The sequence below is a fragment of the Pseudomonas sp. Eth.TT006 genome, assembly GCF_054456575.1.
Map to the genome: position 1 here is coordinate 230,687 of NZ_JBTJEN010000005.1, position 57,671 is coordinate 288,357.

At 61.2% G+C, this 57,671-nt stretch carries 47 protein-coding genes (2 of these 47 running past the window's edge); 33 read left to right on the forward strand and 14 right to left on the reverse strand.

What is annotated here, in order from left to right; translation table 11 throughout:
- The 4 genes from ACXR0M_RS10610 to ACXR0M_RS10625 all read left to right on the forward strand — a co-directional run.
- Nucleotides 1-258 carry the 3' portion of a DUF2164 domain-containing protein gene (locus tag ACXR0M_RS10610; protein ID WP_458831853.1) on the forward strand. Its footprint begins 3 nt before the window's first position, so only the last 258 of its 261 coding nucleotides appear in the window; its start codon lies beyond the left edge, outside the window; its stop codon occupies nucleotides 256-258.
- 101 nt (nucleotides 259-359) lie between these two features.
- A complete protein-coding gene (gene hisA, locus ACXR0M_RS10615) occupies nucleotides 360-1,100 on the forward strand; it encodes a 1-(5-phosphoribosyl)-5-[(5-phosphoribosylamino)methylideneamino]imidazole-4-carboxamide isomerase (protein WP_458831854.1) in 741 nt (246 codons plus the stop codon).
- A 107-nt stretch (nucleotides 1,101-1,207) separates the two neighbouring features.
- The gene (gene hisF / locus ACXR0M_RS10620; protein WP_007909211.1) at nucleotides 1,208-1,978 is read left to right on the forward strand and encodes an imidazole glycerol phosphate synthase subunit HisF; all 771 of its coding nucleotides are present in this window, start codon (nucleotides 1,208-1,210) and stop codon (nucleotides 1,976-1,978) included.
- A 73-nt stretch (nucleotides 1,979-2,051) separates the two neighbouring features.
- Nucleotides 2,052-2,807, forward strand: a complete 756-nt coding sequence (locus ACXR0M_RS10625) for a substrate-binding periplasmic protein (protein WP_458831855.1) — start codon at nucleotides 2,052-2,054, stop codon at nucleotides 2,805-2,807.
- Here ACXR0M_RS10625 and ACXR0M_RS10630 read toward each other — a convergent pair.
- From ACXR0M_RS10630 to gpmI, 5 genes are all read right to left on the reverse strand, one after another.
- Nucleotides 2,788-4,197, reverse strand: coding sequence for a Vps62-related protein (locus ACXR0M_RS10630; RefSeq protein ID WP_458831856.1), 1,410 nt, complete (start codon nucleotides 4,195-4,197; stop codon nucleotides 2,788-2,790). The two genes, ACXR0M_RS10625 and ACXR0M_RS10630, sit on opposite strands and share 20 nt — an antisense overlap.
- 108 nt (nucleotides 4,198-4,305) lie before the next feature.
- A complete protein-coding gene (locus ACXR0M_RS10635; protein WP_458831857.1) occupies nucleotides 4,306-5,079 on the reverse strand; it encodes a divergent polysaccharide deacetylase family protein in 774 nt (257 codons plus the stop codon).
- A 2-nt stretch (nucleotides 5,080-5,081) separates the two neighbouring features.
- Complete coding sequence (locus ACXR0M_RS10640) at nucleotides 5,082-6,401, reverse strand: S41 family peptidase (protein WP_041071409.1); 1,320 nt, start codon at nucleotides 6,399-6,401, stop codon at nucleotides 5,082-5,084.
- A 31-nt stretch (nucleotides 6,402-6,432) separates the two neighbouring features.
- The gene (locus ACXR0M_RS10645; protein WP_458831858.1) at nucleotides 6,433-7,719 is read right to left on the reverse strand and encodes a murein hydrolase activator EnvC family protein; all 1,287 of its coding nucleotides are present in this window, start codon (nucleotides 7,717-7,719) and stop codon (nucleotides 6,433-6,435) included.
- A gap of 243 nt (nucleotides 7,720-7,962) precedes the next feature.
- Nucleotides 7,963-9,492 carry a 2,3-bisphosphoglycerate-independent phosphoglycerate mutase gene (gpmI, locus tag ACXR0M_RS10650; RefSeq protein WP_458831859.1) on the reverse strand — a complete coding sequence of 510 codons (1,530 nt, stop codon included), beginning with the start codon at nucleotides 9,490-9,492 and terminating at the stop codon, nucleotides 7,963-7,965.
- Nucleotides 9,493-9,645: 153 nt separating this feature from the next.
- Between gpmI and ACXR0M_RS10655 the strand changes: the two genes are divergently transcribed.
- From ACXR0M_RS10655 to secB, 3 genes are read left to right on the forward strand one after another with little or no spacing between them, the layout of a single operon-like run.
- Nucleotides 9,646-10,059: a rhodanese-like domain-containing protein gene (locus ACXR0M_RS10655; RefSeq protein WP_458831860.1), complete on the forward strand. Its 414-nt coding sequence runs from the start codon at nucleotides 9,646-9,648 to the stop codon at nucleotides 10,057-10,059.
- Nucleotide 10,060: 1 nt separating this feature from the next.
- Nucleotides 10,061-10,315 carry a glutaredoxin 3 gene (gene grxC, locus ACXR0M_RS10660; RefSeq protein WP_003220774.1) on the forward strand — a complete coding sequence of 85 codons (255 nt, stop codon included), beginning with the start codon at nucleotides 10,061-10,063 and terminating at the stop codon, nucleotides 10,313-10,315.
- A gap of 57 nt (nucleotides 10,316-10,372) precedes the next feature.
- A complete protein-coding gene (gene secB, locus ACXR0M_RS10665) occupies nucleotides 10,373-10,858 on the forward strand; it encodes a protein-export chaperone SecB (protein WP_458831861.1) in 486 nt (161 codons plus the stop codon).
- A gap of 130 nt (nucleotides 10,859-10,988) precedes the next feature.
- Here the strand turns inward: secB and ACXR0M_RS10670 are convergent, their stop codons facing one another.
- A complete protein-coding gene (locus ACXR0M_RS10670) occupies nucleotides 10,989-11,444 on the reverse strand; it encodes a tRNA (cytidine(34)-2'-O)-methyltransferase (protein ID WP_458831862.1) in 456 nt (151 codons plus the stop codon).
- Between ACXR0M_RS10670 and ACXR0M_RS10675 the strand changes: the two genes are divergently transcribed.
- Entirely contained in the window at nucleotides 11,443-11,883 is a 441-nt protein-coding gene (locus ACXR0M_RS10675; RefSeq protein ID WP_458831863.1) for a hypothetical protein, read from the forward strand. The two genes, ACXR0M_RS10670 and ACXR0M_RS10675, sit on opposite strands and share 2 nt — an antisense overlap.
- Before the next feature lie 535 nt (nucleotides 11,884-12,418).
- On the opposite strand, the gene ntrC is transcribed toward ACXR0M_RS10675, so the two are convergent.
- The 5 genes from ntrC to glnA form a co-directional block, all read right to left on the reverse strand.
- Nucleotides 12,419-13,855 (reverse strand): nitrogen regulation protein NR(I), encoded by a 1,437-nt coding sequence (ntrC, locus tag ACXR0M_RS10680; RefSeq protein WP_458831864.1) that lies wholly within the window; start codon nucleotides 13,853-13,855, stop codon nucleotides 12,419-12,421.
- Entirely contained in the window at nucleotides 13,852-14,937 is a 1,086-nt protein-coding gene (gene glnL, locus ACXR0M_RS10685) for a nitrogen regulation protein NR(II) (RefSeq protein WP_102358554.1), read from the reverse strand. The genes ntrC and glnL overlap by 4 nt, the downstream gene beginning before the upstream one ends.
- Nucleotides 14,938-15,169: 232 nt before the next feature.
- On the reverse strand, nucleotides 15,170-15,787 hold the full coding sequence (locus ACXR0M_RS10690; RefSeq protein ID WP_458831865.1) for a DUF4124 domain-containing protein: 618 nt from the start codon (nucleotides 15,785-15,787) through the stop codon (nucleotides 15,170-15,172).
- On the reverse strand, nucleotides 15,784-16,293 hold the full coding sequence (locus ACXR0M_RS10695; RefSeq protein ID WP_458831866.1) for a DUF4124 domain-containing protein: 510 nt from the start codon (nucleotides 16,291-16,293) through the stop codon (nucleotides 15,784-15,786). Before ACXR0M_RS10695 ends, ACXR0M_RS10690 begins: the two co-directional genes overlap by 4 nt.
- Nucleotides 16,294-16,576: 283 nt before the next feature.
- Complete coding sequence (glnA, locus tag ACXR0M_RS10700) at nucleotides 16,577-17,983, reverse strand: glutamate--ammonia ligase (RefSeq protein WP_458831867.1); 1,407 nt, start codon at nucleotides 17,981-17,983, stop codon at nucleotides 16,577-16,579.
- 328 nt (nucleotides 17,984-18,311) lie between these two features.
- Here glnA and thiI point away from each other — a divergent pair, with 328 nt between their 5' ends.
- Nucleotides 18,312-19,766: a tRNA uracil 4-sulfurtransferase ThiI gene (gene thiI, locus ACXR0M_RS10705; protein WP_458831868.1), complete on the forward strand. Its 1,455-nt coding sequence runs from the start codon at nucleotides 18,312-18,314 to the stop codon at nucleotides 19,764-19,766.
- Nucleotides 19,767-19,905: 139 nt separating this feature from the next.
- Nucleotides 19,906-21,726 (forward strand): translational GTPase TypA, encoded by a 1,821-nt coding sequence (gene typA / locus ACXR0M_RS10710; RefSeq protein ID WP_127648587.1) that lies wholly within the window; start codon nucleotides 19,906-19,908, stop codon nucleotides 21,724-21,726.
- A gap of 310 nt (nucleotides 21,727-22,036) precedes the next feature.
- Here typA and ACXR0M_RS10715 read toward each other — a convergent pair whose 3' ends face one another.
- A complete protein-coding gene (locus ACXR0M_RS10715) occupies nucleotides 22,037-22,474 on the reverse strand; it encodes a YkgJ family cysteine cluster protein (RefSeq protein WP_038359983.1) in 438 nt (145 codons plus the stop codon).
- Between the two features lie 254 nt (nucleotides 22,475-22,728).
- Between ACXR0M_RS10715 and ACXR0M_RS10720 the strand changes: the two genes are divergently transcribed.
- The 5 genes from ACXR0M_RS10720 (at nucleotide 22,729) to ACXR0M_RS10740 (ending at nucleotide 32,253) form a co-directional block, all read left to right on the forward strand.
- Entirely contained in the window at nucleotides 22,729-25,179 is a 2,451-nt protein-coding gene (locus ACXR0M_RS10720) for a glycogen/starch/alpha-glucan phosphorylase (protein WP_458831869.1), read from the forward strand.
- Nucleotides 25,180-25,347: 168 nt separating this feature from the next.
- Entirely contained in the window at nucleotides 25,348-28,941 is a 3,594-nt protein-coding gene (locus tag ACXR0M_RS10725) for a DUF2339 domain-containing protein (protein ID WP_458831870.1), read from the forward strand.
- Nucleotides 28,938-30,302 carry a DUF3999 domain-containing protein gene (locus ACXR0M_RS10730; RefSeq protein ID WP_458831871.1) on the forward strand — a complete coding sequence of 455 codons (1,365 nt, stop codon included), beginning with the start codon at nucleotides 28,938-28,940 and terminating at the stop codon, nucleotides 30,300-30,302. Before ACXR0M_RS10725 ends, ACXR0M_RS10730 begins: the two co-directional genes overlap by 4 nt.
- 340 nt (nucleotides 30,303-30,642) lie before the next feature.
- Nucleotides 30,643-31,653, forward strand: coding sequence for a class 1 fructose-bisphosphatase (locus ACXR0M_RS10735; protein WP_042730856.1), 1,011 nt, complete (start codon nucleotides 30,643-30,645; stop codon nucleotides 31,651-31,653).
- A 3-nt stretch (nucleotides 31,654-31,656) separates the two neighbouring features.
- Nucleotides 31,657-32,253, forward strand: a complete 597-nt coding sequence (locus ACXR0M_RS10740) for a DUF924 family protein (protein ID WP_458831872.1) — start codon at nucleotides 31,657-31,659, stop codon at nucleotides 32,251-32,253.
- A gap of 134 nt (nucleotides 32,254-32,387) precedes the next feature.
- Here ACXR0M_RS10740 and ACXR0M_RS10745 read toward each other — a convergent pair whose 3' ends face one another.
- Entirely contained in the window at nucleotides 32,388-34,280 is a 1,893-nt protein-coding gene (locus ACXR0M_RS10745) for a methyl-accepting chemotaxis protein (RefSeq protein WP_458831873.1), read from the reverse strand.
- Nucleotides 34,281-34,564: 284 nt separating this feature from the next.
- On the opposite strand from ACXR0M_RS10745, the gene ACXR0M_RS10750 reads away from it, so the two are divergent.
- Both ACXR0M_RS10750 and ACXR0M_RS10755 read left to right on the forward strand, forming a co-directional pair.
- Nucleotides 34,565-34,819 carry a hypothetical protein gene (locus tag ACXR0M_RS10750; RefSeq protein WP_458831874.1) on the forward strand — a complete coding sequence of 85 codons (255 nt, stop codon included), beginning with the start codon at nucleotides 34,565-34,567 and terminating at the stop codon, nucleotides 34,817-34,819.
- A 31-nt stretch (nucleotides 34,820-34,850) separates the two neighbouring features.
- Nucleotides 34,851-35,420: a lipocalin family protein gene (locus tag ACXR0M_RS10755; protein ID WP_458831875.1), complete on the forward strand. Its 570-nt coding sequence runs from the start codon at nucleotides 34,851-34,853 to the stop codon at nucleotides 35,418-35,420.
- Between the two features lie 119 nt (nucleotides 35,421-35,539).
- Here ACXR0M_RS10755 and ACXR0M_RS10760 read toward each other — a convergent pair whose 3' ends face one another.
- Nucleotides 35,540-36,904 carry a formimidoylglutamate deiminase gene (locus ACXR0M_RS10760; protein WP_458831876.1) on the reverse strand — a complete coding sequence of 455 codons (1,365 nt, stop codon included), beginning with the start codon at nucleotides 36,902-36,904 and terminating at the stop codon, nucleotides 35,540-35,542.
- Between the two features lie 187 nt (nucleotides 36,905-37,091).
- Between ACXR0M_RS10760 and hutC the strand changes: the two genes are divergently transcribed.
- The 16 genes from hutC to ACXR0M_RS10840 form a co-directional block, all read left to right on the forward strand.
- Nucleotides 37,092-37,760 carry a histidine utilization repressor gene (gene hutC, locus ACXR0M_RS10765; RefSeq protein WP_230679353.1) on the forward strand — a complete coding sequence of 223 codons (669 nt, stop codon included), beginning with the start codon at nucleotides 37,092-37,094 and terminating at the stop codon, nucleotides 37,758-37,760.
- Nucleotides 37,757-38,329, forward strand: a complete 573-nt coding sequence (locus ACXR0M_RS10770; protein ID WP_458831877.1) for a HutD/Ves family protein — start codon at nucleotides 37,757-37,759, stop codon at nucleotides 38,327-38,329. The genes hutC and ACXR0M_RS10770 overlap by 4 nt, the downstream gene beginning before the upstream one ends.
- Nucleotides 38,330-38,805: 476 nt before the next feature.
- The gene (gene hutU / locus ACXR0M_RS10775) at nucleotides 38,806-40,488 is read left to right on the forward strand and encodes a urocanate hydratase (RefSeq protein WP_458831878.1); all 1,683 of its coding nucleotides are present in this window, start codon (nucleotides 38,806-38,808) and stop codon (nucleotides 40,486-40,488) included.
- A gap of 174 nt (nucleotides 40,489-40,662) precedes the next feature.
- On the forward strand, nucleotides 40,663-42,135 hold the full coding sequence (locus tag ACXR0M_RS10780; RefSeq protein ID WP_458831879.1) for a purine-cytosine permease family protein: 1,473 nt from the start codon (nucleotides 40,663-40,665) through the stop codon (nucleotides 42,133-42,135).
- Nucleotides 42,136-42,204: 69 nt separating this feature from the next.
- Nucleotides 42,205-43,173 carry an ABC transporter substrate-binding protein gene (locus tag ACXR0M_RS10785; protein WP_458831880.1) on the forward strand — a complete coding sequence of 323 codons (969 nt, stop codon included), beginning with the start codon at nucleotides 42,205-42,207 and terminating at the stop codon, nucleotides 43,171-43,173.
- Nucleotides 43,174-43,256: 83 nt separating this feature from the next.
- On the forward strand, nucleotides 43,257-44,108 hold the full coding sequence (locus tag ACXR0M_RS10790) for an ABC transporter permease (protein ID WP_150750164.1): 852 nt from the start codon (nucleotides 43,257-43,259) through the stop codon (nucleotides 44,106-44,108).
- The gene (locus tag ACXR0M_RS10795; protein WP_458831881.1) at nucleotides 44,105-44,935 is read left to right on the forward strand and encodes a quaternary amine ABC transporter ATP-binding protein; all 831 of its coding nucleotides are present in this window, start codon (nucleotides 44,105-44,107) and stop codon (nucleotides 44,933-44,935) included. Before ACXR0M_RS10790 ends, ACXR0M_RS10795 begins: the two co-directional genes overlap by 4 nt.
- Nucleotides 44,936-45,068: 133 nt before the next feature.
- Nucleotides 45,069-46,592 (forward strand): histidine ammonia-lyase, encoded by a 1,524-nt coding sequence (gene hutH, locus ACXR0M_RS10800; RefSeq protein WP_458831882.1) that lies wholly within the window; start codon nucleotides 45,069-45,071, stop codon nucleotides 46,590-46,592.
- Nucleotides 46,593-46,708: 116 nt separating this feature from the next.
- Nucleotides 46,709-48,241: a histidine ammonia-lyase gene (hutH, locus tag ACXR0M_RS10805; protein WP_458831883.1), complete on the forward strand. Its 1,533-nt coding sequence runs from the start codon at nucleotides 46,709-46,711 to the stop codon at nucleotides 48,239-48,241.
- A 247-nt stretch (nucleotides 48,242-48,488) separates the two neighbouring features.
- Entirely contained in the window at nucleotides 48,489-49,694 is a 1,206-nt protein-coding gene (gene hutI / locus ACXR0M_RS10810; RefSeq protein WP_458831884.1) for an imidazolonepropionase, read from the forward strand.
- Between the two features lie 10 nt (nucleotides 49,695-49,704).
- Nucleotides 49,705-50,508 carry an N-formylglutamate deformylase gene (gene hutG / locus ACXR0M_RS10815; protein ID WP_458831885.1) on the forward strand — a complete coding sequence of 268 codons (804 nt, stop codon included), beginning with the start codon at nucleotides 49,705-49,707 and terminating at the stop codon, nucleotides 50,506-50,508.
- A 251-nt stretch (nucleotides 50,509-50,759) separates the two neighbouring features.
- Nucleotides 50,760-51,731, forward strand: a complete 972-nt coding sequence (gene pip, locus ACXR0M_RS10820; RefSeq protein ID WP_458831886.1) for a prolyl aminopeptidase — start codon at nucleotides 50,760-50,762, stop codon at nucleotides 51,729-51,731.
- Complete coding sequence (gene dtd, locus ACXR0M_RS10825) at nucleotides 51,728-52,165, forward strand: D-aminoacyl-tRNA deacylase (protein WP_458831887.1); 438 nt, start codon at nucleotides 51,728-51,730, stop codon at nucleotides 52,163-52,165. The genes pip and dtd overlap by 4 nt, the downstream gene beginning before the upstream one ends.
- A gap of 307 nt (nucleotides 52,166-52,472) precedes the next feature.
- Complete coding sequence (locus ACXR0M_RS10830) at nucleotides 52,473-54,257, forward strand: glucan biosynthesis protein G (protein ID WP_458831888.1); 1,785 nt, start codon at nucleotides 52,473-52,475, stop codon at nucleotides 54,255-54,257.
- On the forward strand, nucleotides 54,250-56,820 hold the full coding sequence (gene mdoH, locus ACXR0M_RS10835) for a glucans biosynthesis glucosyltransferase MdoH (protein WP_458831889.1): 2,571 nt from the start codon (nucleotides 54,250-54,252) through the stop codon (nucleotides 56,818-56,820). The genes ACXR0M_RS10830 and mdoH overlap by 8 nt, the downstream gene beginning before the upstream one ends.
- Before the next feature lie 376 nt (nucleotides 56,821-57,196).
- Nucleotides 57,197-57,671: the 5' portion of a transporter substrate-binding domain-containing protein gene (locus tag ACXR0M_RS10840; RefSeq protein WP_458831890.1), read on the forward strand. It continues 323 nt past the right edge of the window; the window shows 475 of its 798 coding nt (coding positions 1-475); it begins with the start codon at nucleotides 57,197-57,199; the stop codon falls past the right edge of the window.

Genomic DNA, 57,671 nt, shown 5'->3' on the forward strand with positions numbered 1-57,671 from the left:
GCCACCAGGAAAACCAAACCGCCGATCCTGACCCTCACTCCCGAACAGGAGAGCGAGGCCAATCGCAAGATCCAGCGGTTCATGGAAGAGCGTTTCGAACTGGACCTGGGTTCGTTCGAGGCGGCGGAAATTCTTGAGCTGTTTACCCGCGACATCGCTCCGCACTATTACAACAGGGCGATTTTCGATGTGCAGACCCACCTCAAGGAGCGGTTTGAAAGCATCGAAAGCGACCTGTGGGCGCTCGAAAAAAATTAGGAGCAGCTGCAAGCCGCAAGCTTCAAGCTGCAAGAACTGGTACACCGCATGCTCGCAGCTAGTCGCTTGCAGCTTGCCGCTCTTTTGACGAAGGAAAAAGCATGCTGATTATTCCCGCTATCGATCTCAAAGACGGTGCCTGCGTACGTCTGCGCCAGGGCCGCATGGAAGATTCCACGGTGTTCTCCGATGACCCGGTGAGCATGGCTGCCAAGTGGGTGGAGGGCGGTTGCCGTCGTCTGCATCTGGTCGATCTGAACGGCGCGTTCGAAGGCCAGCCGGTCAACGGCGAAGTGGTCACCGCGATCGCCAAACGCTACCCGAACCTGCCGATCCAGATCGGTGGCGGCATCCGTTCGCTGGAAACCATCGAGCACTACGTCAAGGCCGGCGTGAGCTACGTGATCATCGGTACCAAAGCGGTGAAGGATCCGGCGTTCGTCGCGCAGGCCTGCCGTGCGTTCCCGGGCAAGATCATCGTCGGTCTGGATGCCAAGGACGGTTTCGTCGCCACTGATGGCTGGGCTGAAATCAGCACGGTGCAAGTCATTGATCTGGCCAAGCAGTTTGAAGCCGATGGCGTGTCGTCGATCGTTTATACCGACATCGCCAAAGACGGCATGATGCAGGGCTGCAACGTACCGTTCACCGCAGCACTGGCAGCGGCGACGAAGATTCCGGTCATCGCGTCCGGCGGCATTCACAATCTGGGTGACATCAAGACGCTGCTCGACGCCAAGGCGCCAGGCATCATCGGCGCTATCACTGGTCGGGCGATCTATGAGGGCACTTTGGATGTTGCAGAGGCTCAAGCTTTTTGTGATGGCTACGCGGCCAGATAAAAGCAGCTTCAAGTTGCAAGCTGCGAGCTGCAAGTTAGAAGCGCGACCGCAATCGGCCCTTTCTTGCAGCTTGAAGCTTGAAGCTTCTTAATCGGAGATTAAGTCTTATGGCGTTAGCCAAGCGCATCATCCCTTGCCTGGACGTGGACAACGGCCGGGTCGTCAAAGGTGTGAAATTCGAGAACATCCGCGACGCCGGTGACCCGGTGGAAATCGCCCGTCGCTATGACGAGCAGGGTGCCGACGAGATTACTTTCCTCGACATCACCGCCAGCGTCGATGGCCGCGACACCACGCTGCATACCGTCGAGCGCATGGCCAGCCAGGTGTTCATCCCGCTGACTGTCGGCGGCGGCGTGCGCACCGTGCAGGACATTCGCAACCTGCTCAATGCCGGTGCGGACAAGGTCTCGATCAACACCGCAGCGGTGTTCAACCCGGAGTTCGTCGGCGAAGCCGCGCAGCATTTCGGCTCGCAATGCATCGTCGTCGCCATCGACGCGAAGAAGGTTTCCGGGCCGGGCGAAACCCCGCGCTGGGAAATCTTCACCCACGGCGGGCGCAAGCCGACTGGCCTTGATGCGGTCGAGTGGGCGAAGAAGATGGAGGGCCTGGGCGCCGGCGAGATCCTGCTGACCAGCATGGATCAGGACGGCATGAAAAACGGTTTCGACCTCGGCGTGACCCGCGCCATCAGCGACGCGCTGGGCATTCCGGTGATTGCCTCTGGCGGCGTCGGTAACCTGCAGCACCTGGCGGATGGCATTCTCGAAGGCCACGCCAGCGCAGTGCTCGCCGCGAGTATTTTCCACTTCGGCGAATACACCGTGCAGGAAGCCAAAGCGTATATGGCCAAACGCGGCATCGTGATGCGCTAAACCGTACAGGCCAGTGGACAGCATGGCGTACCCAAGGCACTCTTGGGCACGCCATGGATTCCGGTAGCCCGACATGCTCAAACGCCTGCTTCTTGTTCTCGCCAGTGCCTCTGTGTTGTTGCTCAACACGGCCCGCGCCGAAAACAGTCCTGACACCGATCTGGTGCTCCTCACCGAAAACTTTCCGCCGTACAACATGGCGAAAGACGGCAAGAATTTCGCCAAGGGCGAGAACATCGATGGCATCGCCACCGATATCGTGCGCGAGATGTTCAAGCGTGCCGGCCTTACCTACAGCCTGACGCTGCGCTTCCCTTGGGAGCGGGTGTACAAGCTGGCGCTGGAAAATCCCGGTTATGGCGCGTTTGTCATGGCCCGTCTGCCGGAACGCGAAACCCTGTTCAAGTGGGTTGGCCCGATCGGTCCGGACGATTGGATCATGCTGGCCAGAGCCGACAGCAAGATCACCCTCGACACCCTCAATGACGCACGCAAATACAAGATCGGCGCCTACAAGGGCGACGCGATTGCCCAGACGCTGAGTCGCCAAGGCTTGAAGCCGCTGGTGGTGCTGCGCGACCAGGACAATGCGAAGAAACTGGTCAACGGCCAGATCGACCTGTGGGCCACGGGTGATCCAGCCGGGCGTTATCTGGCAAAGCAGGACGGCGTGACCGGCCTCAAGACCGTACTGCGCTTCAACAGCGCCGAGTTGTACCTGGCGCTGAACAAAGAGGTGCCGGATGAGACCGTGGCCAAATTGCAGGCTGCGCTAAATCAAATGCGCAAGGACGGCGTGGTTGACGAAATCATGGGGCGGTATCTGTAACAGCGGGTAGAGCGGTTTCGGCGGGTGTTTCTACGTCGGGCTCAACCTCGCCGTGCGACCGCTCCGAGATCTGCGGCACAGGTATTGGCGTCGGGAGCGTGGTGGCAGGGGCATCCTCGTTTGCCTTCGAATATGTCGTCAGGTGGAGGCCGTCGAGGTCGGAACATTCGATACTGGCACCCACCTGAGTCCCGTCCAAGCGCAGCAGTCTGAACGTACTGTGCAGCTGATAAATCGCCACAGCTTCGTGCTGCGCAACGTCAGTGAGGAACGTTGCGCGGGTGGCGACTGACCATCCGCCGACACCGTTGTGGGCGTGACTGAAATCGTCGTCGAGTCTGGCCGAGAACAGCGTCACCGGCGTCTGCAACGTCAGCAGCTGCAAGTAGTTGTGTTGCCCCTTGGGCCAGTCGCTGGCCATTTCGATTGCGGTTTCCTGAGTGAATTTTGTCAGCCTGCCGGTTTCTGGAAGTTGCGGCACTGTCCATTTGAAAATCCTGCCCGCGCCGTTGTTATGAGCGTGACCGAGCAGAACGTATTGGTCGCTTCGTTCAAGATAGTAATAAGGCGATTGATGGAAGCGCGGCAAGGGCAGTTTTCCTTCATCGTGAACAGCGAACCAGGGCAGGACGGCCAAGCGCGTGACCTGTGCAGGTTCGACATGTGCAGGCGGTGCGTAATCCCTGAGCACCGGGATCTGCGGCGCCGGGAACATTTGCTGGGGAATTTCCATTCGCAAGGCGTAAGCAGCCGCCTGTGCATCCGGTCTGGTGTAGCTATCGATCGCTAAAAAAGTGCCGGACGAAAAACAGATTTCACCGGCGCCAGCATTGGGTGGTTGCGAATCCCAGACACTGACGCTCTTTTTCGCATGGCTGCCCTTGTCGTTCCAGATAAGGTCGCCGACCTGTGCGGGAACTACCAGATCGACACGCACGCAGCGAACTGCGTTGAGCGAGGGCTTTTCGTGATCGTTGGCGCAGACAACGCCCATGGCCACATAGCCGGCCGGTGGCAGCGGGCGCCACATCGATACGTGGGTTTTTGCCCCTGAGCCGGAGTCATCCCAGATCTGCTCATAGTCCAGCGGGCGGCTCAGGGCGTTACCTTTGGGGTGAAGGTCCTTTAGCGTGGGGTTTTCGCAGACCACGGCGACGATTCTTTGCCCGTTGAGATTGGAGAATCCGCTGGCTGCAATATCGCCGAGGGGAAAGTAGCCGGGCAGATCATCTGGCGCTGGGGCTGGGCGCCAGAAGGTTGCGTCGCTGGTTCTCAGTGTTCGCGTGTCCCATACCCGCTGGAAGTCGGTGGTGAAGTTGATCAGCAGATTGTCGACGCTGATGGGGTTCATCGGCGTCTTGTCGGGAAGGGTCTGTTCCTGGTTGCTCATGATGGCTCCTGATAATTGAAGGCGACGCAAGGGGTCGCGACCTGTTTGCAGGTCTCAATATCGGGAGTTGGAGCCAGCCTCTGGTGGTAACTATGTGTTGCCTCGCACTTAGCGGTAGATGCCGTCCTTGCCATGACCGGCCATGGCGCGATTGCTGCGCACGCTGATCATTTGTTTGATGTCGATCCAGTCGATGCCTTGCGCTTTCAGCTTCGGCAATTCGCGTTCCAGCACTGCCAGCGTCTGCGGATACGGGTGGCCGATCATTACTGCCGAGCCTTGTTTGCGCGCCAGGCTGATCGCCGTCTGCAGCTGGGTGTAGATCGCTGCTTCGGTGCGTTCGTCATCAAGGAACACATCCCGTGAGACGCTCGCCAGATCGATCCTCTGCGCCTGCTGTGCGGCCACGGTCTGGGCACTGGTACGGCTGTCGACGAAGAACTTGTGCCGGCGCTGCAACTCACCCATCAACCACGCCATCGCCACTGGTTGCGCGGTCATGCGGCTGCCCATGTGATTATTGATGCCAGCGGTATACGGCACCATTTTGAACGCGGCATCGAGGCGCTTTTGCAGTTCTTCGAGGGGCAGTTCGGGGTGCCAGGCATATGGGCCGGTGGCCGGGTCCATGGGCATGTGCAAGATCACGATCTTGCCGGCGCGATGGGCTTCGCGGGCGAATTCGGTGGCGTGCGGAGTGTCGGGCATGATCGCTGTGGTCACCGGGCCGGGCAGGGCCAGCACCCGGCGATCCCGGGGCAGGTTCTGCCCCAGGTCGTCGATGATCAGTGTCAGGTAGGCTTTCTGCGCTGGGGCTTTGGCGGGCTCTGCGTGGGCAGCACCCGCCAGACAGCACAGCAGGATGAAGAGGAAACGCAGCATCCTCAACGGCCGGAGGTGATGCTCAGGCCTTTGAGCAGGCTCAGGGCCTGGGCCAACTGGTAATCGTCATCCTGCGGCATGGCCTTGGCCTTGGCGCCGGAGCCGGTCGGCTTGTCTGCGCCGCCATTGCCGTTGCCCAGGTGACCTTGCAGGTCGGCTTCCTTGAAGTAGTCGCCGTCCGCTTCGTTGGTGATCTTGGCCTTGCGCACTTCGATGTCCGGGACGATGCCCTGGGCCTGGATCGAGCGGCCGTTCGGCGTGAAGTACAGCGCCGTGGTGATCTTCAGCGCGCGGTCGTTGTTCAGCGGCAACACGGTTTGCACCGAGCCTTTGCCGAAACTGGTGGTGCCCATGACCACCGCACGTTTCTGATCCTGCAGGGCGCCGGCGACGATTTCCGAAGCCGAGGCGCTGCCACCGTTGATCAGCACGACCATCGGCACCGCTTCGCTTTCGTCCTTGCCAGTGGCGGAGAAGCGCAGCTCGGAGTTGGCAATCCGGCCTTTGGTGTAGACGATCAGGCCTTTCTTGATGAAATGGTCGACCACTTCCACCGCCGCCTGCAGCACACCGCCCGGGTTATTGCGCAGGTCGAGAATGATGCCGTTGAGCTTCTTGCCGTTGTCCTTGCGCAGCTTGGCCAGGGCCTTGGAAACCTCTTCGCCGGTCTTGACCTGGAACTGGGTGATGCGGATGTAGCCGTAGCCCGATTCCAGCAGCTGTGCCTTGACGCTCTTCACTTGAATCACGGCGCGGGCCAGGGTCACGTCGAAGGGCGTGCCGCCGTCACGGACTAGGGTCAGGGTGATTTTCTGGCCGATCTTGCCGCGCATCTTGTCCACGGCTTCGGTCATGGTCTGGCCGCGAGTCGGCTGACCGTTGATCTTGACGATGAAGTCACCGGCCTGGATGCCGGCCTTCGACGCCGGGGTATCGTCGATTGGCGACACGACTTTGATGAAGCCGTCTTCGGAGCCGACTTCGATGCCCAGGCCGCCGAATTCGCCGCTGGTGCTTTCCTGCAGCTCGGTGAAATCCTCGGGGCCGAGGTACGCGGAGTGCGGATCGAGGTTGCTGAGCATGCCCTTGATCGCGTTTTCCAGCAGGGTCTTGTCGTCCACCGGCTCGACATAGGCGGCCTTGATCCGATCCATCACCTCGGCAAAGGTGCGCAACTCTTCCAGCGGCAACGGCGCCTTGGCGGTCGCGGCGGTACCTGCCGGAGCGACAGCCGGGGCCGGTTGCGCAGCGAACGCCAGAGGCGCGCCGATCACCAGGGCGATCGTCAGGGCCAGCGAGGTAAGGCGGGACAAATGCAGCATGTCGAACGAACTCCTGAATTAGGCGACGCGCTTATCCTTGCGCGTGACACCATTGCGCCGGGTCACTCGGGTGACCCTGCTGACGAATTGCGAAATACAGCGCTGGCGTGTCCTGACCGCCACTGTTACCCACAGTGGAAATCGACTCACCGGCTTTTACCACGTCACCGGCCGACTTGAGCAGCGTCTGGTTGTGACCGTAAAGACTCAGAAAACCATTGCCGTGATCGAGGATCACCAGCAGCCCGGCACCGCGCAGCCAGTCGGCGAACACCACGCGTCCGCCATGCACGGCATGCACCTGGCTGCCGGCGGCGGCGCTGATCATCACGCCATCCCACTTGGTCCGGGCATCGTCGCCACGGCTTTCGCCAAAGCGCGCCAGCAATCGACCATCAACCGGCCACGGAAGTTTTCCCCGGGTTGCAGCAAAAGGGCCACCGAAGGTCTCGCCGCTGCTGGACACCAGCGCGCCGGGTGTTGATCTGGCAGGTTTTCGTGGGGCGTCGCTGTTGTCAGCCTGCGCCTCACGCAAACGCTTTTTTTCCGCTTCCTGCTGGGCGATCAGCGCTTTCTGCCGCGCTTCTTCTGCCTCACGGGCCTGGCGGGCCAGGGTTTCTTCAATGGTTTTAAGGACTTTAGACAGGTCTGCCTGATCCTGCTCGCGGGCGGCCAGTTTCTGGTCGCGGGCTTTCACGTCATCGTTGAGCTTGGCGAGGACTTGCTGGCGTTCCTTGCGCACTTTCTCCAGTTCGTCGCGCTGGGTGTCGAGGCTGCTTTTCTGCACCAGCAATTGCGCTTGCTGCTGGGCGATGTCTTTTTCGACATTGGCCAGTTGGCGCAGGGTTTCGTTGAAATTCTTCAACTGCTCCAGGCGGGCCTGGCTCAGGTAGTCGTAATAGGTGAGGGTGCGCGCGAATTTCTCGGGATTCTGCTGGTTGAGCAGCAGCTTGAGGTATTCCTGGCGGCCGTTCTGATAGGCCGCGCGGGCCTGGATGGCGATCAGTCGCTGTTGTTCAGTGCGCGCGCTCTGGAGTTTTTTTTTCTCCGCATCGAGTCGCTGCAGCTCGGATTCACTTTTCTTCAGCTCTTTTTGCAGGGCATCGACCTGCTTCTCGAGCTTGCCCATCTCGGTTTCAGTGCCCTTGAGCTCTTTCTGCACGCCGGATTTTTCCTCCTGCAGCTTGCCCAGGAGCTTTTTCAGCTCGGCAATGTCCTGACGCGTGGCATCCAACTGCTGTTGGGTTTGCGCGCGCTCGTCAGCGAAGGCCGGTTGGAGCAGGCAGGTCAGAGCGAGGGCGATCAGGACGCGGAGCATAGAGGCGGGCGGCACCAGGGTAATGGACGGCCTAGTATGCCCGCCCGACGCGGCAAAAAAAACGCCCAATTGGGCTTGTGTGATAACTGGAGCGGATTCGGTATTAAAAATAGCGCAAAACCAATGCGGGAGCGGGCTTGCTCGCGAATGCAGTGCGTCAGCAACGTTGATGTTGACTGACCCACTGCATTCGCGAGCAAGCCCGCTCCCACAGGGTTTTGCGGCGCTTTGGTGATTCGGTGATTAGACCAGAATCGACTTGCCGGTCATTTCCTTCGGTTGCTCCAGGCCCAGCAGCATCAGCATGGTCGGCGCCACGTCCGCCAGTACTCCGCCTTCGCGGACCTTGAGGTCACGCTTGCCGACATATATGAACGGCACCGGCTCGGTGGTGTGCGCGGTGTGCGCCTGGTGGGTTTCTTCATCGGCCATTTTTTCGACGTTGCCGTGGTCGGCTGTGATCAGCGCTTCGCCGCCGACCTTTTCCAGAGCCTCGACGATGCGCCCGACGCAGGTGTCCAGGCATTCCACGGCTTTCACTGCCGCGTCGAACACGCCACTGTGGCCAACCATGTCGCCGTTGGCGTAGTTGACCACGATCACGTCGTAACGCTGGTTTTCAATGGCGTCGACGATGCGGTCGGTGACTTCCGGCGCGCTCATTTCCGGCTGCAGGTCGTAGGTGGCGACTTTCGGCGATGGAATCAGGATGCGCTCCTCGCCCGGGAACGGTTCTTCACGGCCGCCGGAGAAGAAGAAGGTCACGTGCGCGTATTTCTCGGTTTCGGCGATACGCAGCTGGGTCTTGCCGTTCTTTGCCAGGTAGTCGCCGAGCACATTTTCCAGACTGCCGGCGGCGAAGGCCGAGGGCGCCGGGATGTTGGCGGCGTATTGGGTCAGCATGACGAAGCCGGCCAGTTTCGGCTGGCGTGCACGCTCGAACTCCTTGAAATCGTCTTCGACGAACACGCGGGTCAGCTCGCGGGCGCGGTCGGCGCGGAAGTTCATGAACACCACGGCGTCGCCGTCTTCTACCTTGACCGGTTCGCCGATGGTGGTGGCCTTGACGAATTCGTCGCTCTCGCCACGGGCGTAGGCGGCGTCGAGGCCTTCCTGAGCGGTGGCCGCATTGAATTCGGCGTTGCCGTCGACGATCAGGTTGTAGGCCTGGGCTACGCGGTCCCAACGGTTGTCACGGTCCATCGCGAAGTAGCGACCGACGATGCTGGCGATGCGCCCTTTGCCGAGCGCCTGGAATGTCGCGTCGAGCAGTTCGATCGACGAGGCAGCGCTTTTCGGCGGGGTGTCGCGGCCATCAAGGAAGGCGTGCAGGTAGATCTTCTCGGCGCCGCGCTTGAAGGCCAGCTCGGCCATGGCGACCAGGTGATCCTGATGGCTGTGCACGCCGCCTTCGGACAGCAGGCCCATGAAATGCACGGCTTTCCCGGCGGCCACGGCTTTATCCACAGCGGCGCAGATGGTCGGGTTTTCGAAGAACTCGCCGTCGCGGATCGCTTTGGTCACGCGCGTGAAGTCCTGATACACCACGCGACCGGCGCCGAGGTTCATGTGGCCGACTTCGGAGTTGCCCATCTGGCCGTCCGGCAGGCCAACGTCCATGCCGCTGCCGGAGATCAGGCCATTCGGCACGCTGGCCCACAGACGATCGAGAACCGGCTTCTTCGCCGCGTACACGGCGTTGGACTCGTGGCTGTCACTGTGACCAAAGCCGTCGAGAATCATCAGGACCAAAGGTTTAGGCGTGGTAGTCATGGAATCCACTCGTGGCTAATAAAGAAGAGGGCGATGCAAAAGTGAGTGGCAGTTTAAAGCGAAGTTCCTGCGGCGTCACCGCCGGACGGGGTTTGGCCGACCTTGGCGGCTGTGTATACTGGCCGACATTTTAACGCCCTGGAACCTCCTTCGATGGTTGCTCACCTGATTGAATTTGCCACTAACCACTACATTCTTGTCGGTATCTTCGTCGTACTGCTGGCCCTGCTGCTGGCGCACACGATGCAGGGCGGCGGTAAAAGCCTGAGCACCGGCGAGTTGACCGCACTGGTCAATAAAGAAGCAGGCGTGGTGGTGGACATCCGTCCGGCCAAGGATTTCGCGGCCGGCCACATCGTTGGCGCGATCAATATTCCTCAGGACAAGCTGGCCGCGCGCGTCGGCGAGCTGGAAAAGCACAAGGCCAAGACCATCATTCTGGTCGACGCTTTGGGCCAGACCGCTGGCACCCACGCCCGCGAGCTGATGAAATCCGGCTTCACCGCCGCCAAGCTGTCCGGCGGGATCTCCACCTGGAAAGGCGACAACCTGCCGCTGGTGAAGTGATATGAGCGAAGTCATCGTCTACTCCAGCGATTACTGCCCTTATTGCATGCGAGCCAAGCAATTGCTCGCGAACAAAGGTGTGGCCTTCGAAGAGATCAAAGTCGATGGCAAGCCGCAGATTCGTGCCGCCATGAGCCAAAAGGCCGGACGCACCTCCGTGCCGCAGATCTGGATCGGCGAAAAGCACATCGGCGGTTGTGATGATTTGTATGCCCTGGAGCGCGCCGGCAAGCTCGACGCGCTGCTCAAGGCCTGAACGGCTGCACCCACGTACAGCACTCCCTAAAAGACCCAAGATCGATAAGGATCTGAGATGACTGACCAACAGAACACTGCAGCCAGCGAAGAAGAAACCGCACCGCAATTCTCCTTGCAGCGCATCTACGTACGCGACCTGTCCTTCGAAGCCCCGAAAAGCCCGGCGATCTTCCGCCAGCAGTGGGAGCCGACCGTCGGTCTGGACCTGAACACTCGTCAGAAAGAACTGGAAGGCGATTTCTACGAAGTGGTGCTGACCCTGTCCGTCACCGTGAAAAACGGCGAAGAAGTGGCCTTCATCGCTGAAGTGCAACAGGCCGGTATCTTCCTGATCAAGAACCTGGACGCGGCTTCGATGAGCCACACTCTGGGTGCGTTCTGCCCGAACATCCTGTTCCCGTACGCGCGCGAAACTCTGGACAGCCTGGTGACCCGTGGTTCGTTCCCGGCCCTGATGCTGGCGCCGGTGAACTTCGACGCTCTGTACGCGCAAGAGCTGCAGCGCATGCAGGAAAGCGGCGAAACGCCAACCGTTCAGTAACAATCCGAGCGTTGACGCAAGTCCAATGTGGGAGCGGGCTTGCTCGCGAAAGCGGAGTGTCAGGCGACAGCAATGTCCTCTGATACGACGCCTTCGCGAGCAAGCCCGCTCCCACATTTGTTATGCGGTATTACTTGAAGTCGTTCTGCCGCCACGCTTCGTACACGGCCACCGCCACGGTGTTGGACAGGTTCAGGCTGCGGCAGCCTTCGCGCATCGGCAGGCGCAGGCGCTGTTCCGTCGGCAGGGTGTCCAGCACCTCGGGCGGCAGGCCACGGCTTTCCGGGCCGAAGATGAACGCATCGCCGGGTACGAACGCCGCGTCGTGAAACGGCCGCGAGCCCTTGGTGGTAAACGCGAACAGGCGCGGGTTGCCCAGGCTCTCAAGGCAACTGGCGAGGTCGGCGTGGCGCTGCAATGTGGCATATTCGTGGTAGTCGAGACCGGCCCGGCGCAAGCGCTTGTCGTCCATCTCGAAACCCAGCGGTTCGATCAAATGCAGGTGGCAGCCGCTGTTGGCGCACAGCCTGATAACGTTGCCGGTGTTCGGCGGAATTTCTGGTTGAAAAAGGATGACGTGAAACATGCACGGCTCCGAAGGTAAAGATGACGCGCATTCTACGCCGCAAGCGGACCCGCGTTCGAAACTATTCCCGCGGGTGATCGGTTCGCTGGCGATTGTCGGTCTGATGGTCGGTTTGATGATCGGCCGTCTGACCACGCCGGACCCGAGCGTGCTGCAGCAGGTCGATGTGACGGATGACGGTCTGGTGGTCTGGTTCAATAACGAGCCGAAGCTGCACGGCGAGGTCATCGACGGCACGGTGGCCCTGCTGTTTCAGGCTGAAGGCCGTGCGCAGAAAGGCCAGCTCAAGCTCAACGGCAAGGACGTGAACTGGCGAACGCGAGTGAGTGATGGTGGGTTGTTGCTGACGGTGCTGGCCGCGCGGCCACTGCAGGGGGACTGGGCCGGCAGCGAAGTCGATGACCGCTGGCGGCTGGAGATCCATCTCCGGGAGCAATAAAAGCGGGAATCCCCGGCCTGCCTGTACCAGGGTTCCCAAAACGGGGTGGACTTCGCTGAGCGCGTCGGTCCGGTGTAAAGAGGGAACCCCCGGCCTGCCTGTACCAAGGATCCCAAAAGGGTGGGTTCAGCGCATTGCGGTCTGGACCCGATGTAAAGAAGGGGAATCCCCGGCCTGCCTGTACCAAGGCCCCCAAAACGGTTGGTGAATCGAATCACCTGTAAACGTTATTGCAGGGGGCGTGCCAGTTTTTAGTATCTGGAAACAGAAAAATCTTTATATGCGCGAAAGCCCCGTAATCCGGGGCTTTCGTTATTTTTGAAGGGTGAGCTTTTAATGTTTTGAGGTGGTCTTTCGCAAGATTGGCAATGCCCGATCGCAGGTCATCGTGCATCCATGCGGTGCACGGAGGACCCAATGTGGGAGCGGGCTTGCTCGCGAAAGCATCGTGTCAGTCACCCTATGTTTCAATGACCCAGCGCATTCGCGAGCAAGCCCGCTCCCACAGGGATTTCGGGTGCTCGCCTGTTATGTGTTAACCCTCTTCCCCCTCGTCATCATCCCCGCCGTCCACTTTCATGCCCAGTTCCTTGATCTTGCGCGTCAGGGTGTTGCGTCCCCAGCCGAGCAATACCGCCGCATCACGACGGCGCCCGGCTGTGTGCTTCAGCGCGGTTTCGATCATGATCCGCTCGAACGCTGGCACCGCGCTGTCGAGCAGGCTCGATTGGCCGCGGGCCAGGGCCTGATCGGCCCACTGGCGCAGCGCCTGTTCCCAGTTGGTCACCGGTGCCGAATCCTGCGGCAGGCTCAGCAACTCCGGTGGCAGGTCGCTGATGTGCACTTCGCGGCCGGAGGCCATGACGGTGATCCAGCGGCAGGTGTTCTCCAGCTGCCGCACGTTGCCCGGCCATGGCAGATTTTTCAGGTATTCCTCGGTCTCGCTCTTCAGCAGCTTCGGTTCCACCGCCAGTTCCTGCGCAGCGCGGCTGAGGAAGTGCTTGGCCAGGGTCGGAATGTCTTCGCGACGGTCCGACAGGCGCGGGATGTGGATGCGGATCACGTTGAGGCGATGGAACAAGTCCTCACGGAATTTCCCGGCGTGCACCAGGGTTTCCAGATTCTGGTGGGTGGCAGCGATGATCCGCACGTCAACCTTGACCGGCACGTGCCCGCCCACGCGATAGAACTCGCCGTCGGCCAGGACCCGCAGCAAACGGGTCTGGGTATCGGCCGGCATGTCGCCGATTTCATCGAGGAACAGCGTGCCGCCGTCGGCCTGTTCGAAACGTCCCCGGCGCAGGTTGGCGGCGCCGGTGAACGCGCCTTTTTCGTGGCCGAACAGTTCGGACTCCATCAGATCCTTGGGGATTGCCGCCATGTTCAGCGCAATGAACGGCGAGGCGGCGCGCGGGCTGTGGCGGTGCAAGGCGTGAGCCACCAGCTCTTTACCGGTACCGGATTCGCCGTTGATCAGCACGGTGATGTTGGAGTGACTCAAGCGGCCGATGGCGCGAAACACTTCCTGCATCGCCGGCGCTTCGCCGATGATTTCCGGGGTGCGGGTCAGTGCCGGCACCACTTCCAGGCCTTGCTGTTCCTGCGCATGCTGATTGGCGCGCTTGACCAGCGATACCGCCTCGTCAACGTCGAACGGCTTGGGCAGGTACTCGAACGCGCCGCCCTGATAGGAGGCGACAGCGCTGTCCAGATCGGAGTGCGCGGTCATGATGATCACCGGCAACCGTGGGTGCTGCTCGCGAATCCGTGCCAGCAGATCGAGGCCGCTGGCGCCCGGCATGCGAATATCGGAAATGATCACATCAGGCTGCTGACGGGCCAGACGACTCATCACGCCATCGGCGCTGTCGAAGCTCTGCGTGGTCATGCCTTCCTGCTGCAAGGCCTTTTCCAGAACCCAACGGATAGAACGGTCGTCATCGACGATCCACACGGTTTCACTACGGCTCATGTCGATGTGGCTCCTTGTTCCAGTGGCAGAAAGATCGAGAACGTGGTGTGGCCTGGATGGCTGTCACACTCGATCAGGCCCTGGTGCTGGCTGATGATGTTCTGGGTGATGGCCAGGCCCAGCCCGGTACCGTCCGGGCGGCCGCTGACCATGGGAAAGAAAATGGTTTCCTGCAGCTCCGCCGGAATCCCGGGACCGTTGTCGATGATCTCGATCTTGGTCACCAGTCGATGACGGACGTGGCCGATGGTGAACTGGCGCATGGTCCGGCTGCGCAGGCTGATGCGACCCAGGCGCAACTCGTTCTGGCTGCTGATCGCCTGCATCGCGTTGCGCACGATGTTCAGCACGGCCTGAATCATTTGTTCGCGGTCGATCAGTACGTCGGGAATGCTCGGGTCATAATCGCGCACCAGGGTGATGCAGCCCTGGCTTTCCGCTTCGACCAATTGGCAGACGCGTTCGAGTACCTCGTGAACGTTGCACAGGGCCAGCGACGGCAATTTGTTCGAGCCGAGCATGCGGTCCACCAGATTGCGCAGGCGGTCGGCCTCTTCGATGATCACGTTGGTGTAGTCGCGCAGGCTGTCTTCCGGCAGTTCGCGGGCCAGCAGTTGTGCGGCGCCACGGATGCCGCCCAGCGGATTCTTGATCTCGTGGGCGAGGCCGCGCACCAGCATCTTGCTGGTTTCCTGCTTGGACAGTTGCGCCTCTTCCTTGGTGATGCGCAGCAGGCGATCACGCGGGTGCACTTCCAGCAGGAGCATGGTCGCGCCATTGCTGAGGATCGGCGTCACTGCGTAGTCGACGGTCAGGGTCTGGCCGGTGAGGGCGGTGAGCATCGCTTCGCGCTTGGTGAACGGGTGCGCCTGTTCCACCGCCTGGCGCAACGAGTTGAGCGCCTCGGTGGATTCGGTGAACAGCTCGCTGATGAACTGTCCGTGACTGCGCTGACCGCTGATGGCCAGCAGCATTTCCGCCGCCGGGTTCATGTACTCAAGGCGCAGTTCGGCGTCGAGCAGAATGGTGGCGGTGGTCAGGTTGTCGAGCAGCAAACGGTGGATTGCGTCGCTAATAGTCATCGGAGCCTCTTTTGGGGGCGGGAGCGTGCGCAAGAAGCAGGCGTCGTTAAACGGAAAATGCAAAAACCAAACCAAGGCTCCGAAAAGAAGCGTTCGTCCCCTGAAACAGGCGTTTGACGCTCGTTTGCGTGGCGTTTGGCCGGGCGTTACGGGTACTTTCGAACCAAAATGGGTTGGAATGTGAGTACTGTGCAGTGAGTTGCACCAATATAGTGCGCAAAGCTGAACGACGTTAGAAGAAACGCAAGAAGGGATTTTTTGGCTCGGGCGGTTTGTCTTTCAGCGGGCATTCCGGACGCACGCCGTAGTCCTCACTGACGCACGGCTTGACCTGACGTTTCTGCGCCAGCGAAATGCGTAGCATGTGGAACGGCTGGTTGGCGGTACGCTCGACGGTGCGACCCTGCTCATCGAGGATTTCCACCGACAGGTTGTGGCTGCCACGGTCGATATTGCTCAGCGGGAACACCGGGCTCAGGCCCGGCTCGCCAATGGCCTGACCGTCCAGCAGCAGGCGATAGCGATGACCGGGTTGCAGACCCGGTTCGCTGGTGACGCTGACGATCAGTTCGCCGGCGCTGCTGCGCAGGGTCGCATCCGGCTCGGGGATCAGAATGCGCAGCATGTCGTAGTGGAACGGCGGTTGTTCCGGAGATTTTTGTGCCGTGCGGATTGATGCGGCGGCCGTCGGATTGGCCGACATGCGATTGCTGGTCGCGATCGGCACACGCTTGGCGTTGCCACGGGGTTGATCGGTGTAGACGCGATTGCCCTGCGCATCGACATAGGTGAAAACCTCAGCCGAGACGGGCAGGGCCAGCAGGTACAGGAGCAGCCAGAGACTTCTCATGGCGTGTGCACCCGCTGCACGGTGAACACCACGGTCGGGCTTTGCTGGATGAGCGTTTCGCCGTCGATCACCTGCACCGCAAGACGATGCTCACCGCGATCGACATTCACCAGTTGCAGGATTGGTACGTTGCTTGGTTGGCCGTAGGGCGCGTCGTCCAGCAGGAGTCTTAATTGTTGCGGTGGCCGCAGGCGCGGCTTGATCAATACGGTGACGGTGAAGGTGCCGTTGTTGGCGCGCAGCGCTTCTTCGTCGGGCAGGCCGGTCAGTTCCAGCACCTCATAAGCGCTGTGCGCGGCTGGGCGATTGTCCGTACTGGGCGCGGGTGCACTCGGCGCCTGTGTTTCGACGCTGTTGAGCGGCGGCAGCTCCAGCGGCTGCGCCTCCACGCCGTCCGGTGAGTGATCGCTGTAGACCGTGTTGCCGTTGCCGTCGGTGTACTTGTAGATCTGCGCGGCGGCGGGCAGGGCGATCAGCAGCAAAATGTAGAGGAAGGTGCGACCCATGAAATCGACCGGAATTGAAAGCGATGGGTTGCAGCATAGGACAGGTGTGACGGTTGACCCAACCCGGAACATATCCGGAGATCATTCAGACGCCAGAATTCCCTGTGGGAGCGGGCTTGCTCGCGAAGGCGTCGTGTCAGCCAATATTTCCGTCAATGACCCAGCGCCTTCGCGAGCAAGCCCGCTCCCACAGGGTCGTGCGGCGCCAACGAAATCAGGCAATAAAAAAGGCCTCCCGAAGGAGGCCTCTTTGTGTCACGCCGCGTAGCGCGGCGCTAGCGGATCAGCAGCTGTAGTACAGCTCATATTCCAGTGGGTGTACGAAGGTGCGAACCTTGATTTCTTCTTCGGATTTCAGCGCGATGTAAGCGTCGATGAAGTCGTCGGAGAACACGCCGCCCTTGGTCAGGAACGCGCGGCCCTTGTCCAGCTCTTCCAGGGCTTCTTTCAGGCTGCCGCAAACCTGTGGGATCTCTTTCGCCTCTTCAGGCGGCAGGTCGTACAGGTTTTTGTCAGCGGCATCGCCTGGGTGGATCTTGTTCTGGATACCGTCCAGACCGGCCATCAGCAGTGCTGCGAAAGCCAGGTACGGGTTGGCTGCCGGATCCGGGAAGCGTGCTTCGATACGACGGCCGCGTGGGCTGTTGACGTAAGGAATACGGATCGAGGCGGAGCGGTTGCGCGCCGAGTAGGCCAGCATCACTGGCGCTTCGAAACCTGGCACCAGACGCTTGTAGGAGTTGGTGGCCGGGTTGGTGAAGCCGTTCAGGGCCTTACCGTGTTTGATGATACCGCCGATGAAGTACAGGGCGGTTTCGGACAGGCCGGCATAGCCTTCGCCAGCGAAGGTGTTCTTGCCGTCTTTGGCGATGGACATGTGCACGTGCATGCCCGAACCGTTGTCGCCGTACAGTGGCTTCGGCATGAAGGTCGCGGTGCGGCCATAAGCGTCGGCAACGTTGTGGACAACGTATTTCAGCGTCTGAACTTCGTCAGCTTTTTTCACCAGGGTGTTGAACTTGACACCGATTTCATTCTGACCGGCAGTCGCCACTTCGTGGTGGTGAACTTCAACGGTCTGGCCCATTTCTTCCAGGGCGTTGCACATGGCAGTACGGATTTCGTGGTCGTGGTCGAACGGCGGAACCGGGAAGTAGCCGCCTTTGATCCCAGGACGGTGGCCTTTGTTGCCGCCTTCGATGTCCTGGTCGGACATCCACGAACCTTGTTCGGAGTAGATCTTGAACATCGAGCCGGAGATGTCCGACTTGAACTTCACTTCGTCGAAGATGAAGAATTCTGGCTCTGGACCGGCGAACACGGTGTCACCGATACCGGTGGTCTTCAGGTATTCCTCGGCGCGGTGGGCGATGGCGCGCGGGTCGCGATCGTAACCTTGCATGGTCGAAGGTTCGATGATGTCGCAGACCAGGATCAGGGTTGGGTCTTCGGTGAACGGATCGAGAACGGCAGTCTCGTCGTCCGGCAGCAGGATCATGTCGGAGGCTTCGATGCCTTTCCAGCCAGCGATGGAGGAGCCGTCGAACATCTTGCCGACTTCGAAGAAGTCGTCTTCCAGCGCATCGCGAGCCGGCATGGTCACGTGGTGCTGAGTGCCTTTGGTGTCCGTGAAGCGCAGATCAATCCACTTGACGTCATGATCTTTGATGAGTTGAACCGACTTCGACATAGTGTCCTCCGGGTGGCTTAGGGCTTGGTAGTGGATGCCCTTAATATGGGTGATGCCGGCGCAGATACTCTGCCAAGGCAACCTGCCTCACAAGGGAGCAAATTGCATGCCAGTGCCCCACCATGGGTTTTTTGCCCCAAATTCACGCTTGTAGCGGTGCAAAGCGCAATAAAGGGGACAATCTCGCCCCTTAATGTAGCGTGCGATTCTGAAATTGACCCGTTTTGGTGCGTGCAAAACCTTCTGTATATTAACTGGTTAAACCTTGAGCAATTTCCGCTATAATCCGCGCCCCCCTTTTTCGGCTGGCCCTGCGCGCGCTGTTTTCATGAAACTAATCGTAAAAGTCTTCCCCGAGATCACCATCAAAAGCCGCCCTGTCCGGATGCGTTTCATCCGCCAGCTGGCCAAGAACATCCGCGCCGTGCTCCGCGATCTGGACCCGGCCGTGGTGGTGAACGGCGTGTGGGACAATCTCGAGCTGGAAACCCGCGTGACCGACCCCAAAGCCTTGAAAGAGATGGGTGAGCGCCTCACGTGTACGCCTGGCGTCGCGCATTTTCTGCAGATCGACGAGTACCCGCTGGGTGACTTCGACGACATCACCGAGAAGTGCAAACAGCACTACGGCGACGTACTGGCCGGGAAGATTTTTTCGGTGCGCTGCAAGCGTGCAGGCAAGCACCCGTTCAGTTCGATGGACGTCGAAAAATACGTCGGCAGCAAGCTGCGTCGTGAGTGCGGGGCGGCCGGAATCGACCTGAAAGCGCCGGAAATCGAAGTTCGCATCGAAGTTCGCGACCAACGGTTGTTTGTCATCCACAGCCAGCACAACGGCATCGGCGGTTACCCGCTCGGCGCCCTGGAGCAGACGCTGGTCCTGATGTCCGGCGGCTTTGACTCGACGGTCGCGGCCTACCAGATCATGCGTCGCGGGCTGATGGCGCATTTCTGCTTCTTCAATCTCGGCGGGCGTGCCCACGAACTGGGCGTGATGGAAGTCGCGCATTTCATCTGGAAGAAGTACGGCAGCTCGCAACGCGTGCTATTTGTCAGTGTTCCGTTCGAAGAAGTGTTGGGCGAAATTCTCGGCAAGGTCGATAACAGTCATATGGGCGTTGTGTTGAAGCGTATGATGTTGCGCGCGTCTTCCGCCATTGCCGAGCGCCTGCATATAGATGCACTGGTGACCGGCGAAGCGATATCTCAGGTGTCGAGCCAGACCTTGCCGAACCTGTCGGTGATCGACTGCGTGACCGACAAGCTGGTGCTGCGCCCGCTGATCGTCGCGCACAAGCAGGACATCATCGACACGGCCAACGAGATCGGCACCGCCGATTTCGCCCGGCACATGCCGGAATACTGCGGGGTCATTTCGGTCAATCCGAAGACCGCCGCCAAACGCCACCGCGTTGAGCACGAAGAGAAAGAATTCGACATGGCGGTCCTCGAGCGTGCGCTCGAAAACGCCAAACTGGTGCCGATCGATCGGGTGATCGACGAATTGGGCCAGGATTTGCAGATTGAAGAAGTCGGCGAAGCGCTGGCCGGTCAGATCGTCATCGACATCCGTCACCCGGATGCGGCCGAGGATGACCCGCTGGAACTCGCCGGCGTAGAAGTACAGACGATGCCGTTCTACGCAGTGAACGCTCGTTTCAAGGAGCTGGATCCGACTCGCCAGTACCTGCTGTATTGCGACAAAGGCGTGATGAGTCGCCTGCATGCTCACCATTTGCTCAGTGAGGGGCATGCCAATGTGCGCGTTTATCGACCGAGCTAAGTGCCCGGGGCTGTTTGCCTGTGGCCTGCGTCACCGGCCCCCCGACACCGCCGTCAAGCTGTAACGGCCATGCCGGACACTACTGTTAATCGCTGCCAAGACTTGTCAGCAAACCGAATCCTCTGATCGAGATACACAAGTGATCGAAAATCTACGTAACATCGCCATCATTGCCCACGTTGACCATGGTAAGACCACCCTGGTAGACAAACTCCTGCGTCAATCCGGCACTCTGGAGCGCAACGAGCTCAACGACGAGCGCGTGATGGACTCCAACGACCAGGAAAAAGAGCGCGGTATCACCATTCTGGCGAAAAACACCGCCATCAACTGGAACGGCTACCACATCAACATCGTGGACACCCCGGGCCACGCCGACTTCGGCGGCGAAGTTGAACGCGTAATGTCGATGGTTGACTCCGTTCTGCTGCTGGTTGACGCTCAAGACGGCCCTATGCCGCAAACCCGTTTCGTGACCAAGAAGGCTTTCGAAGCTGGCCTGCGTCCAATCGTGGTGATCAACAAGGTTGACCGTCCAGGCGCGCGTCCGGACTGGGTTCTGGACCAGATCTTCGACCTGTTCGACAACCTCGGTGCTACCGAAGAACAACTGGACTTCCAGGTTGTTTACGCTTCGGCCCTGAACGGTATTGCCGGTCTGGACCACACTGCCATGGGCGAAGACATGACTGCCCTGTACCAGGCAGTGGTTGACCACGTTCCGCCTCCGGCCGTTGACCGTGACGGTCCGTTCCAGATGCAGATCTCCGCTCTGGACTACAACAGCTTCCTGGGTGTTATCGGTGTTGGCCGTATCGCTCGTGGTCGCGTCAAGCCGAACACTCCGGTTGTCGCTATCAGCGCCGATGGCAAGCGCCGCAACGGTCGTATCCTGAAGCTGATGGGTCACCACGGTCTGCACCGCGTTGACGTTGAAGAAGCAGCAGCTGGCGACATCGTCTGCATCAGCGGCTTCGACGAGCTGTTCATCTCCGACACCCTGTGCGACATCAACACCGTCGAGGCGATGAAGCCGCTGACCGTTGACGAGCCAACCGTTTCCATGACCTTCCAGGTAAACGACTCGCCATTCTGCGGTAAAGAAGGCAAGTTCGTGACCTCGCGTAACATCAAGGATCGTCTGGACAAAGAGCTGCTGTACAACGTTGCACTGCGCGTTGAAGAAGGCGACTCGGCTGACAAGTTCAAGGTTTCCGGCCGTGGTGAGCTGCACCTCTCGGTACTGATCGAAACCATGCGTCGCGAAGGCTTCGAGCTGGCCCTGGGCCGTCCTGAAGTGATCATCCGTGAAGTTGACGGCGTGAAGCAGGAACCGTTCGAAAACGTGACCATCGACATCCCTGAAGAATCGCAGGGCAAGGTCATGGAAGAGATGGGTCTGCGTAAAGGCGACCTGAGCAACATGGTGCCGGATGGCAAGGGCCGTGTTCGTCTGGAATACAACATCCCTGCTCGCGGTCTGATCGGTTTCCGTAACCAGTTCCTGACCCTGACCAACGGTGCTGGCATCCTGACCTCGATCTTCGATCGTTACGCGCCAGTCAAGTCGGGCCACATGTCCGGCCGTCAGAACGGCGTTCTGGTTTCGGTTGAAACCGGCAAGGCGCTGACCTACTCGCTGGAAACCCTGCAGGCTCGTGGCAAGCTGTTCGTAGAACACGGCCAGGAGATCTACAACGGTCAGATCGTTGGTCAGAACAGCCGCGACAACGACCTGGGTGTGAACCCTACCAAAGGCAAGAAGCTCGACAACATGCGTGCTTCGGGTAAAGACGAAACCATCGCTCTGGTTCCACCTGTTCGTTTCACCCTGGAACAGGCTCTGGAATACATCCAGGAAGACGAGCTGTGCGAAGTCACTCCTAAGTCCATCCGTCTTCGCAAGAAGATCCTGGACGAAAGCGAGCGCACCCGCGCTGCCAAGAAAGCCAAGGCATAAGCTTTAGCCAAGGCTGAAAAAAACGCCCCCGGTCGCGAGACCGGGGGCGTTTTTGTTTGTCTGGGGGAAATGTGGGATCTCTTGAAGATCAAGAGCCCCTCACCCTAACCCTCTCCCGGAGGGAGAGGGGACTGATCGGGGGATATTCATGAGATGCACCGACTTGCAAGAATTCTGCTGAATCCATAATCGATTTTGTCCAGCTGTAGCGAATCCATAATCGACTGGGTGTTTCAAGTCGATGTATGGCACCAGACACCTCGGTCGGCTCCCTCTCCCTCCGGGAGAGGGCTGGGGTGAGGGTAAGCTTTTAGAACTTCTCGATCGCGCGGAAATTCTGCTCGCGCACCACTTCTTTCGGCTTGTACGCGCAATACCCCGGACGCGGTCCGATCTTCGGGTGGTTGCGGCAGGTGTCCGGGCGCTTGTCATAAATGGTGCACAGGCGGCTCTTACGATCCAGGTAGTAGCAATCGTTGTTGCTCATGCGCTGCAGGGTGAAGATCCCCGACTTCTGGTTGAAGCGCTCGACCAGGCCTTCCTTCTGCAGACGCTTGGCGATGTTCTTCGGCGGGTCGCCCAGCTCGAACTCGTCGACCACGCCGATGCGCACCAGGTCCTTGATCTTGACCTCGACCGGCAGGGTGCAGCAGCTGGAGACACAAGAGCCGCACATCGGGGCCGAATATTTGGCCCACGTATCGAGACGGTCGATCTCGGCGGCGGCAATCAGGTTGGGCTTCATCATCGGGTTACCAGGCGTATGCATCAGGGCGCGCGATCATACCGGGACTGGTGGATTTTTGAACAACCTTTCGCCAGATTTTTGCAGATGCCGCGCAATCGGCCACCAGTACGGCACGGCCCCTGCATTCATTAGCTCACTCGCCAAGGTAATGTCGGGCTATCTCACCGTCTGCGGAAAAACTGCCGAACCTGCGCCTCTACCGTCGGTCAGACCGTCTAGGCTCAGACAATTCCAGCTCGCTCGAGGTCTTATTGATGACTCAAGAACCACTTGTTCGCGAAGCAGAGGTGGCCGCATTCCGCGACGCCGTCCTGACCAAACTCACCTACGCGGTGGGCAAAGACCCGGATCACGCCTTCGACCATGACTGGTTCGAAGCCATTGCCCTGGCGGCGCGTGATCACATGGTCGAACACTGGATGGACCACACCCGGCAGATCTACCGCAAAGGCCAGAAACGGGTGTATTACCTCTCGCTGGAATTTCTCATCGGCCGTTTGCTCTACGACAGCCTGAGCAACCTCGGTCTGCTCGATGTCGCCCGTGAAGCGCTGACCGAACTCGGTGTTGATCTGGAGCGCATCCGCCTGCTGGAACCGGATGCGGCACTCGGCAACGGCGGCCTCGGCCGTCTGGCGGCGTGCTTCATGGAAAGCATGTCGACTCTCGGCATCGCCGGGCATGGCTACGGTATTCGTTACGAGCACGGCTTGTTCCGTCAGGCCATCGTCGACGGCTGGCAGCAGGAGCAGACCGAGCACTGGCTGGACTTCGGCAACCCGTGGGAGTTCGAGCGTCCGGAAGTGGTGTACAGCATCGGCTTCGGCGGCAGCGTGGAAACCGTCACCGATGCCAGCGGCAAAACCAAACAGGTCTGGTCGCCCGCAGAAACCGTGCGCGCGATTGCCTACGACACGCCGGTGGTCGGCTGGCGCGGGGCCAGCGTGAATACCTTGCGCCTGTGGCGCGCGCGGGCCATGGAAGATCTGCACCTGGAGCGCTTCAACGCCGGCGACCACTTGGGTGCAGTGGCTGAAGTAGCCCGCGCCGAAAGCATTTCCCGTGTGCTTTATCCGGCGGACAGCACCGAAGCCGGTCAGGAGCTGCGCCTGCGCCAGGAATACTTCTTCGTTGCCGCCTCGCTGCAGGATCTGCTGCGTCGCCATCGCAACATGCACACCTCGGTGCTGACCCTGGGCGATCACGCGGCGATTCAGCTCAACGACACTCACCCCTCGATTGCCGTCGCCGAGCTGATGCGGCAATTGGTCGACGTCTATGACGTGGCGTGGGATGCGGCATGGCAGGTCACGGTCGATACGCTTTCCTATACCAACCACACGCTGCTGCCCGAAGCGCTGGAAACCTGGCCGGTCGGCCTGATGGAACGCATGCTGCCGCGGCACATGCAGATCATCTATCTGATCAACGCCCAGCACATCGATTCGCTGCGGGCCAAGGGCATCCACGATTTCGACGTGCTGCGCGCGGTGTCGCTGATCGAAGAGGACAACGGGCGCCGGGTGCGTATGGGTAACCTCGCGTTCCTCGGTTCGCACAGTGTCAACGGTGTGTCCGGGTTGCACACGCAACTGATGCGCAAAACCGTGTTCGCCGAACTGCACAAGCTCTACCCGGAACGGATCAACAACAAAACCAACGGTATTACTTTCCGCCGCTGGCTGTTCCAGGCCAACTCCGAACTGACCTCAATGCTGGTCGATAACCTTGGCCCGGACGTGCTGGATAATCCCGAAGAACGCTTGGTCGATCTCGAACCGTTCGCCGAGAAAGCCACGTTCCGCAAAGCCTTCGCCGAGCAGCGTCTACATAGCAAAAAGGCCTTGGCTTACCTGATTCACGAGCGGCTGGGGATCGCGGTCAACCCGGCGGCGATGTTCGACGTGCAGGTCAAACGGATCCACGAATACAAACGCCAGTTGCTCAATTTGATGCACACGGTGGCGCTGTATCAGGCGATTCGCGCCGAGCCGGAAGTCGACTGGGTACCGCGGGTGAAGATCTTCGCCGGTAAAGCGGCGGCCAGTTATCACCAGGCCAAGCTGATCATCAAACTGACCAACGACATCGCCCGGGTGGTGAACAACGACCCGACCGTGCGTGGCCTGCTGAAAGTGGTATTCCTGCCCAACTACAACGTCAGCCTGGCCGAGAGCATCATCCCGGCGGCGGACTTGTCCGAGCAGATTTCCACGGCCGGTTTCGAAGCGTCGGGCACCAGTAACATGAAGTTCGGCCTCAACGGCGCACTGACCATCGGTACCCTCGACGGCGCCAACGTGGAAATGTGCGAGCGCATCGGCGCCGAGCACATGTTCATCTTCGGCCTCAGCGCGCAGCAGGTCGAAGCGCGCAAACAGAGCCACGAGTTCAGCGCCGCGCCGGACATCGCTGCGTCGAATCGCTTGAGCGACGTGCTGCAGGCGATCCGCAGCGGCGTGTTCTCGCCGGATGACACCTCGCGCTACACCGGACTGATCGATTCGCTGGTGGACTATGACCGCTTCCTGGTCTGCGCCGACTTCGATTCCTACTGGGAAGCGCAAAAACGCGTTGACGCGCATTGGCACGACTCCAACAACTGGTGGCGCTCGGCGGTGCTCAACACGGCGCGGATGGGCTGGTTCTCGTCCGACCGGACCATCCGCGAGTACGCCACCGATATCTGGAAGGCACTGGAGTAACTTTCCGCTCGGCTCGATATAATCGGCGCGCTGCAAAAGATCGCAGCCTTCGGCAACTCCTCCACGGGTTCTCAGATAACCCTGTAGGCGCTGCCGAAGGCTGCGATCTTTTTGGATCAGGCTGCGCTAATCTTCCCGGATTGGCCTTTGTGCTCAGGGATATCGACCATGCAATGGATGTTCATGTTGATCGGGCTGCTGCTCGGTTGGTTGCTCGACGAGTCGTTCAGCGACGCGCTGCTGGGGGCACTGCTCGGGCTGGTGATCGGGCAGACGCTGCGCATCGCTCGGCTTGGCTCGCAGGCGGCGGAGCAACAACGCCAACTTGAACAGACGAAGGAAGCGTTGCAGGGCGTCGCGCAGCGCCTGTATCTGCTGGAAGGCTCACCTTCTCATGCGGTGCCAGCGGCCAGCGCGGAACCGGTCAGCGAGCCGGCCGTCGAGCCCGTCGACCTGACTGAACCTGCGGCAGCGCCGGACCTGATCTGGGAACTGCCGCCCGAACTTGAACCGGTCACGACCGTCGCCAGCGAAACCAGCCAGCCGCTGCCGGCCGATGTCTGGCGTCTGGACGCGATCACTGACGAACCCACGACACCCAAGCAACCCGCCGAACCCCGTGGCCCGAACCTTATCGAGCGTGGCATCGGCGCAGCACGCAATTGGCTGTTCGGCGGCAACACCGTGCTGCGGGTGGGCGTGGTGCTGTTGTTCTTCGGTCTGGCCTTCCTGTTGCGCTACGCCACCGAAGGCATGGTGGTGCCGATCGAAGTGCGTTACGCCGGGGTCGCGGCAGCCGCGCTGGCCTTGTTGGCGCTGGGTTGGTGGCTGCGTCGACGCAACAGCAACTATGCGCTGATTCTGCAGGGCACCGGGATCGCGGTGCTGTACCTGACGGTGTTTGCGGCGATGCGCCTGCACCCGTTGCTCGACCCGTCCGCCGCGTTGGGCTTGTTGGTGGCGGTGACAGTGTTCTCAGCGATTCTTGCTATCACGCAGGATGCGCTGGGCTTGGCCGCCGCTGCCGCGTTGGGCGGGTTTGCCGCGCCGATTCTGACCTCGACCGGCGCCGGCAACCATGTCGCGCTGTTCAGTTATTTCGCCCTGCTCAATGCCGGCATTCTCGCCATCGCCTGGTTCAAGGCCTGGCGCCTGCTCAACCTGATCGGATTCGTCGGCACCTTCGGCATCGGTTTCGCCTGGGGACTGCGCTCTTATGCGCCTGAACTGCTGTGGAGCACCGAGCCGTTCCTGATTCTGTTCTTCCTGATATACCTGGCGATCGGTCTGCTGTTCGCCCGGCGCAAGTTGCTCGACATGCCCGATGCGCCGGCGGACGGCGAGCGCGAGGCGCTGCTGCAGTGGTCGGTGCGCAAGGGCGATTACGTCGACGGCACGATGCTGTTCGGCCCGCCGATCGTCGGTTTCGGTCTGCAGTTTGCGCTGGTCCAGCATCTGGAGTTCGCCGCCGCGTTCAGCGCGCTGGCGCTGGGCATGATCTACATGGCTCTGGCGCGGGCGTTGATGGGCGGGCGCGCGTTGTTGCTCGGCGAAACCTGTCTGGCGCTGGGAGTGATTTTTGCCAGTCTGGCGATCCCGCTCGGGCTTGATGCGCGCTGGACCTCGGCGGCCTGGGCAGTGGAGGGCGCGGGGATTTTCTGGCTCGGCCTGCGTCAGCAGCGACCGTTCGCCCGGGTGTTCGCCTTGCTGCTGCAACTGGGTTCGGCGCTGGCCTTCCTCAGTCAGTTGCGCGCGGGCGACAGCAGCTTGCTCGATGGCGCACCGCTGGGCGCGTTGATGCTTGGTCTCGCGCTGCTGTTCAGCTTCTATCAGTTGCGCAAAGCCTCGGCGGAGCAGGCCTCGCCGTGGGAGCGCCAAGGCCTGCCGGTGCTGGCGGCGCTCGGCCTGACGTTCCTGTATCTGTTGGCGCCGCTGTTCTTCCTGGTTCAAGCCACGGCGATCAGTTGGGCGCTGGCCGGGCTGCTGACGTTGTTCGTCGGCCTGCGCCTGCAGTCACGCACATTCCTGTTCACCGCGTTTGCCGTGCAGTTGCTCGGGGGGGCGTTGTTCCTGTTGCGTCTGCAAGGCGCGGCTGAAGATTCGGCGGCGGTGTTCAGCGCCGGCTGGAGCGGCTTGCTCAGCGCCTCGCTGATTGGTCTGGCATTGATTGCCGGCATGCTGCTGGCAGCGCGGGATGAGATGGTGCGCGGCGATGCGCGTCTGCTGCGCGGCTTGTCGGTGGTGCTGTTGGCCGGGTTGGTGCTGATCAATCTGGCGGTGCTGTTCGTGCTGCCGTGGCAAACCGCGAGCGCGGTGTGGGCGGCCAGCGGATTGCTGATCATCTGGCTGAGCCTGTACCTCCAGCAACGCGCGAGTTTCGTCTTCGGTCTGTTGTTGCAGTTGATCGGTGGCGCGGCGTTTTTGCTGGCCGGTGCCGAGTGGCTCGGGCCGCTGTCCAGCGAAGGTCTGCGACCGCTGGCCCATGGCGGCTTCTGGACGCCGCTGGTGTTGGGACTGGCGGCGCTGATCGGTGCCTGGCGTCTGCAATTGGGCAATCATCCTTCGGCGTTCGAGGCGCTGAGCTTGCAGCGCCTGTCAGAAGTGCTGCTGGTGTGGGGCGCCGGCTGGTGGGCACTGGCCTGGGTCAGCGAGGTGCTGCGCTTTGCGCCGCTGCAGCTGCAGGCGACGCTGTTGCTGCTGGTCGCCGCACTGAGCGTGGCGTTGTGGAGCGTGTTGTCGCTGCGCCTGAAATGGCCGGCGCTGGGCCTGCTCTGCACGTTGCTGATGCCGGCTGCGGGACTGGTGCTGCTAGCGGCGTGGCACGCGCGTTATCACCCGGCGGCGAATCTCGGCTGGCTGGCGTGGGCACTGGTGTTCGTTGTGCACTTCTTCAGCCTGCGCCGGCTGGCGCCGCTGCTGCCGGCGCGGGCCTTGAGCGCGGCGCACGTGCTCGGTTGCTGGCTGCTGATCGGCGTGCTGGCGCTGGAATTGCGCTATGGACTGCTGTTGCTGTCCGAGCAATACAACGCCTGGCGCTGGCTGGGCTGGGCGATTCTGCCGAGCCTGTATCTGTTGCTGGCGGCGGCACCGCGCAACTGGCCGTGGCCGGTGGCGGCATTCCCGCGCGAATACCGGTTGTACGCCGCCGCGCCGCTGGCAGTGCTGATGCTGGCGTGGTTCTGGCTGGCCAACGGCGTCAGTGACGGCAACGCCGAACCGCTGCCCTACGTGCCGCTGCTCAACCCGCTGGAACTGGGCCTGCTGTTCGCACTGTTCGGAGTTTATGTGTGGTCGCGCCATGCGGTGACCCAGTTTGCGCTGCGCAAGGATTACGCCGAGTACGCCACGCAACTGGTCGCCGGGGTTTCCCTGTTCGCGTTCTGCACCGCGCTGGTGACCCGTGCTGCGCATCATTGGGCGGGGATTCCGTTCGAGCTGGATCTGCTGCTCGAATCGATGCTGGTGCAGGCCGGCTTGTCCATTGTCTGGACGTTGATGGCGCTGGGCCTGATGATCGGCGGCCATCTGCGGCATCGGCGCGAAGTGTGGCTGATCGGCGCGGCGCTGATTGCGCTGGTGGTGGCGAAACTGGTTTTTGTCGAATTGAGCAACCGTGGCGGACTGGCGCGGATCGTCTCGTTTATCGGCGTCGGCGTATTGCTGCTGGTGGTGGGCTATTTTGCCCCGCTGCCGCCCAAGCGCGTCGACGCCGGACCGGCGGCGGACAAACCCGTCCCGGACACCGAAGGAGTTTCATCTTGAGTCGCATGCTGAATCTGGGGTGGTTGGCGCTGGGCGTGGTGATGGCTGCCGGCGCTTCGGAAAAACCGACGGACTTCGCCACGCAGGTGCCGCTGACGGTGAGTGGCAACGGCCCCTGGTATCGCCTCGAGCTGCCGTTGAGCGCGCAATTGCAGGCGCGCCAGACCGATCTGAGCGACCTGCGGGTGTTCAACGCCGCCGGCGAACCGCAAGCCTACGCGTTGGCCCGGGAATCGGCGCAGACCCGCGACGACGGTCAGTTGCATGAAGTGAAGTGGTTCCCGCTGTACAACGCCGCGGACGCCAGCGAGCGCGCGCCGAACGTGCGCGTGCAATCGACCACCAGCGGCACGCTGGTGGAAGTGCAGCCGTCCACGCAACTGGAGGCCGGCGAAGAAGTGCTGCGTGGCTGGCTGCTCGATGCCAGCGCGATCAAGGCGCCGCTGCAGCAACTGATCCTCGACTGGACCAGCGAGCGCGACGGCTTTCAGCGTTTCAGCATCGAAGCCAGTGATGACTTGCAGCATTGGCAGGCCTGGGGCGAAGGGCAGGTCGCGCGGCTGACCTTTTCCGACGAACGCATCGAACAGCATGAAGTGACGCTGCCGGGGCAGTCGGCGCGGTATTTGCGTCTGTTGTGGGACGCGCCGACGTCGGCGCCGACCCTGACCTCGGCCCAGCTGAAAAGCAGCGATCCGCGCAACGTGCCGCTGCCGCTGGTCTGGTCGCCAGCGTTGGCCGGCAGTAGCAGCAAGGCCGGGGAGTACACCTGGCAATTGCCGATGGGCCTGAACGTCGAGCGGGTGCAGATCGAGCTGAAGCAACCGAACAGCCTGGCGCCAGTCACGCTCGCCGGCCGCCGCGACAGCAGCCTGCCGTGGCAGACCGTCAGCAATGGTTTGCTGTATCGCCTGACCCAGAACGGGCAGGACGTGGTGCAGAACGAATTGCAGTTGTATGGGCAGACCCTGCAGCAGTTGAAGCTGACCGTGGATGAGCGTGGCGGCGGCCTCGGTGAACAGGCGCCGAGCCTCAAATACGCGGTACGCGCGACCCAGGTGATTTTCCTCGCGCGCGGCGAAGGGCCTTATCGCCTGGCGCTGGGCAATTCCACGGTGAAAACCGCGAACCTGCCACTGACCACGCTGATTCCGGATTTCAAACCGGAGAAACTGGCGACGCTGGGCAAGGCGACGGTTGAGGGTGAGGTGCTTGCAACGCAGGCGGCGCCGGCAACCACAACGGCAGTGGCCGAGACCAACTGGAAGAAGATCGGCTTGTGGGCGGTGTTGTTGCTCAGTGTGGTGTTTCTCGGGGCGATGGCGTTCAGCTTATTGCGCAAGCCTCCCGCCAATTCTTGAGAATGGCTGGCGCTGCGCGCCATTCGCTGGCAAGCCAGCTCCCACAGGGTTTTGAGTCGGACATGAATTTTGCGTACGACAACAATCACTGTGGGAGCTGGCTTGCCAGCGATGAGGTTCGTTCAGCCAACAAAAATCCTCAAGCTGCCCCTTCACTGCACCGCCACCCGTCCCGAACCGGTCTACGCTCAACCCACTGCCTGAACTCTCCACCGACAATCACGTCAGATGCAGGCAATTGCGCCCCAACGCACGTTACCCGGCGTCATCGCTCGCTACGTTTTCAGACTCCCTGTAAACTGCGCGGGTTTTTAGCCCCCCCATCCCACCGGAGCCGTCCATGTCCCGCGTTACCCTGAGTCGCTATTTGATTGAGCAGACCCGCAGCAATAACACTCCTGCCGATCTGCGCTTCCTGATCGAAGTGGTGGCGCGTGCCTGCAAAGAGATCAGCCACGCCGTGTCCAAAGGCGCCCTGGGTGGTGTTCTGGGCAGCATGGGCACTGAAAACGTCCAGGGCGAAGTGCAGAAGAAGCTCGACGTACTGTCGAACGAAATCCTGCTCGAAGCCAACGAATGGGGCGGTCACCTGGCCGGCATGGCGTCCGAAGAAATGGACAATGCCTACCAGATCCCGGGCAAATACCCGAAAGGCGCGTACCTGCTGGTATTCGACCCACTGGACGGCTCGTCGAACATCGACATCAACGCCCCGGTCGGCACCATCTTCTCGGTACTGCGTTGCCCGAACGAATACCTGAGCCAGAACGAAGCGCTGAACGAAAAAGCCTTCCTGCAGCCAGGCACCCAGCAAGTCGCTGCCGGTTACGCGATCTACGGCCCGCAGACCATGCTGGTGCTGACCCTCGGTGACGGCGTCAAAGGCTTCACCCTGGACCGCGAAATGGGCAGCTTCGTCCTGACCCACGAAGACATCACCATTCCTGAATCGACCCAGGAATTCGCCATCAACATGTCCAACCAGCGCCACTGGGAAGCCCCGGTACAACGCTACGTCAGCGAACTGCTGGCCGGCGAAGAAGGTCCGCTGAAGAAGAACTACAACATGCGCTGGGTTGCCGCGATGGTCGCCGACGTGCACCGCATCCTGACCCGTGGTGGCCTGTTCATGTACCCACGTGACAGCCGCGAGCCATCGAAGCCGGGCAAACTGCGTCTGATGTACGAAGCCAACCCGATGTCGTTCCTGGTGGAGCAGGCCGGCGGCGCGTCCACCGACGGTCACCAGCGCATCCTCGACATCAAGCCCGAAGGCCTGCACCAGCGCGTAGCGGTGTTCCTCGGTTCGAAAGAAGAAGTCGCCCGCGCCACGGCCTACCACAAGGAGTAAACCATGAGCGCGCCCTGGCAGCCGTTGCTCGATTGGTGGTTCGGACACGCCGAATCACCCGACGAGATTTCGGCTGACAAGGGCAAGTTATGGTTTGGCAAGCGTGACAGCCAGGACCTCGAAGCGCGTGAGCGTTTCGGGGTCCTTGTCGATCAGGCCCTGGCTGGCGAATTGACCGACTGGACGCAACGTCCCGAAGGTTGGCTGGCGCTGGTGCTGCTGCTCGATCAACTGCCGCGAATGATCTTTCGCGACTCTCCCAAAGCCTGGTCCGGTGATCTGCGCGCGCAGAAGCTTGTCGCCCAAGGCATTGCTGCGGACTTCGACCGGCAACTGAAGCCGATCCAGCGGGTCTTCATTTATCTGGTGTTCGAACACTGCGAAAACCTTGCAGCGCAAAATGAAGCGGTTTCACGCTTTATCGAGCTGGTGGCTGAACAGCCGCGAGCCAAGGTATTTGCCGATAATCTGGATTATGCCGAGCGGCATCGGAGCGTGATTGCGCGGTTTGGCCGGTTTCCGCATCGCAATGCGCTGTTGGGGCGGGAGTCGACGGCTGAGGAGCTGGAATTCCTTTCCCGGCCGGGTTCCAGATTCTAGATGTTCAGTGCGGTTGATGCCGCTTTCGCGAGCAAGCCCGCTCCCACAGTAGATTGTGGTGGAACACACATTGTGTGAACACCGAAGAACCCTGTGGGAGCGGGCTTGCCCGCGAAGAGGCCAGTGGCAGCGCCTTAAATCCTGAAACTGCCCACCAGCTGCTTCAACCGCGCCGCCTGCTGCTCCAGATCCGAGCAGGCGCGCAAGGTCGCCTGCAGGTTCTCCACGCCTTCCTGATTCAGCGTATTGATCTCGTTGATATCCACGTTGATCGACTCGACAACAGCGGTCTGCTCTTCGGTTGCAGTGGCCACCGACTGGTTCATGCCGTCGATCTCGCCGATGCGCTGGGTCACGCTGCCCAGGCGCTCGCCGGCCTGGTTGGCGATGCCGACGCTGCTTTCGCTCTCGCGCTGGCTCTCGGTCATGATGGTCACCGCCTGACGTGCGCCGACCTGCAGGTCTTCGATCATCTTCTGCACCTGCTGCGCCGAATCCTGGGTGCGGTGGGCGAGGTTGCGCACTTCGTCCGCCACCACGGCGAAACCACGTCCGGCTTCACCGGCGCGGGCGGCTTCGATCGCGGCGTTGAGGGCCAGCAAGTTGGTCTGCTGCGAGATGCTGGTGATCACTTCGAGAATCTGCCCGATGTTCACCGTATTGCTGTTGAGGGTTTCGATGTTGCTGCAGGAGTCGCTGATCTTCGCCGACAGTTGCTGCATGGCGACGATGGTTTTATCCACCACCTGCTGACCGTCGACCGCCAGGCTGCGCGCATCGCTGGAGTGCTGCGAGGCGAGGGCGGCGTTCTGCGCGATTTCCTGGGCGGCGGCGCCGAGCTGGTTGATCGCGGCAGCCACGCTGTTGGTGCGGCTGGATTGCTGGTCGGAGTTGTACATCGACGAGTTCGATGCAGCGACCACGCGCAGGGCGACTTCGTTGACCTGGCCGGTGGCCGAGGCCACTTCGCGGATCGAAGTGTGAATCCGTTCAACGAAGCGGTTGAACGAGGTACCCAGCGCACCGAATTCGTCGTTGCCGTGGATCTGCAGACGTTTGGTCAGATCGCCTTCACCTTCGGCGATGTCGTGCATCGCGCGGCCCATGGTCAGCAGCGGTTGCAGCAGCACGCGGATCAGCATGCCGAGCAGGGCGATGATGATTACCACGGCAATCACCATGGCGATCAGCGCCGAGGTGCGGAACTCGCTGAGCATCGAGAACGCGGTGTCCTTGTCCAGCACCAGCGCCACGTACCAGTCAGCCGACGGCACGCCGTTGACGCGGGTGAACGAGATCAGTTGGGTCTTGCCGTCGAACTCGACCTCTTTCAGGCCCGGGCTGACTTTCGGCGCGCCATTCGGGTAGGCCTCGGCGAGGGTCTTGAGCACCAGTTTGCTGTCCGGGTGAATCAGGATCTTGCCGTCGGCGCTGACAATAAACGCCTGGCCGTGACCACCAAAGTTCAGCGAGTTGATGATCGCGCTGACGCTGCTCAGGTCGATATCCGCCCCGGCCACGCCGATCATCTGCCCTTGACGCTGCACCGGGGTGGCGACGGTGATCACCAGTTTGCCCGACGAGGCGGCAATGTACGGTTCGGTGACGATGGTCTGCTGCGCGCTATTGGCCGCCTTGTACCAGCCGCGGGCGCGCGGGTCGTAGTCCGGCGCGCGGTTACCGGCGGGTACCGAGAACATCACGCCGTCGGTGCCACCGAAGTAGCTGAGCTGGAAATTGCCGGTGTAGGCGGGCAGGTCGATGATGCGTTTCAGGCTGGCGGGCGCGCTGCCATCCACGGCGACTTGCTGCGACAGAGATTGCAGCAACTGGATGCGGCTCTCCAGCCAGGTCTGGATGTTGCTGGTGGTCAGGCTGCCCAGTTCCTGCATCGTGGCTTCGGTGCTGCTGCTCAGGGCTTCGCGTTGTCGATAGTCGTTGAAGAAAATGAAACAGGCGAATGCAACGGCCACCACGAGGGCGGCAGCCAACAAGATCTTGTGGCTGAATTTCATGTTTCTGGTCATCGAATGAACTACCGCGAAGGGGCTGGTCGAGAAAGGGCGGCAATTTGCCACACTCGCTGGCTTTGCGCTGCTCTTATTTTTCGACCGTCGGGTGCCAAAGATTAGGCGGTTTGCGGGAAATGCGACGAAATGCGCAATAGCGGCGCAAGGTGGTTGATTTATCGGCAAATGCCCGACGGGCGGGTTAATAAATAGCCGCCAGCCCACGGAACCAGATAAGGGTTTTCTCTTCTAAGCTTCTGGTTGGCACCCTGCCATCCCCCTTCCGCTCCAGGAGTCACTTCATGTCGCTGCGATCTATCGCCGTTCTGACCTTTTGCGTGCTGTTGGCCGCTTGCAGCAAGGTCAATCAGGAAAACTACTCGAAGCTCTCGGCCGGCATGGCCAAGGCCGAAGTCGAGAACCTGCTCGGCAAGCCCACCGACTGTTCGGGCGCGCTCGGCATGTCCAGTTGCACCTGGGGCGATAAAAACAGCTTTATCAGCGTGCAGTACGCCGGTGACAAAGTGCTGATGTTTTCCGGCCAAGGCCTGAAGTAAACCGGGGCTTCGCGCCCACGGAGAAGAAAAAATGAAGCGGTTATTGTTTGTCCTTCTTGCCGGCCTGGTATTGGCCGGCTGCGCCAGTTCCGGCGTCGATCCTTTGGCTCCGAAGACGGTCAGCAGCGTCAATCTCAAGCGCTACCAGGGCACCTGGTATGAGCTGGCGCGGTTACCCATGTACTTTCAGCGCAATTGTGCCCAATCCGAAGCTCATTACGCGCTCCGGCCGGACGGCAATGTCGATGTGCTCAATCGCTGCCTGACCGCCGACTGGCAATGGGAAGAGGCCAAGGGCAAGGCTTATCCACAGGTGCCGGGCAAGACCGACAAATTGTGGGTCGAGTTCGATACCTGGTTCTCGCGGCTGATTCCCGGCGTGGCGAAGGGCGAATACTGGGTGCTGTACGTCAGCGATGACTACAAGACTGCCATCGTCGGCGACCCGAGCCGCAAGTACCTGTGGTTGCTGTCCCGCACGCCAACCGTCAACGGTGTGGTGCGTGAAGAGTTGCTGAGCAAGGCACGGCAGCAGGGGTACGACACCACCCGTCTGATCTGGCGCGCGACTGATCGGCAGATGGCCAAAACTTCTAATTAAGCATCACCGCAAAACCAATGTAGGAGTGAGCCTGCTCGCGATGGCGGTGTGTCAGACATAAATATGTGACTGACACACCGCCATCGCGAGCAGGCTCACTCCTACATTTTTGTTATATGTCAGCCTAAAAGATCGCGTAAGACCTGAGTGAACGCCCGCGCGCTTTGCTCTTCGCCGGCATGCCGGCCATCACGCACCACCCACTTACCGTTGACCAATACATCGCGCACCTGACGATCGCCGCCGGCGAACAACCAGCGATTCAGAATCCCGTCGCCACTTGCGGTGGCCAGGTACGGATCATTGCCATCGAGCACGATCCAGTCCGCGCGTTTGCCAACCTCCAGCGCGCCAATCGGTTGCCCCAACGCCTGGGCGCCGCCGTCCAGCGCCGCGTCATACAACGTGCGCCCGACCATCGGCTGCTCCGCGCCATACAAACGGTTACGCCGCTGATCGCGCAGACGCTGGCCGTATTCCAGCCAACGCAATTCCTCGACCACGCTGAGCGACACATGGCTGTCGGAACCGATGCCCATGCGCCCGCCCTGAGCGAGGAAATCCACCGCCGGGAAAATCCCGTCGCCGAGGTTGGCTTCCGTGGTCAGGCACAGGCCGGCAATCGCGCGACTGTTGGCCATCAACGTCACTTCTTCCGGGTTGGCGTGGGTCGCGTGGACCAGGCACCAGCGCTGATCGACCTCGGTGTTTTCGTAGAGCCACTGCAATGGACGCCGGCCGCTCCAGCTCAGGCAGTCATCGACTTCTTTCTGTTGTTCGGCGATGTGAATGTGCACCGGGCACTGCTTGTCGCTGGCTGCCAGCACTTCGTTGATCTGCTGCGGGGTGACCGCACGCAGCGAGTGAAAGCACAGACCCAGCGATTGCGCCTTTTGCTGCGCCAGCAAGGGCTGCAGGCGCGCTTGCAGGTTCAGGTAGTTTTCGCTGCTGTTGATAAAGCGGCGCTGGCCGTCGTTCGGCGTCTGACCGCCGAACCCCGAGTGGCTGTAGAGCACCGGCAACAGCGTCAGGCCGATGCCGCTATCAGTCGCCGCCTGGCTGATGCGCAACGCCAGTTCCGCCGGGTCGGCATACGGCTGACCGTTAAGGTCGTGGTGCACGTAATGGAATTCGGCGACCGAGGTGTAACCGGCCTTTAGCATTTCTATGTACAGCTGACGAGCGATCACCCCGAGCTGCTCCGGGCTGATCTTTCCGACCAGCCGATACATCAGATCGCGCCAGGTCCAGAAACTGTCGTTGGGATTGCAAGCTACTTCGGCCAGCCCGGCCATCGCGCGCTGGAACGCGTGCGAGTGCAGATTGGGCATGCCTGGCAGCAGCGGACCGCTCAGCCGTTCGGCGCCGTCTGCGGTGGAATCGGCCTGAATGTGGGTCAGCATGCCATCGGCGCTGACCTCAAGACGTACATTGTTGGCCCATCCGTTAGGCAGCAGTGCGCGTTCGGCAAAGAAGGCGGACATGGTTCAGCACCCCATCGTGTGTTATTTGTATATACATATACAGACGTTTGCCTGCCCGGTAAACTCCGGCAAGCTAGCCACTTTCATCAATGAACAGGGATTCACCGTGCCGACTCCGCCTCCAGTCTCTCCGTTGGCCGCGAACCTGGGCGACAGTCCGGCGCCCTTGTACGCCCGCGTCAAACAGATGATCACCCAGCAGATCGACAGCGGTAACTGGCCGCCGCACTACCGCGTGCCGTCGGAAAGCGAACTGGTCAGCCAACTCGGCTTCAGCCGCATGACCATCAACCGCGCACTGCGCGAGATGACCGCCGACGGTCTGCTGGTGCGCATGCAAGGTGTCGGTACGTTCGTCGCCGAACCGAAAAGCCAGTCCGCGCTGTTCGAAGTGCACAACATTGCCGATGAAATTGCCTCCCGCGGCCATCGCCACACCTGCCAGGTGATCACCCTCGAAGAAGAGGCGGCTGGTTCCGAGCGCGCACTGGCGCTGGACATGCGCGAAGGGCAGAAGGTTTTTCATTCGCTGATCGTGCATTACGAGAATGACATCCCGGTGCAAATCGAGGACCGCTTCGTCAACGCGCTGGTCGCCCCGGAATACCTCAAGCAGGATTTCACCCTGCAGACGCCTTATGCCTATCTCAACCAGGTCGCACCGCTGACTGAGGGCGAGCACGTGGTCGAAGCGATTCTCGCCGAGCCGTCCGAGTGCAAGTTGCTGCAGATCGAAAAAGGCGAGCCGTGCCTGCTGATCCGCCGTCGCACATGGTCGGGGCGTCAGCCCGTGACGGCGGCGCGGCTGATCCACCCAGGTTCCCGTCATCGTCTGGAAGGGCGCTTTCATAAATGAGCAGTGAAGTGAAAGTTTTACGCGCTGAGGGTTACCCGCGCATGCCATGGAAGAATGGCGGCGGCAGCACCGAAGAAATCACCCGTGACGCGGGTGCCGGCCTGGATGGCTTTGGCTGGCGCCTGTCGATTGCCGACATTGCCGAGTCCGGCGGTTTTTCGACCTTTGCCGGTTACCAGCGAGTGATCACCGTGCTGCAGGGGGATGGCATGACCCTGTGCGTCGATGGCGATGACACGCGCCCGCTGTTACCGCTCGACCCGTTCGCCTTCAGTGGCGAAAGCCAGGTGTCCTGCACTTTGCTCGGCGGGGCGATCCGCGATTTCAATCTGATTTACGCGCCGCAGCGCTACCGCGCACGGTTGCAGTGGCTGGACGGTGAACAGCGGTTTTTCAGTTCGGCTTCGACGGTGCTGGTATTCAGTGTCAGTGAGCAGCTTGCGGTAACAGTCGGTGACGATGTCGCGCGGCTAGGCCGACATGATTGCCTGCAACTGGACGGTAATGCCGGATTGGCTGAGATCGCCGTCACTGCTGCGTGCTGTGTGATCGAGCTGACCGCACGCTAACCTGAATCTGATAACACATCCTGTGGTGAGGGGATTTATCCCCGATGGGTCGCGAAGCGGCCCCGCTTTTGATTTCAAAGCAGGGGCCCGCTGCGCAGTCCATCGGGGATAAATCCCCTCGCCACAATTGCTTTCCAGTTCCTGTTTCCCTCAGCGCACCAACTTGTTACCGAACGCCCCAGCGTGGCGCAAAACCACGCTTTCGTAACAACCGCACACTCCCCGCAAATTCCCGCGCAAAAATTTTCACCCACGCCGCGACCCTTGTTTCAGGCGCTCTGCAGCCCTGTTCGCCATTTTTTTTGAACCGTTCTTCAGCGAGTTGGCCGCTTGATTGCATATGCTTGTATGTACAAGTAAAGACGTATGCGTATAAGTCCGCAGCGTCCACTGATTCGCTTGTCGCGCATTGAGGCGCGCAGGCTGCTTGCCCACTGCCAGGGTTGGTTTGAATTGATTGCTGAGGAGTCTTTTTCGTGACTGACACAAAACATACCAAGCACCGTGACGTCGAGATCCGCGCTGCCCGCGGCAACAAGCTGACCGCCAAGAGCTGGCTGACCGAAGCGCCGCTGCGCATGCTGATGAACAACCTCGACCCGGAAGTGGCCGAGAACCCGAAAGAACTGGTGGTCTACGGTGGTATCGGTCGCGCCGCGCGCAACTGGGAGTGCTACGACAAGATCGTCGAGAGCCTGACCAATCTGAACGACGACGAGACCCTGCTGGTGCAATCCGGCAAGCCGGTCGGCGTGTTCAAGACCCACAGCAATGCCCCGCGTGTGCTTATCGCCAACTCCAACCTGGTGCCGCACTGGGCGAGCTGGGAACACTTCAACGAACTCGACGCCAAAGGCCTGGCCATGTACGGCCAGATGACCGCCGGCAGCTGGATCTACATCGGCAGCCAAGGCATCGTCCAGGGCACCTACGAAACCTTCGTCGAAGCCGGTCGCCAGCACTACAACGACAACCTCAAGGGCAAGTGGGTGCTGACCGCCGGCCTCGGTGGCATGGGCGGCGCACAACCTCTGGCTGCAACCCTCGCTGGCGCCTGCTCGCTGAACATCGAATGCCAACAAGTCAGCATCGATTTCCGCCTGAAAAGCCGCTACGTCGACGAGCAGGCCAAAGACCTCGACGACGCTCTGGCGCGCATCGACAAATACACCAAAGAAGGCAAGGCGATCTCCATCGCGCTGCTGGGTAACGCCGCCGAAATTCTTCCGGAACTGGTCAAGCGCGGTGTGCGCCCGGACATGGTCACCGACCAGACCAGCGCCCACGATCCGCTCAACGGCTACCTGCCGGCCGGCTGGACCTGGGACGAGTACCGCGCCCGCGCCAAGACCGAACCGGCCGCGGTGATCAAAGCCGCCAAGCAGTCGATGGCGGTCCACGTCAAAGCGATGCTGGAGTTCCAGAAGCAAGGCATCCCGACCTTCGACTACGGCAACAACATCCGCCAGATGGCCCAGGAAGAAGGCGTCGAAAACGCTTTTGATTTCCCGGGTTTCGTACCGGCCTACATCCGTCCGCTGTTCTGCCGTGGCATCGGCCCGTTCCGCTGGGCGGCGCTGTCGGGTGATCCGCAAGACATTTACAAGACCGACGCCAAAGTCAAAGAGCTGATCCCGGACGACGCGCACCTGCACAACTGGCTGGACATGGCTCGCGAGCGCATCAGCTTCCAGGGTCTGCCAGCACGTATCTGCTGGGTCGGCCTGGGTCTGCGCGCCAAGCTCGGTCTGGCGTTCAACGAAATGGTGCGTAGCGGCGAGCTGTCGGCACCGATCGTGATCGGTCGCGACCACCTCGACTCCGGCTCGGTCGCCAGCCCGAACCGCGAAACCGAATCGATGCAGGACGGTTCCGACGCCGTGTCCGACTGGCCGTTGCTCAACGCTTTGCTCAACACCGCGAGCGGCGCGACCTGGGTTTCCCTGCACCACGGCGGCGGCGTCGGCATGGGCTTCTCGCAGCACTCGGGCATGGTGATTGTCTGCGACGGTACCGACGAAGCGGCCGAGCGCATTGCGCGGGTGCTGCACAACGACCCGGCCACCGGGGTCATGCGTCACGCCGATGCCGGTTACCAGATCGCCATCGATTGCGCGAAGGAGCAGGGCCTGAACCTGCCGATGATTACTGGCAAATAAACGCAGATCTGTGGGAAATGCTTTGGGTGGGAGTGGGCTTGCTCACGAAAGCGTTGGATCAGTCGGCACATGCTTCGAATGTGCCGACCCCTTCGCGAGCAAGCCCGCTCCCACCAAAAGCAGCCTACGCAAGACGTTCAGTGAACTCGAATAACAATCCACAGAGGTTGAATCATGGCAGGCAACACCGATCGTGCAGGCAACAAACCGTTGATCGAAAGGCGTTCGATCGACTACATCCCGGAAGCGGAAAGACACGGTCGTCTGTTCAGCCAGTTCACCCTGTGGATGGGGGCGAATCTGCAAATCACCGCGATTGTCACCGGGGCCCTGGCCGTGGTGCTGGGTGGTGATGTGTTCTGGTCGTTGATCGGTCTGTTGATCGGTCAGTTGCTGGGCGGCGGGGTGATGGCGCTGCATGCGGCGCAAGGGCCGAAGCTGGGCCTGCCGCAGATGATCTCCAGCCGGGTGCAGTTCGGCGTGTACGGTGCGGCGATCCCGATCGTGCTGGTGTGCCTGATGTACCTGGGTTTCACCGCCACCGGCACGGTGTTGTCCGGCCAGGCGCTAGGGCAGCTGTTCGGCGTCAGCGACACCGTCGGCATCCTGCTGTTTGCCAGTGTCATCGTGCTGGTCACGGTGCTCGGCTATCGGGTGATCCACTGGATCGGCCGGGTCGCCAGCGTGATCGGGGTGATTGCGTTTGTATACCTGTTCAGCCGTCTGCTGAGCCAGGTTGATGTCGGCGCATTGCTGCAGATTCGCCACTTCAGCTGGAGCAGCTTCCTGCTGGCGGTGTCGCTCGCGGCGTCCTGGCAGATCGCGTTCGGCCCGTACGTGGCGGACTATTCGCGGTACCTGCCGAGCAAGGTTTCCTCGGTGAAAACTTTCTTCGCTGCCGGTGCAGGCTCGGTCATCGGTGCCCAGGTGGCGATGGTGCTTGGCGTGTTCGCCGCGGCTTCGGCCAACGGCCAGTTCGCCGGGCATGAAGTAGCCTACATCGTCGGGCTCGGCGGCACTGGCGCGACGGCGGCGCTGCTGTACTTCAGCATCGCCTTCGGCAAGGTCACCATCTCGACGCTGAACTCCTACGGCAGCTTCATGTGCATCGCCACCATCATCAGCGGTTTCCGTGGACATCTGACGGTGTCGCGTATGCAGCGCCTGGTGTTCGTGCTGGTGATCGTCGGCGCGGCAACCCTGATCGCACTGCTCGGCCAGCATTCGTTCCTCGGTGCATTCAAGTCGTTCATCCTGTTCCTGCTGGCGTTCTTCACGCCATGGAGCGCGATCAACCTGGTCGACTACTACTGCATCACCCGCGAGCGCTATGACGTGCCGGCGCTGGCCGACCCGAACGGACGCTACGGCCGCTGGAACCTGCTGGGGATCAGCATCTATGTGTTCGGCGTGCTGGTGCAGCTGCCGTTCATCTCCACCAAGTTCTACACCGGCCCGCTGGTGGCCGCGCTCGGTGATGTGGATATCTCCTGGATCATCGGTCTGTTGCTGCCGGCTGCGCTGTATTACCTGTGCGCGAAAAAATGGCACGGCTCGGTGCCTGATCAACTGATTCTGCCGGTCGAGCAGAACAGCGTTGTACCACCTGAAAAAAGTGGGGCCATTCGCGCTGCGGCGCGGGCCTGATTGGACGTGGACAGGGCTGGATGCCTCTTGACTGCCGTAAGCCAATTCATGATTAGGAGCGTCGCAACAATGAAATCGAACAAGACCCTGCTCACCACATTGCTGTCCATGGGCCTGTTGGCCAGTGCCGGCGCCACCCAGGCGGCCGGCTGGTGCGAATCCGGCAAACCGGTGAAGTTCGCCGGCCTGAACTGGGAAAGCGGCATGCTGCTGACCGACGTGCTGCAAGTGGTGCTGGAAAAAGGTTATGACTGCAAGACCGACAGCCTGCCGGGCAACTCCATCACCATGGAGAACGCCCTGAGCAGCAACGATATTCAAGTGTTCGCCGAAGAGTGGGTCGGTCGCAGCGAGGTCTGGAACAAGGCCGAGAAAGCCGGCAAGGTTATCGGTGTCGGTGCGCCGATCGTCGGAGCTGTGGAAGGCTGGTATGTGCCGCGCTACGTGATCGAAGGCGATGCCAAACGCAAGATCGAGGCGAAAGCGCCGGACCTGAAAAACATTGCCGATCTGGGCAAATACGCCGCCATCTTCAAAGACGCCGAAGAGCCGTCCAAGGGCCGTTTCTACAACTGCCCGGCAGGCTGGACCTGCGAGCTGGACAACAGCGAAATGCTCAAAAGCTACGGTCTGGAAAACAGCTACACCAACTTCCGTCCGGGCACCGGCCCGGCGCTGGATGCGGCGGTGCTGTCGAGCTACAAGCGTGGCGAGCCGATCCTGTTCTACTACTGGTCGCCAACCCCGCTGATGGGCCAGATCGATGCGGTCAAACTCGAAGAGAAACCGGGCGTCGACAAGACCGTGAGCATCAAGGTCGGCCTGTCGAAAACCTTCCACGAACAAGCCCCGGAACTGGTGGCTGTGCTGGAAAAGGTCAACCTGCCGATCGACCTGCTGAACCAGAACCTGGGCCGCATGGCCAAGGAACGTATCGAGTCGCCGAAACTGGCGAAAATCTTCCTCAAGGAACATCCTGAGGTCTGGCACGCATGGGTCAGTGACGACGCAGCCAAGAAAATCGACGCGGCGCTGTAGGTCGATACCTCCCGGCCAACCGTGAGGCTGGCCGGGAGCTATGCCGTAATCGCTTGATTGAGATTTCTGATTGAGAGCCGCTTATGTTTCCCGAAAGCTTTACCTTTTCCATCGCCGACTGGGTCAACGGTTGGGTCGATGCGCTGGTCACCAACTACGGTGATGTGTTCCGCCACATCTCCGACACCCTGCTGTGGGCCATCGTCAATCTCGAAGGCCTGCTGCGTGCCGCGCCGTGGTGGCTGATGCTGGCGATCGTCGGTGTGGTCGCCTGGCACGCCACGCGCAAAGTCGTGACCACCGCGGTTATCGTCGGTTTGCTGTTCCTGGTGGGCGCTGTCGGCCTGTGGGATAAACTCATGCAGACCTTGGCGCTGATGATGGTCGCGACGATCATTTCGGTGCTGATCGGCATTCCGCTGGGGATTCTCTCGGCGCGCAGCAATCGCCTGCGTTCAGTGCTGATGCCGCTGCTCGACATCATGCAAACCATGCCCAGCTTCGTGTACCTGATCCCGGTGCTGATGCTGTTCGGTCTGGGCAAGGTTCCGGCGATTTTCGCCACGGTGATTTACGCCGCGCCGCCGCTGATCCGCCTGACCGATCTGGGCATTCGCCAGGTCGACGGCGAAGTGATGGAAGCGATCAACGCCTTCGGTGCCAACCGCTGGCAGCAACTGTTCGGCGTGCAACTGCCGCTGGCCCTGCCAAGCATCATGGCCGGGATCAACCAGACCACCATGATGGCCCTGTCGATGGTGGTGATCGCCTCGATGATCGGCGCCCGTGGCCTGGGTGAAGATGTGCTGGTGGGGATTCAGACCCTCAACGTCGGACGCGGCCTCGAAGCCGGTCTGGCGATCGTGATTCTCGCAGTGGTCATCGACCGCATTACTCAGGCGTACGGTCGGCCACGGCATGAGGTGAGCAAATGAGCGACGCAACCGTGAGCAAGATCGAAGTCAAAAACGTCTTCAAGATTTTCGGCAACCGCGCCAAGGACGCCTTGGCCATGGTCGGTCAGGGCAAGACCAAGGATCAGGTGCTGAACGAAACCGGTTGCGTGGTAGGGGTCAACGACCTGTCGCTGAGCATCGGCACCGGCGAGATCTTCGTGATCATGGGCCTGTCCGGTTCCGGCAAGTCGACCCTGGTGCGCCACTTCAATCGCCTGATCGACCCGACCAGCGGCGCGATCCTGGTTGACGGCGTGGACATCCTGCAATATGACATGGATGCCTTGCGCGAATTTCGCCGGCACAAGATCAGCATGGTGTTCCAGAGCTTCGGTCTGCTGCCGCACAAGACCGTGCAGGAGAACGTCGCCTACGGCCTGAAAGTGCGCGGCGAGAGCAAGCAGCTGTGCGCCGAGCGCGCGTTGCACTGGATCAACACCGTCGGCCTCAAGGGCTACGAAAACAAATACCCGCACCAACTCTCCGGCGGTATGCGCCAGCGTGTCGGCCTGGCCCGCGCCCTCGCGGCGGACACCGACATCATCCTGATGGACGAGGCGTTCAGTGCGCTGGATCCTCTGATCCGCGCCGAGATGCAGGACCAGTTGCTGGAGCTGCAAAAGACCCTGCACAAGACCATTGTGTTCATTACCCACGACCTCGACGAAGCCGTGCGCATCGGCAACCGCATCGCGATCCTCAAGGACGGCCGACTGATTCAGGTCGGCACCCCGCGCGAGATCCTGCATTCGCCGGCGGATGAGTATGTCGACCGGTTCGTGCAGCGGCGGGCGGCGGTGGTTTAAACAGATTTGTGTTGGCTGGGCCTGCCTCTTCGCGAGCAAGCCCGCTCCCACAGTTGGAATGCGTTCTCCTGTGGGAGCGGGCTTGCCCGCGAAAGCGTCGGCAAAGCTGCATCAATGTTCGGATGAGGTTTAGATGTCCCAGGTTGAAAAAGTCGTTATCACCGGCGCCCCTTTGCGTTGGCAGGACGTGGTCGCTGTCGCCCGCCACGGCGCAGCGCTGGAGCTGTCGGCGCAGACCTGGGCACGCATCGAAAACGCCCAGGCCATCGTCCAGCGCATCGTCGCAAGCGGCGAACGTGCGTATGGCGTCAACACCGGTCTGGGTGGCCTGTCCAATGTTTCGCTGAAGGACGAACAACTCAGCCAGCTTTCGCGCAATACCTTGCTCAGCCACGCCTGCGGTGTCGGCCCGGTACTGCCGGATGAACAGACCCGGGCGATCATCTGCGCGGCGATCCACAACTACAGCCACGGCAAATCCGGCATTCACCGCCGGGTCGTCGAAGCACTGCTGGCGCTGCTCAATCGCGGCATCACCCCGCAAGTGCCGGCGCAAGGCTCGGTGGGTTATCTGACGCATATGGCGCACGTCGGCATCGCGCTGCTCGGCGTGGGCAATGTCAGCTATCGCGGGCAAATAACCTCGGCGCAACAGGCGCTGGCGGCAGAAGGTTTGCAGCCGGTGCAACTCGGGGCGAAGGACGGTTTGTGTCTGGTCAACGGCACGCCGTGCATGACCGGCCTCAGCTGTCTGGCGATTGCCGACGCCACGCGACTGCTGCAATGGGCGGATGTGATCGGCGCCATGAGCTTCGAAGCGCAGCGCGGCCAGATTGCAGCCTTCGACGCCGAGATCATCGCGCTCAAGCCACACCCGGGCATGCAGCAGGTCGGCAGCAATCTGCGCGCCTTGCTTGATGGCAGCGAAGTGATCGCGGCGAACAAAGGCGTGCGCACCCAGGATGCGCTGAGCATCCGTTCGATCCCGCAGGTGCACGGTGCGGCGCGCGATCAACTGCAGCATGCGATCAAGCAGGTTGAAGCCGAACTCAACGGCTGCACCGACAACCCGTTGCTGCTCGGCACGCCGGACAGTTTCCGGGTGATGTCGCAAGCCAATCCGCACGGCCAATCGGTGGCGATGGCGGTGGACTTGCTGGCGATTGCCATGGCGGAAATCGGTGCGATTGCCGAGCGGCGTCTCGATCGTCTGGTCAATCCGCACGTCAGCGGTCTGCCGGCGTTTCTGGTGGCCAATCCGGGAGTGAACTCGGGGATGATGATCGTGCAATACGTTGCCGCCTCGCTGTGCGCGGAAAACCGTCAGTTGGCGCAACCGGCGGTGCTCGACAACTACGTCACCTCGGGCCTGCAGGAAGACCACCTGAGCATGGGCACCAGCGCCGCGCTGAAGCTGCACCGCGCCCTGGAAAACTGCACGCAGATCCTCGCCATCGAGTACCTGCTGGCGGCGCAGGCCTTTGAATTTCTCAAGGAGCAGCGCTTTGGCGCAGGTACTGACCGCGCCTGGCGGCTACTGCGCGAAACCGTCCCGGCCTACGATCAGGATCGCTGGCTGGCGCCGGATATCGCCGCCGCCGCGAGCGTTCTGAAAAAACCGAATTCGCTGCACCACGTATTACCGAATCTGCACTGACAATACCCATACCAGCGTGCCAAGGCGCGGATCGCTCAAAAGGCGGGAAGCGACGGATAACGGAATGCTCCGGAGCGACTGGTAGCCAATAACAATGTCTCAACAGGAGCATTTTAATGACTGCGCTGAACCTGACTCCCGGCCAACTGAGCCTGGCCCAACTGCGTGACGTGTACCAGAACCCGGTCAAGCTGACCCTCGACAACAGTGCGTCAAAGCAGATCGAAGCCAGCGTGGCGTGCGTCGAGCAGATCCTCGCCGAGAACCGCACCGCCTACGGCATCAACACCGGTTTCGGCCTGCTGGCCTCGACCCGCATCGCCAGCGAAGACCTGGAAAACCTGCAGCGTTCGCTGGTGCTGTCGCACGCTGCCGGCGTTGGCCAACCGATCAGTGATGAACTGGTACGGCTGATCATGGTGCTCAAGGTCAACAGCCTCAGCCGTGGTTTCTCCGGCATTCGCCGCGTGGTGATCGATGCGCTGATCGCGCTGATCAATGCCGAGGTCTATCCGCATATTCCGCTCAAAGGTTCGGTGGGCGCGTCGGGCGACCTCGCACCGCTGGCGCACATGTCGCTGGTGCTGCTGGGCGAGGGCAAGGCGCGTTACAAGGGCGAGTGGCTGGAGGCTACCGAGGCGCTGAAAGTCGCCGGTCTGACCCCGCTGACCCTGGCCGCGAAAGAAGGCCTGGCGCTGCTCAACGGTACGCAGGTGTCCACGGCGTTCGCGCTGCGGGGTCTGTTTGAAGGTGAAGACCTGTTTGCCGGTGCGCTGGCGCTCGGTGGTCTGACGGTTGAAGCGGTATTGGGTTCGCGCTCACCGTTCGATGCACGTATTCACGCGGCGCGTGGCCAGAAAGGTCAGATCGACGCGGCTGCCGCTTACCGTGATCTGCTCGGCGAGCGCAGCGAAGTTTCGGACTCGCACCAGAACTGCGAGAAGGTTCAGGACCCGTACTCGCTGCGCTGCCAGCCACAAGTCATGGGCGCCTGCCTGACCCAGTTCCGTCAGGCCGCCGAGGTGCTGGTGGTCGAAGCCAACGCCGTCTCCGACAACCCGTTGGTGTTCGCCGCTGAAGGCGACGTGATTTCCGGTGGCAACTTCCACGCCGAACCGGTAGCCATGGCTGCGGACAACATGGCCTTGGCCATCGCCGAAATCGGCTCGCTGAGCGAACGCCGCATCTCGCTGATGATGGACAAACACATGTCGCAACTGCCGCCGTTCCTGGTGGCCAATGGCGGGGTCAACTCCGGCTTCATGATCGCTCAGGTGACTGCGGCGGCACTGGCCAGCGAAAACAAGGCGCTGGCGCATCCGCATTCGGTCGACAGCCTGCCGACCTCGGCCAACCAGGAAGACCACGTCTCCATGGCCCCGGCCGCCGGCAAGCGCCTGTGGGAAATGGCCGAGAACACCCGCGGGATTCTCGCGGTGGAATGGCTGGCGGCGGTGCAGGGCCTGGATCTGCGCAACGGCCTGAAGACCTCGGCCAAGCTGGAGCAGGCGCGGGCGATTCTGCGCAAGGAAGTGCCGTTCTACGAGAAGGACCGCTTCTTTGCCCCGGACATCAATGCGGCGACCGAGCTGTTGGCTTCGCGGTGTTTGACCGAGCTGGTACCGGCCAGGCTTTTGCCTAGTTTGTAAGTGTGTATTCAGGGGGATGTTTGTAGTTGCTGAAATCGATCCCCCTCACCCCAGCCCTCTCCCCGAGGGGGAGAGGGGGAAAGGGAGCCGATCTCCGTCGTTTTCCAGACCGGAGTTCAACTCGGTATCTCACGTCGGCGTAACTCGAACATCCAACCCGGTCAGTCCCCTCTCCCTCCGGGAGAGGGCTAGGGTGAGGGGCTTTTTGAAGGGCCAGTCACCAAACCAACCCCAACGGAGGCCAACAGTGAAAACCCTCTGGCAACACTGCCACGTCGCAACCATGGCGCAGGGCGTCTACTCGATCATCGAGGATGCGGCCATCGTCACCTCCGGTGCGCACATCGAGTGGATCGGCCCGCGTAATCAATTGCCCTCCGGCGAATACCCGGCGGTCAACGACCTGCAAGGCACCTGGGTCACCCCCGGGCTGATCGACTGCCACACCCACACGGTGTTCGGCGGTAACCGCAGCGGCGAATTCGAAAAGCGTCTGCAAGGCGTCAGCTACGCCGAGATTGCGGCCCAGGGCGGCGGCATCGCCAGCACCGTGCGCGCCACTCGCGAAGCCACTGAGGACGAGCTGTTCGCCAGCGCCGCCAAACGCCTGAAAAGCCTGATGCGCGATGGCGTGACCACGGTCGAGATGAAGTCCGGTTACGGTCTGGATCTGGCCAGCGAACGCAAGATCCTGCGGGTCATTCGTCGTCTGCAGCAAGAGCTGCCGATCAGCGTGCGCAGCACCTGCCTGGCTGCCCACGCGTTGCCGCCGGAATATCAGGATCGCGCCGACGCCTACATCGATCACATCTGCACCGAAATGCTCCCGGCGTTGGCCGCCGAAGGGCTGGTCGACGCGGTGGATGCGTTCTGCGAATACCTGGCGTTCTCGCCCGAGCAGGTTGAACGGGTATTTATCGCCGCGCAAAAACTCGGTCTGCCAGTGAAGCTGCATGCCGAGCAATTGTCGTCGCTGCACGGCTCCAGTCTCGCTGCGCGCTACAAGGCGTTGTCCGCCGATCATCTGGAGTTCATGGACGAAGCCGATGTCATCGCCATGGCCGAATCCGACACCGTCGCCGTGCTGTTGCCGGGGGCGTTCTACTTCCTGCGCGAAACCCAACTGCCGCCGATGGACGCCCTGCGCAAACACAAGGTGAAAATCGCCATCGCCAGCGACCTCAATCCCGGCACCTCGCCGGCGCTGTCGCTGCGCCTGATGTTGAACATGGCTTGCACCTGCTTCCGCATGACCCCGGAAGAAGCCCTGGCCGGGGCGACGATTCACGCCGCGCAAGCGCTGGGCATGGCCGCCACCCACGGTTCGCTGGAACTCGGCAAGGTCGCGGATTTCGTCGCCTGGCACATCGATCGTCCGGCAGATCTGGCCTATTGGCTCGGTGGTGATCTGGACAAACGCGTCGTGCGTCACGGCGTTGAATCAAGTCTGTAGGAGAGCGGTTGTGGATAAGGTTCTGAATTTCAAACAAGGGCGCGTGCCGCTGCTGATCAGCATGCCGCATGCCGGCGTGCGCCTGACGCCTGCGGTCGAGGCCGGGTTGATCCCGGACGCGAAAAGCCTGCCGGACACCGATTGGCATATTCCGCAGCTCTATGATTTCGCCGCCGAACTGGGCGCCAGCACCCTGGCGGCCGAGTACTCGCGGTTCGTCATCGACCTGAACCGGCCATCCGACGACAAGCCGCTGTACGCCGGCGCCACCACCGGGCTGTATCCGGCGACACTGTTTGACGGCATTCCGTTGTTCCGCGAAGGACATGAGCCGTCGCAGGCAGAACGTGCGACTTACCTGGAGCAGATCTGGACGCCATATCACCGCACCATTGAGCAGGAGCTGGCGCGGCTGAAGGCGGAGTTCGGCTACGCGCTGTTGTTCGACGCGCATTCGATCCGCTCGATCATCCCGCACCTGTTCGACGGCAAACTGCCGGATTTCAACCTCGGTACCTTCAACGGCGCCAGTTGTGATCCACAACTGGCCAGCCAGCTGGAAGCGATCTGCGCCGGGCACGCCAACTACACCCATGTCCTCAACGGTCGCTTCAAGGGCGGCCACATCACCCGCCACTACGGCAACCCGGCCGAGAACATCCATGCGGTGCAACTAGAGTTGTGCCAGAGCACCTACATGGAAGAGTTCGAGCCGTTCCGCTACCGCGCCGATCTGGCCGAGCCGACGCAGGTAGTGCTCAAGGAACTGCTGCAGGGCCTCCTCGCCTGGGGCAAATCCCGCTACAGCGCCTGATCCGCTTTCTGTAGGAGCTGCCGAAGGCTGCGATCTTTTGATCTTGCTTTGGTTGTGAAAAGCCAAAGTCAAAAGATCGCAGCCTGCGGCAGCTCCTACAGGTGCGTCTGCGGGAAATGGCTTTGGCCAATGGCTGACAAACGGTGACAACGCGCGGGCATGCTCATTGACGCAAATCGGGTTTATGATGCCGGACGGCAGAATAATAGAAGTCCCCCCAGGGATGACCTCGACCCCTTACGGAGCGCGCAATGCAGACATTGTTTCCGCAGATCAAACCCTACGCCCGGCATGATCTGGCTGTCGATGACACCCACACGCTGTACGTCGACGAGAGCGGTTCGCCGGAAGGTTTGCCGGTGGTGTTCATCCACGGTGGTCCCGGCGCCGGTTGCGATGCCCAGAGCCGGCGCTATTTCGATCCGAACCTGTATCGCATTGTCACTTTCGACCAGCGCGGCTGCGGGCGCTCCACGCCGCATGCCAGCCTGGAAAACAACACCACCTGGGATCTGGTCGCCGACCTCGAGCGTATCCGCAAACACCTGGGCATCGAAAAATGGGTGCTGCTCGGCGGTTCCTGGGGCTCGACCCTGGCGCTGGCCTACGCGCAAACCCATCCTGAGCGCGTGCACGGTCTGATCCTGCGCGGGATCTTTCTCTGCCGGCCGCAGGAAATCGAGTGGTTCTATCAGGCCGGCGCCAGCCGCCTGTTTCCTGACTACTGGCAGGACTACATCGCGCCGATCCCGCTGGACGAGCGCGACGATCTGCTCAGCGCATTCCACAAGCGTCTGGTGGGCAACGATCAGATCGCCCAGATGCACGCGGCCAAGGCCTGGTCGACCTGGGAAGGGCGCACCGCGACCCTGCGCCCGAACCCGCTGGTGGTCGATCGCTTCTCCGAGCCGCAGCGTGCGCTGTCGATTGCGCGCATCGAATGCCACTACTTCACCAACAACGCGTTTCTCGAGCCGAATCAGCTGATCCGCGACATGGGCAAGATCGCCCATCTGCCGGGGGTGATCATCCATGGTCGCTACGACGTGATCTGCCCGCTGGACAACGCCTGGGAACTGCATCAGGCCTGGCCGAACAGCGAGCTGCAGGTAATTCGCGATGCCGGCCACGCAGCATCCGAGCCGGGCATCACCGACGCGCTGGTACGTGCCGCGAGCAATATGGCTCGACGCCTGCTCGACCTGCCGCCTGAAGAAGCATGAAGGGGCTTTTGCAGCGTGTGCGCGGGGCACGGGTCGAAGTCGCGGGAGAGGTGGTAGGGGCGGTCGATCAGGGTTTGCTGGTGCTGGTGGCAGTTGAACCCGACGACACCTGTACCAGCGCCGACAAACTTCTGCATAAACTGCTTAACTATCGGGTATTCAGTGACGCCGAGGGCAAGATGAATCTGTCCTTGGCGGATGTGGGCGGCGGGTTGCTGCTGGTCTCTCAGTTCACCCTCGCTGCCGACACCAAAAGCGGGTTGCGCCCGAGTTTTTCGACCGCAGCCCCTCCGGCATTGGGCGAGGAATTGTTCGACTATCTATTGAACCAAGCGAAACAGATGCATGGCACTGTGGCATCAGGTAGATTCGGCGCGGATATGCAGGTGCACTTGGTCAATGATGGCCCGGTAACCTTCCTGTTACAGACGTGAAAGCGCTTGAAACATGTTTTCAAGGGCTTTTCGACTGAAAACAGGCGTTTTTCGCGATAAATACTTGGTTACCCCTGATGCGTTGTAACGCGGGCTACTAGATAATCGCGCGCTATGGGGATCAGCGTTCGCTGGTCCATTTTTGACTTAGGTAGAGACTTGTCTGGATCCGATTGGGGAATCATTTTGCCCCAGTGGAGTCGGAACAATGCTCGCCAACCTGGCGTATAGATAGCTGGCCGTTGGTTTTTTGATCTGTTTTCGGCGAGGGTTGCTCGTGATTGTTAGTCCCAGTAATGCAGCAAAAATGTCTGCCAAACGCATGCGAAGTGCCCTGGTAGCGGGTTCGGCGCTCCTGTGCCTGCTCAGCGCCGGTCAGCTTTGGGCGTTCAATCTTGACGATGTATCGGCCAAGGCCAAAGAGCTGGCCGGGCAGAAGTTCGAAGCCCCGCGCAGCAACCTGCCGAACGAATTCCGCGACATGAAGTTCGCGGACTACCAGAAAATCCGCTTCCTCACCGAAAAGGCGGAGTGGGCCGATCAGAAGACGCCGTTCAAGCTGTCCTTCTATCACCAGGGCATGCACTTCGATACGCCGGTGAAAATCAACGAAATCACGGCGAACACCGTCGAAGAGATCAAATACGATCCGTCCCGTTTCGATTTCGGCGACCTCAAGTTCGATCCGAAGGCCACTGAACAACTGGGCTACGCCGGTTTCCGTGTGCTGTACCCGATCAACAAGGCCGACAAGCAAGACGAAATCATGACCATGCTCGGCGCGAGCTACTTCCGCGTCGTTGGCAAGGGTCACACTTACGGGCTGTCGGCCCGTGGTCTGGCGATCGATACCGCGCTGCCGTCGGGTGAAGAATTCCCGCGCTTCCGCGAATTCTGGATTCAACAGCCGAAGCCGGGCGACAAGCACCTGGTGATCTTCGCCCTGCTGGACTCGCCGCGCGCCACCGGTGCCTACCGTCTGATCCTGCGTCCAGGCAGCGACACCATTGTTGACGTCAAGGCGCAGATGTTCCTGCGTGACAAGGTCGGCAAACTGGGCATCGCGCCGCTGACCAGCATGTTCCTGTTCGGCGCCAACCAGCCGTCGAAAGTCCTCAACTACCGTCGTGAACTGCACGACTCCAGCGGTCTGTCGATCCATGCCGGCAACGGCGAGTGGATCTGGCGTCCGCTGAACAACCCGAAACACCTGGCCGTGAGCAACTTCAGCGTCGAGAACCCGCGTGGTTTCGGTCTGCTGCAGCGTGGCCGCGACTTCAGCCACTACGAAGACCTCGATGACCGCTACGACAAGCGCCCAAGCGCCTGGATCGAGCCGAAGGGCGAGTGGGGCAAGGGCACCGTTGATCTGGTCGAGATTCCGACTGCTGACGAAACCAACGACAACATCGTTGCGTTCTGGAGCCCGGAAACCATGCCGGAGCCAGGCAAGCCGCTGGACTTCGCCTACCGTCTGCACTGGACCATGGACGAAGCGGCGATTCACGCCCCCGACAGCGCCTGGGTCAAGCAGACCCTGCGTTCCACCGGTGACGTCAAACAGTCGAACCTGATCCGTCAACCGGATGGCAGCGTTGCGTACCTGGTCGATTTCGAAGGCCCGTCGCTGGCCGCTCTGGCCCCGGACGCCGACGTGCGCAGTCAGGTCAGCGTTGGCGATAACGCCGAGCTGGTCGAAAACAGCGTGCGCTACAACCCGGAAACCAAGGGCTGGCGCCTGACGTTGCGGATGAAGATCAAGGACGCGAGCAAGTCGACCGAAATGCGTGCCGCTCTGGTTCAGCCAGTGGTGACCGCGGATCTGGCCAAGTCTTTGGTACCGGCGTCGAATTCGTCGGTAGCCAAGGCGGACAAGGTCGCTGCCAAGCAACAAGAGAAGGAAGACAAGGAAGCCAAGGCCGCCGAAGCCAAACACGCCGACGCCAAGCCCGCTACGGATGCCAAGGACAAGGCTAACAAAGACGCCAAGCAGCCAGCGGCTGCGAACGCGGCCCCAGCCACACCGGAATCGGCACCGACTGAAGAAGTCCTGACCGAGACCTGGAGCTATCAGTTGCCTGCCGATGAGTAACTCTCAAGTACAGCCAGAAACTCTGTCCGAGTATCTGGCGCATTTGCCGATGACCGATGAGCAGCGCGCGGAACTCGCGGGCTGCCAGTCCTTCAGTGAACTGCACCAGCGCCTGTCGTCGCCGACGTTCGACGCTCCTGCCGAAGCCGCCCAGGCTTCGGTGGGCAAGCGCCTGACCCTGAGCACTGCCGAGGAACTGGAAGACGCGGAAATGCTGGTGCTCGACGCCAGCGGCCGGGTCGCGATGAAGGCGACCCCGCCGATCCGTCGGACCAAAGTCGTGCCGGAACCGTGGCGCACCAATATTCTGGTGCGTGGCTGGCGCCGCCTGACCGGGCGCACCAACCCGCCACAGCCGCCGAAGGACGAGAACGTGCTGCCGGCCGCGCGCTGGCGTACCGTGGGTTCGATCCGTCGCTACATTCTGTTGCTGCTGATGCTCGGCCAGACCATCGTCGCCGGCTGGTACATGAAAGGCATCATGCCGTATCAGGGCTGGTCGTTCGTCGATCTGGACGAAGTGCTGCACCAGCCGCTGCTGCAAACCGCCACGCAAGTGCTGCCGTACGCGCTGCAAACCAGCATCCTGATTCTGTTCGGGATTCTGTTCTGCTGGGTCTCGGCCGGTTTCTGGACGGCGCTGATGGGCTTCCTCGAGTTGCTCACCGGCCACGACAAATACCGTATCTCCGGCAAAAGCGCCGGCAACGAGCCAATTCCGAAAGACGCGCGCACCGCACTGGTGATGCCGATCTGCAACGAAGACGTGCCTCGGGTATTCGCCGGTCTGCGCGCCACCTTCGAATCGGTCGCGGCCACCGGTGATCTGGACCGCTTCGACTTCTTCGTCCTCAGTGACAGTAACGACACGGATATCTGCGTCGCCGAACAACAGGCCTGGCTGGACGTCTGCCGCGAAGCCAAGGGCTTCGGCAAGATCTTCTATCGCCGCCGTCGCCGTCGTGTGAAGCGCAAGAGCGGCAACCTCGACGACTTCTGCCGTCGTTGGGGCGGTGACTACAAGTACATGGTCGTGCTCGACGCCGACTCGGTGATGAGCGGTGAGTGCCTGACCAGTCTGGTACGCCTGATGGAAGCCACGCCGGACGCCGGGATCATCCAGACCGCGCCGCGGGCGTCGGGCATGGACACCCTGTATGCGCGCATGCAGCAGTTCGCCACTCGCGTGTACGGCCCGCTGTTTACCGCCGGTCTGCACTTCTGGCAGTTGGGTGAATCCCACTACTGGGGGCACAACGCGATCATCCGCATGAAGCCGTTTATCGACCACTGCGCTTTGGCGCCGTTGCCGGGCAAGGGTGCGTTCTCGGGGGCGATCCTGTCTCACGACTTCGTTGAAGCCGCGCTGATGCGTCGGGCTGGTTGGGGCGTGTGGATTGCCTACGACCTGCCGGGCAGCTACGAAGAACTGCCGCCAAACCTGCTCGACGAACTCAAACGTGACCGGCGCTGGTGCCACGGCAACCTGATGAACTTCCGCCTGTTCCTGGTCAAAGGCATGCACCCGGTGCACCGCGCGGTGTTCCTCACCGGCGTGATGTCGTATCTGTCGGCGCCGCTATGGTTCTTCTTCCTGGTGCTGTCGACCGCGCTGCTGGCGGTGAACACCCTGATGGAGCCGCAGTACTTCCTCGAGCCGCGTCAGCTCTATCCGCTGTGGCCACAATGGCACCCGGACAAGGCGATCGCGTTGTTCTCGACGACCATCGTGCTGCTGTTCCTGCCGAAACTGCTGAGCATCATCCTGATCTGGGCCAAGGGCGCGAAAGAGTTCGGTGGCAAGTTCAAGGTGACCCTGTCGATGCTGCTGGAGATGCTGTTCTCCATGCTGCTGGCGCCGGTGCGGATGATTTTCCACACCCGTTTCGTCCTTGCCGCGTTCCTCGGCTGGGCCGCGACCTGGAACTCGCCGCAGCGTGACGACGACTCCACGCCATGGAGCGAGGCGGTCAAACGCCACGGTCCGCAGACCCTGCTGGGCTTCTGCTGGGCGCTGCTGGTGATCTGGCTGAACCCGAGTTTCCTGTGGTGGCTGGTGCCGATTGTCGGTTCGCTGATGCTATCGATCCCGGTGTCGGTGATTTCCAGCCGTGTCGGTCTGGGCCTCAAGTCCCGTGACGAGAGCCTGTTCCTCATCCCTGAGGAATACAATCCGCCGCAGGCGCTGCTGGCGACCGACCAGTACACCCACGAGAACCGCTGGCACGCACTGAACGACGGCTTTATCCGCGCCGTGGTCGATCCGCAGCAGAACGCCCTGGCGTGCGCGCTGGCGACGGCCCGTCACGGTCAGGCCGAACCGATCGAGTGGCTGCGTCAGGAACGCGTACGTCACGCCCTGAAGGCTGGCCCGGCGGCGCTGAGCAACCATGATCGCCTGCAACTGCTGAGCGATCCGGTAGCTCTGGCGCGTCTGCACGAGCAGGTCTGGGCAGAAGGTCACAGCGAGTGGCTGGATGCATGGCGGGCGTCGGTGAAAGCCGATCCGCATGCGCCGTTGCTGCCATTGCGTCCGCTGAGCATGCAGGCTCAGCCGGCCTGATAAAGAAACCCCGCGATGTTGCGGGGTTTTTTTGGCCTGCTGAAAAGCCCCCTCACCCTAGCCCTCTCCCGGAGGGAGAGGGGACTGATCGGGGGATGCTCCAGAGATACGCCGACCTGATCTAGCGGTGTTGAATCCATAATCAACTCGACATTTGAGGCCGATGTATAGCGTAAGACAACTCGGTCGGCTCCCTCTCCCTCCGGGAGAGGGCTGGGGTGAGGGTCGGCCTTTGAATATTAAACAAATCGTCCATTAAACCTTGTGCAAAAAAACGAGTGCGTTAGCATCCGTCCCCGAATTGGCGCACCCGGGCTTTTTTGCCTGTCACTGCTGGTTTTCGCGCCGCAATTGCAATGGTTTTGGGGACTTGAAGATGAAGAAGTATCTGTCGATGCTGCTGGTCGGCGTCACGGCACTGGTTGCAGTCAATGCGGCGCAGGCCGGCGCGATCGATGACGCGGTCAAGCGCGGCACGTTGAAAGTCGGTATGGATCCGACCTACATGCCGTTCGAAATGACCAACAAGCGCGGCGAGATCATCGGCTTCGAAGTCGACATCCTCAAAGCCATGTCCAAGGCCATGGGCGTCAAGCTGGAGCTGGTCTCCACCGGTTACGACGGGATCATCCCGGCGTTGATGACCGACAAGTTCGACATGATCGGCAGCGGCATGACCCTGACTCAGGAGCGCAACCTGCGCCTGAACTTCAGCGAACCGTTCATCGTGGTCGGCCAGACCCTGCTGATCCGCAAGGAGCTGGAAGGCACCATCAAGTCCTATAAGGACCTGAACACTGCCGACTACCGCATCACCTCCAAGCTCGGCACCACCGGTGAGATGGTCGCCA

Bases quoted from the DNA above. Each gene is read 5' to 3' on its own strand.
- ACXR0M_RS10715 (WP_038359983.1), bottom strand. From the start codon at position 22,474: ATGATGAAGCCCAACCTGATTGCCGCCGCCGAGATCGACCGTCTCGAT.
- hutH (WP_458831883.1), top strand. From the start codon at position 46,709: ATGACTGCGCTGAACCTGACTCCCGGCCAACTGAGCCTGGCCCAACTG.
- ACXR0M_RS10640 (WP_041071409.1), bottom strand. From the start codon at position 6,401: ATGCTGCATTTGTCCCGCCTTACCTCGCTGGCCCTGACGATCGCCCTG.
- hisA (WP_458831854.1), top strand. From the start codon at position 360: ATGCTGATTATTCCCGCTATCGATCTCAAAGACGGTGCCTGCGTACGT.
- hutH (WP_458831882.1), top strand. From the start codon at position 45,069: ATGTCCCAGGTTGAAAAAGTCGTTATCACCGGCGCCCCTTTGCGTTGG.
- ACXR0M_RS10740 (WP_458831872.1), top strand. From the start codon at position 31,657: ATGAGCGCGCCCTGGCAGCCGTTGCTCGATTGGTGGTTCGGACACGCC.
- secB (WP_458831861.1), top strand. From the start codon at position 10,373: ATGACTGACCAACAGAACACTGCAGCCAGCGAAGAAGAAACCGCACCG.
- ACXR0M_RS10675 (WP_458831863.1), top strand. From the start codon at position 11,443: ATGCACGGCTCCGAAGGTAAAGATGACGCGCATTCTACGCCGCAAGCG.
- ACXR0M_RS10760 (WP_458831876.1), bottom strand. From the start codon at position 36,904: ATGTCCGCCTTCTTTGCCGAACGCGCACTGCTGCCTAACGGATGGGCC.
- thiI (WP_458831868.1), top strand. From the start codon at position 18,312: ATGAAACTAATCGTAAAAGTCTTCCCCGAGATCACCATCAAAAGCCGC.
- ACXR0M_RS10750 (WP_458831874.1), top strand. From the start codon at position 34,565: ATGTCGCTGCGATCTATCGCCGTTCTGACCTTTTGCGTGCTGTTGGCC.
- ACXR0M_RS10785 (WP_458831880.1), top strand. From the start codon at position 42,205: ATGAAATCGAACAAGACCCTGCTCACCACATTGCTGTCCATGGGCCTG.
- ACXR0M_RS10720 (WP_458831869.1), top strand. From the start codon at position 22,729: ATGACTCAAGAACCACTTGTTCGCGAAGCAGAGGTGGCCGCATTCCGC.
- ACXR0M_RS10670 (WP_458831862.1), bottom strand. From the start codon at position 11,444: ATGTTTCACGTCATCCTTTTTCAACCAGAAATTCCGCCGAACACCGGC.
- ACXR0M_RS10695 (WP_458831866.1), bottom strand. From the start codon at position 16,293: ATGGGTCGCACCTTCCTCTACATTTTGCTGCTGATCGCCCTGCCCGCC.
- ACXR0M_RS10655 (WP_458831860.1), top strand. From the start codon at position 9,646: ATGGTTGCTCACCTGATTGAATTTGCCACTAACCACTACATTCTTGTC.
- hisF (WP_007909211.1), top strand. From the start codon at position 1,208: ATGGCGTTAGCCAAGCGCATCATCCCTTGCCTGGACGTGGACAACGGC.
- mdoH (WP_458831889.1), top strand. From the start codon at position 54,250: ATGAGTAACTCTCAAGTACAGCCAGAAACTCTGTCCGAGTATCTGGCG.
- ACXR0M_RS10790 (WP_150750164.1), top strand. From the start codon at position 43,257: ATGTTTCCCGAAAGCTTTACCTTTTCCATCGCCGACTGGGTCAACGGT.
- ACXR0M_RS10780 (WP_458831879.1), top strand. From the start codon at position 40,663: ATGGCAGGCAACACCGATCGTGCAGGCAACAAACCGTTGATCGAAAGG.
- ACXR0M_RS10625 (WP_458831855.1), top strand. From the start codon at position 2,052: ATGCTCAAACGCCTGCTTCTTGTTCTCGCCAGTGCCTCTGTGTTGTTG.
- ACXR0M_RS10645 (WP_458831858.1), bottom strand. From the start codon at position 7,719: ATGCTCCGCGTCCTGATCGCCCTCGCTCTGACCTGCCTGCTCCAACCG.
- dtd (WP_458831887.1), top strand. From the start codon at position 51,728: ATGAAGGGGCTTTTGCAGCGTGTGCGCGGGGCACGGGTCGAAGTCGCG.
- ACXR0M_RS10830 (WP_458831888.1), top strand. From the start codon at position 52,473: ATGTCTGCCAAACGCATGCGAAGTGCCCTGGTAGCGGGTTCGGCGCTC.
- hutC (WP_230679353.1), top strand. From the start codon at position 37,092: ATGATCACCCAGCAGATCGACAGCGGTAACTGGCCGCCGCACTACCGC.
- ACXR0M_RS10745 (WP_458831873.1), bottom strand. From the start codon at position 34,280: ATGACCAGAAACATGAAATTCAGCCACAAGATCTTGTTGGCTGCCGCC.
- grxC (WP_003220774.1), top strand. From the start codon at position 10,061: ATGAGCGAAGTCATCGTCTACTCCAGCGATTACTGCCCTTATTGCATG.
- ntrC (WP_458831864.1), bottom strand. From the start codon at position 13,855: ATGAGCCGTAGTGAAACCGTGTGGATCGTCGATGACGACCGTTCTATC.
- ACXR0M_RS10735 (WP_042730856.1), top strand. From the start codon at position 30,643: ATGTCCCGCGTTACCCTGAGTCGCTATTTGATTGAGCAGACCCGCAGC.
- ACXR0M_RS10690 (WP_458831865.1), bottom strand. From the start codon at position 15,787: ATGAGAAGTCTCTGGCTGCTCCTGTACCTGCTGGCCCTGCCCGTCTCG.
- gpmI (WP_458831859.1), bottom strand. From the start codon at position 9,492: ATGACTACCACGCCTAAACCTTTGGTCCTGATGATTCTCGACGGCTTT.
- ACXR0M_RS10755 (WP_458831875.1), top strand. From the start codon at position 34,851: ATGAAGCGGTTATTGTTTGTCCTTCTTGCCGGCCTGGTATTGGCCGGC.
- ACXR0M_RS10635 (WP_458831857.1), bottom strand. From the start codon at position 5,079: ATGCTGCGTTTCCTCTTCATCCTGCTGTGCTGTCTGGCGGGTGCTGCC.
- glnL (WP_102358554.1), bottom strand. From the start codon at position 14,937: ATGACTATTAGCGACGCAATCCACCGTTTGCTGCTCGACAACCTGACC.
- ACXR0M_RS10795 (WP_458831881.1), top strand. From the start codon at position 44,105: ATGAGCGACGCAACCGTGAGCAAGATCGAAGTCAAAAACGTCTTCAAG.
- pip (WP_458831886.1), top strand. From the start codon at position 50,760: ATGCAGACATTGTTTCCGCAGATCAAACCCTACGCCCGGCATGATCTG.
- ACXR0M_RS10630 (WP_458831856.1), bottom strand. From the start codon at position 4,197: ATGAGCAACCAGGAACAGACCCTTCCCGACAAGACGCCGATGAACCCC.
- ACXR0M_RS10725 (WP_458831870.1), top strand. From the start codon at position 25,348: ATGCAATGGATGTTCATGTTGATCGGGCTGCTGCTCGGTTGGTTGCTC.
- glnA (WP_458831867.1), bottom strand. From the start codon at position 17,983: ATGTCGAAGTCGGTTCAACTCATCAAAGATCATGACGTCAAGTGGATT.
- ACXR0M_RS10770 (WP_458831877.1), top strand. From the start codon at position 37,757: ATGAGCAGTGAAGTGAAAGTTTTACGCGCTGAGGGTTACCCGCGCATG.